This is a genomic window from Rhizobium sp. NPDC092011 (genome assembly GCF_044756305.1).
GTDB lineage: Bacteria > Pseudomonadota > Alphaproteobacteria > Rhizobiales > Rhizobiaceae > Rhizobium.
The window spans coordinates 1-43990 of sequence record NZ_JBIVSO010000025.1; the positions used below are offsets into that span (position 1 = coordinate 1).

Genomic DNA, 43990 nt, shown 5'->3' on the forward strand with positions numbered 1-43990 from the left:
GATCGGGCTTATAGACCCTACCCATCGAACTAGTCAACACTGACGCTGTAAAAATTCTGACATTTTTACAACATACTGATTTCAAAAGGAAATTTTAAGGGATGGGCACTTTCCCAGAAAATTTACCCACAAGCACCTCGAAAAACATTGTCCAAATGGTCAAAATTTCGATCGAACCGGTATGGAACGCCCCGTTCGGATAAAGCGCGCCCCTTTACATAGCCCGGCTGCCGCTCTCCGACGCTCCCCACCATAAATAGGGAGGATGAAAGGACCGAGACCGTCCGATGGCGGCAAGCCTCAGAAAAACCGCCATTTTATCGGAAAACCTGCTAAAGTATGTGGAAGGGAGGAGACAATGCACATGACAAGACCAGAAAGCATCGTGGAAGTCAGCGTCGATAGCGCCAACGGTCGTCGCGCGCTCGGTATCATGAGCATGCGCCAGGCATTGGACCTGCCCGACCTGACAAGGTTCACCTATACGCATCCGGACCCGCAGAAAGCGGCCGAGGGCATCGTCCTCAACCGGGAAGAACTCCGTGCGTTTCTGACCTGCCACTAAGCTCGCGGCACGATATCGTAATAGACCGCACGCCTTAAGCGGGGTCATCGCATGGTCTGGCGGCCGTCAGGCCGCCTTTCTTTGTACTGCCGCAAGCGGCAACAGAACGACGGCATTGAGACCACCGCCATCGCGATCCTCAAGACAGAGCACGCCGCCATGTGCGTCGAGAATTTGGCGGACGATCGCCAAACCCAGCCCACTGCCTCCCAGATCGCGGTTGCGCGATTCTTCCAACCTCACGAACGGCTCCAGCACATCTTTGCGACGCTCCGCCGGAATACCCGGCCCGCGATCACCAATGGTGATGACGCCCTGATCGCCGCGATGCTCGACATGAATATCGGCGCGGCCACCATAACGCAGGGCATTGTCCACGAGGTTGTCGAGCACCCGCACCAGGGCCGTCTCAGGCATCGTAACGGCCAGAGCGTGGCCCAACGGCGCGAAAGCGACGAGGGCTGAGCCGTCCTGGCGCTCGGCGACATGGGCGGAAATGGCGGCATCGAGGTCGACGATGCAGCTGCCCTCCGACACGACGGTGCTACGCGCAAACCCCAAGGCGTCCTCGACGAGACGCTGCATGGCCTCGACGTCAGCGATCGCGCGGTCGCGATGCGGCGTATCCGGCATCATTTCGACGCGCAGGCGAAAGCGGGTGAGGTAGGTGCGCAGATCATGCGATATCGCCCCGATGATCAGCGTGCGGTTGTTGACCAGGGCGGCGATGCGCAACTGCATGGCATTGATGGCCTTGATCAGCATGCGCAGTTCGCACGCGCCTCTCTCCGGGATCGAAACCGGCTGAAGGCCGTTGCCGATGGAATTCACGGTTCGGGAAAGGCGCGTCAAGGGCCGGGTTTCACGCGCGACGGCGACGATCGCGATCACCGCGACCAGCATGCCGAGGACGCCGGCGATGAGACCGACGGGGACGCCGTGCAATCGTACCGTCGGCGTATCGGGAAGATTGAAGACCGCCACCTTGCCGCCGGCTACGCCGATCGACACTTCGACGATCCGGTCGGACGCACCCACGGAGAACCAGCCCTGCGGCTTTTCCGAAAGCGAACGGATGTTGAAGTAGCGGTTGCCAAAGGCAATGTTGGCAAATTCGCGCGCCAGCTTGTCGGTCAGGGTCAGATCGGATGTTGCCTCGGCCTCCGCCTGGGAGGGCGCGTCGATCAGGCCAACGGCCAGGCCGTTGGCATTGAGCGCGCGAATGGCCAGCGGCTGCGCCTCCGGCGGAATGGCGTCGAGAAGGCGGATCGCGGACTTGACCTGCATGGTCGGCGAAATCTCGGGATTGAAAGAGGTATCCGGCTTCAGCTGGGCTGCAGCGAATGCGGCAAGCTGAATGACAAACAGCGCCACGGCGACAATCATGATGATGCGGGCAACGAGGCCGAGTTTCAGCATGGCTCAGACATCCTTCACGTCCGTGGTGAGGAGATAGCCGGCATTGCGCACGGTGGTGATGATTTGGACACCGTCAGGCAGGCAATGCCCAAGCTTGGTGCGAAGGCGCGACACCGTCACGTCGATGGTGCGGTCGAAAGGATCGGCGCCACGTCCGCGCGTCCAGTCGAGCAGTTGGTCTCGCGACAGGACGCGGCGCGGCCTTTCGAGGAAGCAGACGAGCAGATCGAATTCGGCGGTCGTCAGATGTACGAGGCGCTCGCCCTCCATCTCGATCACCCGGCCGTCGAGATCGACGGTCATGCCGGCGAACTGCTTGCGGCGGGCAGGAGCCGCACTCTCTTCCGAACGCTCCGGTCCGGAACGGCGCAGGATGGCGCGAACGCGCGCCAGAAGCTCACGCGGATTGAAGGGCTTTCCGAGATAATCGTCGGCACCCATCTCGAGGCCGAGAATGCGATCGATATCCTCGGTCTTCGCCGTCAGCATCAGGATCGGCACCTGACTGCGGGCGCGGATGCGCCGGCATGCCGACAGTCCGTCTTCGCCCGGCAGCATCAGATCGAGAATGATGAGATCGGGAAATCCCTTGGCGAGGATGCGGTCCATGGCGGCAGCGCTATCGGCTGCCTGCACGGTAAAACCTTCGCGGCTCAGGAACTCCTCCAGGAGCGCCCTAATCTCGCGGTCGTCCTCGACCAGAAGAAGCGATGCGGAAACCATGGCCCTCCATGCGGGGCGGAAGGTGGTTTTGGCAACAGGGAAACCGCCGACGTTACAAACTGTAACAAATCTCCGCCGTTTTGAAAAATCCCAGCAAAGGAAGCCATGCAGATTTGCCGAAGCGCCAATCCCTCCGGAGCGAATGGCGGCAGCCCAAAAGCCGCCGACCCGACCCCATCGCCCGCTCCGGTCCAAGGCAGGGCTCGCATCCATGACATGCGAGCCCTGCCGCCCCTCTCCTCTTTTGGCAACAATCCGATTTGCCTCGCGGCCGTCCTCGTGCGAAAGAATTGTGCTTCAGGGCCGGCGCGCCCAACCACTCCAGCAACGAGCGTGAGGCAAGACCGTTGAGCCAACGGCATTCACCGCAGCGATCCGGCAAGACGGCGAAGGGCAAACAGGAGCCCGACGGTAAGCGCGTGACCTTGCCGCGGGCGCTGTCCAAACTCGGCTATTGTTCCCGCACGCAAGCCGAGGCGCTGATTTCGGCTGGCCGGGTGACCGTGGACGGCCGTAAAATCACCGATCCCTCGACCTGGGTCGATCTCGAGCATGCGCAATTTGCGGTCGACGGGGTTGCCATAGCAGCCGAGGAAAAGCTCTATTTCATGCTGAACAAGCCGCGCGGGCTTGTGACCACGCGCGACGATCCCGAGGGACGACCGACTGTTTATGATTGCCTGAAAGATATAGATGCGCGGCATCTCGCCCCGGTCGGGCGCCTCGACAAGGCGAGCGAGGGCCTGCTGCTCTTTACCAATGACACGGTACTGGCTCAGGCACTGCTCGATCCGATCAGCCATGTCGGCAAGCTCTATCACGTCCAGATCGACCGGATCATGGATGAAGAGCAGTTCGCGCGCATGGAGCGGGGAATCATCGACGACGGTGAGCTTCTGACTGCCAGTTCCGCGCGCCTGCTGCGCAGCGGAGATCGCAACAGCTGGATCGAAGTGGAGCTCAAGGAGGGCCGCAACCGGCAGATTCGCCGAATGCTGGAGGCACTTGGCATCGAATGCCTGCGACTGGTGCGCGTGACCTTCGGCGCGATCGAACTCGGCGATTTGCCGAAAGGCGCCGTCCGCGCCTTGACCGAAGATGAAATTCGGCGGCTCCGCCAGCGCGCCGAGTTAAAGACGAGCGCACACTATGGAGCGAAGACAAGACGCAATGCAGCCTCATGATTTCTGGCAGGAACTCCATCCGCCGCATAGTTTTTTGGCCGAACGGGAATATCGCGACTTCTATGTGGCGGAACTGCCGGATGGGCGTCAGCTGCAGCTGCCGATCCGCGTGCTGGCCGACGGCGAGCACGCACTGGCCTCGCTGATCATCAATCAGGCCAGTTTTGCTGTGCAGGAGGCGCTGGCCGAAGCGCTTGCGGCGCGGATTGCCGCTTATGATATCGAGGTTGTCGCGGGATTGCCGACGCTCGGCCTGACGCTGGCGAGCGCTGTTGCACGGGCTCTCGGCCACAAGCGCTATGTGCCGCTCGGCACCTCGCGCAAGTTCTGGTATCGCGACGAGCTGTCGGTCTCGCTTTCGTCGATCACCACGCCGAACCAGGAAAAGCGCCTTTATATCGACCCGCGCATGCTGCCATTGCTGGAAGGCAAGCGCGTGGCGCTGATCGACGACGTTATCTCGAGCGGAACCTCAATCGCTTCCGGACTGGCTCTCGCCGCTTCCTGCGGCATCGAACCGGTGGTGATCGGCGCGGCCATGCTGCAATCCGAACGTTGGCGGGCGTGCGTCGATGGTGGCGGCAAGCAATGGAGCGAGCGGATCGTCGGTGTCTTTTCGACACCGATCCTGCAGAAGGTGGGCAACGGCTGGCGGATACCCGACTGAGCGCTTCCTCGGGATGGACGACGGACCGACGGATGCGGGAATGCACCTCTATATATGCGAAAATCGTTCCGATTCTTGCCGCAATGCGCTAAGGGTCCGCTCAAGAAGCATCCGTCGGGCGGATGCACGAGCCTGTGGTGGACGCGTTGCGAATTCTTTCCGAAGCCCATTTCCCGGAACTGCCCAATTACTATCGCGGCAAGGTACGCGAAAATTACGACCTGCCTGACGGTAGCCGTATCATCATCAGCACCGATCGCCTCAGTGCCTTCGACCGCATCCTCACCTGCATTCCCTATAAGGGGCAGGTATTGACGCAGACAGCGCGCTATTGGTTCGAGCAGACGCGCGACATCTGCCCGAACCACGTCATCGACTATCCGGATCCGAACGTGGTCGTCGGCAAGAGACTGAATATTCTGCCGGTCGAAGTCGTCGTACGCGGCTATCTCGCCGGCACTACAGGCACCTCGATCCTGACGCTCTATAAGAAGGGGCAGCGCGAGATGTACGGCATCACCCTGCCCGATGGCATGCGTGACAATCAGATCCTGCCGGAACCGATCATCACGCCGACCAGCAAGGAATTCGACGGCGGGCACGACGAGCCACTGACGCCGACCCAGATTGTTGAGAACGGCCTCCTGACCAAAGAGCAATGGCAGACGCTGTCCGATTATGCCCTGGCACTGTTTGCCCGCGGACAGGAAATCGCCCGCAAGCGTGGTCTGATCCTCGTCGACACCAAATATGAGTTCGGCACCGACGAAAATGGCAAGATCATCCTCGCTGACGAGATTCACACGCCGGACAGCAGCCGTTATTGGTTGGCCGACAGTTACCAGGAGCGTTTCGAAAAGGGCGCGCGGCCGGAGAGCTTCGACAAGGATTTCGTGCGCGCCTGGGTCACGGAACGATGCGACCCATACAAGGACGAGATTCCGGAAATTCCGGCCGACCTCGTCGAGCAGACCTCAAAGGTCTACATCCGCGCCTTTGAGGCGATCACCGGCATGCCGTTTGCGGCCGACGACCGCGGCGCGACTCCGCGCGATAGGGTTCGCGCAAGCCTGGCTCGTTATTTCCCATAACCGAAGTTCAAATGCTCACCTGGCGCAAACGGCGCGGCGGGTGAGTTCCCTCAGGGTTGTGTTGTTTGACGATTCCAGGACATACCGCACCCTTAAGTGGTGTGCAAAAGGGTATGTTTTTTGCAACACTTTAGATTTTTTTTACTCGTACCCTGATATTTCACCCGATCCCACATATGTTCGGCGTCGAGAATTCGTAAAAGCCACTGTGCTATTGCAAAACTCATTGCTAGATTGACGACGACTGCTTCGAGTCATTTTTTGTATTGCGTAAGGCTGGAGCGCCGAACACATGGGTCATGTTCGACCCTTAAAACACTGATCAGTAAATTGAATTGTGGGACAATGTGATGGTTTCCATTCGTACAGCCGCCCCCGCCCTGCTGCTTATTCTGGCAGGTTGCGTCAGCGGCCCAGACCATAAGCCACCGGAAATGCCTCTGCCGGCCAAGTTCTCGGAGGGCGGTACGAAGATGAACGGCGATATCGCCGGTTCGCAATGGTGGACCGCTTTCGGCGACTCCAAGCTGAATGCATTCGCCGCGCAGGGACTTGCCCAGAACCTTACCATCCAGCAGACGCTGGAGCGCATCAACCAGGCAGAAGCTGCCGTCGTAAGCGCAGGCGCAGGCGGCCTCCCGAGCCTGACGCTCAGCGGCGAGAACACGACCAGCGGCCAAAGAGGCACTCAGGCTCTGCGCAGTCAGGCCGGATCGCGGAACTCGACCGGCGCTTCCGCCTCGGTTTCGTGGCTGCTCGACCTGTGGGGCCAATACCGCCGTGCGCAAGAAGGCGCCAATGCCTCGCTTGACGCAGCCTATTCGAGCGTTGACGCTGCCCGCCTGACCTATCTTCAGGATCTGGCCACTAGCTATGTTAATGCCCGTTACTATCAGGCGCTCATCTCGATCGCCCAGGAAAACCTGAAGTCGCGGCGCGACACGCTTTCGCTAACCAAATTCCAGCTCGAAGCGGGTGCCGCATCGCGCCTCGACGTCGTTCAGGCGGAAGGCCTCGTCAACCAGACGCTGGCTTTGGTTCCTGGCTATGAAATCAGCTATCGCCAGGCGGTGCACCACATCGCAACGTTGCTCAACGTGCCTTCGACAACGATCATCGCGCAGATGCAGGGTGGCGGCAAACAGCCGGTGTTCCGCGGCAACGTCCGCACCGGTGTTCCTGCCGATCTCATCCGCAACCGTCCGGACATTCGCATTGCGGAGCGCACCCTGGCAGCTGCGACGGCCCAGATCGGCGTGGCCGAAGCCAAGCTCTTGCCGTCGATCACGCTTAGCGGTTCGATCTCGCCGACCTACATCCGCAATAGCGGATCCACGAGCGGCAATCTGACCAGCTGGTCCTTCGGTCCATCGCTAAACCTTCCGATCTTCGATGGCGGCGCTCTGCGCGCTGGCGTCAAGAGCGCACAATCTTCGAGCCGCGAACAGTACATCTCCTGGCAGCAGACTGTAAGGACGGCGATTCAGCAGGTTGAAGACGCATTGTCGGCCGTCACACGCGATGCGCAGACTGTTGCCGCTCTGCATGCTCAGGTCAAATCCTATCAGGAAGCCCTGCAGCTTTCGACGGCAAGCTACAAGGACGGCGCCTCCTCGCTGCTCGACGTTCTCGACGCACAGCGTAACGTGACCGCTGCTCAGCAGAGCTTGGCACAGGCTGTACAATCGAGCGCCAACGACTACATTTTGCTGAACATTGCTATCGGCTCCGGTTATGTACCGGCCGGCAAGGCAAATGTTGCCCAGGCTCCGGCCAAGGTCGTCAAGGTTTCGGCCAAGAAGGCGAACTAACGGGGCTGCCGGTCTTACCGGACGAGGTGACAAAGCCGCCGCAGGAAACTGCGGCGGTTTTTTATTGCCTTAACAGAGCCTAAAACGAAAATGGCGCGTCCCTGTTTTCGCAGGAAACACGCCATCGTCATAAAACAAAAAGGCCGGAGCAATCCGGCCTTTCGTCATCCGCTCTCACAACAGTGCCAGTACATCCGTGGTCAAAGGGAAAGCGGAACTGCAGCCAGATTGATTGCTAGAGGTTAACGAAGCGTTACTTCTCTTCAACAATGTCGAAGGACGACACGGCTCGCTTTCCAGCACGCCAGTCATCCATGCGCTGCATGACTGAACCCTATATCGGAAGGCAAGACGGCGATTTCAAGGCCGAACGATCATTCCTTTCTCGCCCCAGGCAAAATAGCGGCGACACCAACGCCGTGATGGCCGGCCGGATAGTGAGCAGATCCCGACAATCCGGCAACTTTCGTCGATCTCAACCGTCATCATTCAAGTTGCATTCATGCGGATACACTTAAAACACAGGTAAAGATTGAAGGCGCGGCACGATATCCTATCAAAATCCGTGCATGCGCAGGCCTTTATCTTGCCGGAATTGGAAAGTCATAGCGAATGGCGCCGGGGTAGGCGCATCAGATACGGAACAGGCATCAAGCCGTTTTCGCGACCATGGTGGGCGAAGGGAGAATATTCATGAGGTTCAAGGTTCTTGCCGCGAGCTTGCTGGCCGCTTTCATAGCGTTGCCGGCTATTGCGGAAGCAGCGGAAGGCTTTGCCACCGCAAACGTCAACATGCGGTCAGGTCCGAGCACAGCCTATCCGGCGGTCACCATGATCCCCGTCGGCGTGCCGCTACAGATCAACGGCTGCCTTAACGAGACGCCCTGGTGCGACGTCTCCTTCTACGGCGGCCGCGGCTGGGTTGCCGGCCGATACATTCAAGCGACCTATCAGTCGCGCCGCATCTATGTCGACCGGCAATATTACCGGCCGCTCGGCATTCCGACGGTCGTCTTCAATTTCGACGATTATTGGGGCCGCTATTATCGCGGTCGCGACTTCTATCGTGACCGTGATCGTTGGCGCCGCGGCCCTGGCTGGGTTGACCGCCGCCCGGATAACAATTGGGATCGCAATCCTCCGGGCTGGGATCGCGGCTCGAACTGGAACGATGGACAGGATCGCAACTGGGATCGTCGCCCAGACCGTAATCGTGACTGGAACCGCGACTCGGACTGGAATGACGGGCAGGATCGCAACTGGGATCGTCGCCCCGGCCGTAACCGTGACTGGGACGGACAGCGCGACGGCAATGGCGATTGGGGACGCCGCCAGCCAGACAACAATCAGGGTTGGGGTAACCGGCCGGATCGTCCGCGTGATCGCCCGGATAACCAGCCGCGCCCAGAACCGCAACGGCAGCCGCCGGTCGCTCAGCCACAACCGCAGCCACAGCCGCAACCGAATGCCGGTCAGCCAGGTCCTTACAGCCCAGATCATAAGGATTGCCCGGCATCGGAACCGAATTGCCGCATGTCTTCCCGCGGCTCGAACCGCTGACGGCGGCGGTCCGCCAATGCTAGGAAAGCCAAAGGCCGGCGACTGTTACAGTCGCCGGCCTTCCTTTACGAAGGGTATTCCACCTGAAGAGTGTTCGCCTCCCGCGGGATGCTGCGGTGACGCCCAAATGGAACTCCCGTGGGAACAGTACCGTCCCGAACCAATCAACCTCTACAACACCTTTTCCAACTCGCAAGAGCGGAGCGGTTAAGCGGTGAGCGAGAAAAGCGGCTCAGTGCATCTTGAGATGCGCTTCCCGCGTCGCCGAAATGAACATTTCCCGCGCTTCTTCGGCGGATTTGCGGCCGTCGATCGCAGCGCGGCACAGGCTTCTGGCCGCAACATAAAGCGGACCGCGCCGATCTGGCCAGAGATTGGCCATGCAATTCAGTGCCTCGGACGGCCCGGTCACGATCTGGAAACTACCCTGAGCAAAACCGATCTCGATTGGATTGCTCCATTTGATTTGCCGCATGAACACTCCTCCTCACAGGCTATCAAACCGTCTGGAACCGCCTTCAAGACAGCCAGATGACACTACTATAACCTCGATCAGACAATTCGAAAATACAGAAGATTCGGTGCGTCGCGCGAAGTATCGACGCAGCCCCGCGGAGTAACTCCACCTATCGTTGAAGCGGGCCTTGCCGATTTCGGTGATCTTTTCTTGGTGGTGAGCCATGAGCGCAGGTCTCATCGCACTGCTCGAACGATTTAACTTTATTTGTCGCGCGCGATCCGCTTTGCCTCTTCCGGGGAAAAGCCGGCGCGACGGGCGAGCCGCTCCAGGCCGAAGATGCGGTCGATCCGATCGACCAGCCATAGTTCAAACCGCTTCCACATCGACATAGCCTCCTCCGCCGCAGGCCTTTCAGCCACAACGGCGCACGATAAACATCGCGCCAGGCCGGTCGTTCGGTTCACCGAAACAGTGGTGGCCTCTGCGCATTCGAGAGCAGTTCCTGCTTCGTTGCGAAGTCGCCGAACAGCTTCTTCAGCCTGGCTTCCTCCTCTTTCGCGATCCGATGGCGTCGGGCGAAATCCTCGACGCTCCAGACCTCCCGCAACTTGCTCTCGCAGACTTCCTCTATCTTGATCAACGAACTCATGTGCTCGCCCCTTGGTTTTGTCATCGGATAATGCCCGAGGCGGCGGAAAGTTCCTTGAAACGCTTGGAGAGCGGCATCGCGGCGGCTGTCACATTCAGCGCGGGAATGTTCTTAATCCCTCCTTAAATCGCCGCATTTACAGTTCAGGCGGGACTTGATGTCTTCACGAGGGGTTCGTGAGAAAATGGCGGGCGGCGGCCTGTCCCGAAATTCGGGATCCATTTCCAAGGTGATGTACCGGGACAAAGGCGGTTGTATACGCTAAACCACGGTTACCACCGCCGTGATCACCCTGATGGAAGGCATGGAAACACTGGGGCCGGATGATCTTGGGTCGGCTGGACCCGAAATCTGAATTCGCTCTAGAATCAAAGAAATAGAGCATGACATCGTCCGAGAACCGCTGACATTTTTCGGCACCATGCTCTAGGCACCGAGGTACGACCGGCCCGCAATGGCAGATAAGAAGAAGTCACGCCAGAGGATAGAACCATCCTTTTCCAGCGGTCGGGAACGCATCGATGACGGATTCAGCGCCGGCGAACGCATTGTCGGTCAAAGGCGCTCGGCCAAGCGCTACGAAGAGCCGGAACCGGACGAAGATGATGACGACGATTACGAGGACGAGCCGGTGGTTCAGAAACCCCGTCGCGCCCGCAGTCGTCGCAAGCCGACCAGACGTGCGCCGCGCCGCGGCTTTTTCGGCTTTGTTCGCGCGGCAATCTATTGGGGTCTCGTGCTGTGTCTGTGGGCCGGTATCGGCGTCGCCGGCCTTGTCGCCTATTACGGCTCGCGCATGCCGAGCGCCAGCACCTGGTCCATTCCCGAGCGGCCGCCGAACGTCAAGATTACCGATCTCGACGGCAACCTGATTGCCAATCGCGGCACGACCGGCGGCGAGGCCGTGGCACTCAGCGACATGTCGCCCTACATCCCGGAAGCCATCATCGCGATCGAGGATCGCCGCTTCTATTCACATTTCGGCTTCGATCCGATCGGCCTCGGCCGTGCCGTCGTCACCAATGTCCTCACCGGACACGCGGTCCAGGGCGGCTCGACGCTGACGCAGCAGCTCGCCAAGAACCTGTTCCTGTCGCCGGACCGCACGCTGGAACGCAAGGTTCAGGAAGTGCTGCTGGCTCTGTGGCTTGAGCACAAGTATACCAAGGATCAGATCCTGACGATGTATCTGAACCGGGTCTATTTCGGCTCCAACGCCTATGGCGTCGAAGCGGCATCGCGGCGCTACTTCAACAAATCGGCCAAGGACGTCAATCTCGGCGAGGCCGCCATGCTTGCCGGCCTGGTCAAGGCGCCGTCGCGGCTATCGCCCGCCCGTGATCCGGCCGCTGCTGAAGCTCGAGCCCAGCTCGTTTTGCAAGCCATGCGCGACCAGGGCTTCATCAGCGAAGCCGATATCAAGACGGCGATGGCGCAGCCGCCGACACGCACCAAGAGCTACTGGAGCGGCGCGGAGAACTACGTTGCCGACATGGTCATGGACCAGCTGCCGAAGCTGATCGGCGGCGACGTCAAGGAAGACCTGATCGTCGACACTACCCTCGACATGTCGCTGGAAGAGAAGGCCGAGAGGGCGCTGAGCGACGTACTCGAAAAGGAAGGCAAGAAGCTGAACGCCTCGCAGGCGTCGCTCGTATCCGTCGATGCGACGGGCGCCGTCCGCGCGCTGGTCGGCGGGCGTGACTACGCTCAAAGCCAGTTCAACCGCGCCGTCACCGCCAAGCGGCAGCCGGGATCGGCCTTCAAGCCCTTCGTCTATACGGCAGCGCTGGAGGCGGGTCTCACGCCCAACTCCATCCGCAACGACCTGCCGGTCAAGATCGGCAACTGGGCCCCGGAGAACTACGAGCAACGCTATAGCGGGCCGGTGACGCTCGCGACTGCAGTGGCGAAATCTCTGAACACGGTGGCTGCCCAGCTCGTTGCCGAGGTCGGCCCCGAGCAGGTGATCAAGGTCGCCCACAGGCTCGGCATCGAATCCGACCTGCAGGCCAACAACTCCATCGCGCTCGGCACGTCCGAAGTCTCACTGCTGGAACTGACCTCCGCCTACGCCACCTTCATGAACGGTGGTTTCAAGGTGGCGCCGCATGTCATCACCAAGGTGACGACAGCCTCCGGTAAAGTGCTTTACCAGACCAATACCGACAATCCGCAGCGTGTGCTGAACCCCGATATCGTCACCAACATGAACGCCATGATGACGGGCGTCATCGCCAACGGAACGGGCAAGGCCGCGCGTATTCCCGGCTGGCAGGCAGCCGGCAAATCGGGCACGACCCAATCCTTCCGCGACGCGCTGTTTGTCGGTTTCACCAGCCATCTGACGACGGGCGTCTGGTTCGGCAACGACGACGGCAAGTCGATGCGCAAGGTGACAGGCGGCGGACTACCGGCGAAAGCGTGGAAGGAATTCATGGTCGCCGCCCACAAGGGCATCACGCCGACGCCGATCTTCGGCGGCGGACAGATCATCGACAATGGTCTCCCGATGGCGCAGACGGATCCGAATGGCAGCCAGCCGACCACCATCGGCAACATCATTTCCGGCACCGGCGATGCCGGGCAGCCCGCCTTGCAGCAACGCCCGATGCAGCAGCCTATCCAGCCGCAGATCGTCAACCAGACGGCCGCCAATGAGGACCCGCAGGATCTGCCGCCGGCAAACTTCACCGACGACACCAATCCTTACAGCTCGAACCCCTATGACAGCGATATCCCGCCTGCCGACATCGGCGACAGCGGCCCTCCCAGGGGCGCCGCGCGGCCGCATCGCTCCTCATTGCTCGATGTCATCCTCGGGCGGTGACGCGCTAGAAAGAGCGGATTCTCCGAGGATTGCCGAACGGCGGCGCGTCATCTGACATTGGCGCGCCGACGGAAGGACCGCGGCGGTTGAATGACCATCATCAAGAGATGGTCATCTGCAGGCTGCGCCAACTGCTTTCGTTCGACCTCAGATTTCTTCGGCCACGATGCGGGCTACCTCGGCTAGGATGGCCTCCTGGTCCTTAATCGATCCCCGTGCTTCGCCGAGATAGGCCGCAACCACGATCGGATCGCGGCCGGATGGAAAGATCACCCCGATATCGTTGGTGGAAATTCCGTTCCAGGTGCCCGGCTTGTTCGCGATTCGCCAGCCATTCGGCAGGCCGACGCGAAGGCGGTGCGCAGCCGCATCCTTGGAGGCGATCATCCAATGGGTCAGCTTCGCGCGGGATGGGGCTGACAGCGCGTCGCCAAGGACGATCTTCTGCAGCGTGGTCACCATGGCACGGGGAGAGGTCGTGTCATGTGTTTCGCCAGGCTTGACGATATTCAAATCCAGCTCGATCTTATCAAGCCGCGTCACCGGATCGCCGAGGGATCGAAGATAGCCGGTCAAGGCGGCAGGGCCACCGAAGCTCGCCAGAAGCAAATTGGCAGCGGTGCTATCGCTTACGATCAGGGCTGCCTCGCACAGCTGCTCGATCGTCATCCCATCCGCCAGATGCGGCTTCGTCGCTTTGAAGGGCGTCACCAGATCGCCTTCCTTGAAAAAGATGCGGCGGCCGAGTTGTTCTTCGCCCCGATCGACGCGGGAGAGCGTAAACGCGACGGCCAATGCCTTGAACGTGCTGCACATCGCGAAGCGTTCATCGAGGCGATTGCCGGTAAGCTGCCCGGTCGCAGTGTTCAACACGGCGACACCCAGACGTCCACCGCTGCGCTTCTCCAGTTTTTTAAGTCTTGCCGCGATGCCCTTATCGCCATCCTTGGCAAGGGCATGAGATCCCTGCAACCCCATCATGGCAAGGAATGGCGTCATTAACGCAACGCGACGCGTGATTGTAACGGACATATAGTTGCAATTTCCTGTTTTGATCGTCGGACACAGCGACGGCAAAAAAAGGAGGCAGCAAGGCGTCAAATTTAAGACGGGACGGCGAAGCGAACAGGTCGTGAAAACTTCATCTCCTGCGATGGAAAACGAATCGTCGGTACAGGCACCCGTTGCGGCGCCCTCGATCGAAGCGGCATCAAATCAGTGCATCGCTGGAGAACGCGATATCAAACGCTTGAAGGCGCTCGTCAAAGAGTTATCGCTTGCAGACCTTCAGCTGCGAGCCGATCCGCCCAGATCTACATAAAATCGCAATTTTGCAGCTTGCCGCTTGCATGGCCGCTGCAAGGCTGCTCTGATACGCGGTCGCGCAAAATCCGCGGGTCCTCGGCGCATATGGGGTCGCACGGAATTTGGACGACAAACCATTTGTTTTGCTGGATTTCGGGCTATTTCCTGCCTTGCAGTCAGTAAAACCGCTACTTATATACGCGGCATCACCGCAGTCATGGCTGCGCAATCCTCAAGACCATCCCGTAAGGGGCTGTCAATGGAATGCCTGACAGGGGTTCCGACAGCTTGCTTCAAGGAGAGAATGACATGGCAAAAGTAATTGGTATCGACCTTGGAACTACGAATTCCTGCGTCGCCGTCATGGACGGTAAAGACGCGAAAGTGATCGAGAATGCCGAAGGCGCCCGGACGACCCCCTCCATGGTAGCCTTCACCGACGACGGCGAACGTCTCGTCGGCCAGCCGGCCAAGCGCCAGGCTGTCACCAACCCCACGAATACCCTCTTCGCTGTCAAGCGCCTCATCGGCCGCCGCTACGAAGATCCGACCGTTGAGAAGGACAAGCACCTTGTTCCCTTCAACATCGTTCGGGGCGACAATGGCGACGCCTGGGTAGAAGCTCAGGGCAAGGGCTATTCGCCCGCACAGATTTCCGCGATGATCCTTCAGAAGATGAAGGAAACCGCCGAGTCCTATCTCGGCGAGAAGGTCGACAAGGCCGTCATCACCGTCCCCGCATACTTCAACGACGCTCAGCGCCAGGCAACCAAGGATGCCGGCAAGATCGCCGGCCTCGAAGTCCTGCGCATCATCAACGAGCCGACGGCTGCGGCACTCGCTTACGGCCTCGACAAGAAGGACGGCAAAACCATCGCCGTTTACGACCTTGGCGGCGGCACCTTCGATATCTCCATCCTGGAAATCGGCGACGGCGTCTTCGAAGTGAAGTCGACCAACGGCGACACCTTCCTCGGCGGTGAAGACTTCGACATGCGTCTCGTCGAATACCTCGTTGCCGAGTTCAAGAAGGACAACGGCATCGACCTCAAGGGCGACAAGCTTGCTCTGCAGCGCCTGAAGGAAGCTGCCGAAAAGGCCAAGATCGAACTTTCGTCCGCACAGCAGACCGAAATCAACCTGCCCTTCATCACGGCAGACGCCACCGGCCCGAAGCACCTGACGCTGAAGCTGACCCGCGCCAAGCTGGAAAGCCTGGTCGACGATCTCGTCCAGCGCACCATCGCTCCGTGCAAGGCAGCCCTCAAGGATGCCGGCGTCACGGCTGCCGAGATCGACGAAGTCGTTCTCGTCGGCGGCATGAGCCGCATGCCGAAGGTACAGGAAGTCGTCAAGCAGCTGTTCGGCAAAGAGCCGCACAAGGGCGTCAACCCGGATGAAGTCGTCGCTCTCGGCGCAGCCATCCAGGCCGGCGTTCTGCAGGGTGACGTCAAGGACGTTCTGCTCCTCGACGTAACCCCGCTGTCCCTCGGCATCGAAACGCTCGGCGGCGTCTTCACCCGTCTGATCGAACGCAACACGACGATCCCGACGAAGAAGTCGCAGACCTTCTCGACCGCTGACGACAACCAGTCGGCCGTGACCATCCGCGTCTCGCAGGGCGAGCGCGAAATGGCTGCCGACAACAAGCTGCTCGGCCAGTTCGACCTCGTCGGCCTGCCGCCGGCACCGCGTGGCGTTCCGCAGATCGAAGTTACCTTCGACATCGACGCCAACGGCATTGTTCAGGTTTCGGCCAAGGACAAGGGCACCGGCAAGGAACAGCAAATCCGCATCCAGGCTTCCGGTGGTCTTTCCGACGCCGACATCGAAAAGATGGTCAAGGATGCAGAAGCTCATGCCGCCGATGACAAGAAGCGTCGCGAAGGCGTTGAAGCTAAGAACCAGGCTGAAAGCCTGATCCACTCCAGCGAGAAGTCGCTGAAGGATTATGGCGACAAGGTCACGGAAGCCGATCGCACCGCGATCTCCGACGCGATTGCAGCGCTGAAGACGGCAACCGAAGCTTCCGAGCCGGACGCAGAAGACATCAAGGCCAAGACCCAGACCCTCATGGAAGTTTCCATGAAACTCGGCCAGGCGATCTATGAGGCTCAGCAGGCTGAAGGCGGCGCTTCGGGCGATCACTCGGCAGCCGGCAAGGACGATGTCGTCGATGCCGACTACGAGGAAATCAAGGACGAAGGCGACCACAAGCGGTCTGCATAAGCGCGAACCGAAAGGTTCAGGAAACTTAGATCCGGCTGCCTCATGGCAGCCGGAAATCCATTTCCAGGGTCGAATGCTGAATGGCAAAAGCGGATTTTTACGAGACATTGGGCGTCTCAAAGACGGCGGACGAGAAAGAGCTGAAAAGCGCCTTTCGCAAGCTGGCGATGCAATATCATCCGGACAAGAATCCGGACGACAGCAGCGCCGAGCGGAAGTTCAAGGAAATCAACGAAGCATACGAAACGCTCAAGGATCCGCAGAAGCGCGCAGCCTATGACCGCTATGGGCACGCTGCTTTCGAGCATGGTGGCATGGGCGGTGGCGGCGGCTTTGGCGCCGGTTTCGGCGGCGGTGGCTTCTCCGATATTTTCGAGGATATTTTCGGCGAGATGATGGGTGGCGGACGCTCGCGCGGACGCTCCTCCGGCGGTCGCGAACGCGGCGCCGATCTTCGCTACAACATGGAAATCTCGCTCGAAGAAGCCTTCAGCGGCAAGACCGCGCAGATCCGTGTCCCGACCTCCATTACCTGCGACGTCTGTTCTGGTTCTGGCGCCAAGCCTGGCACCCAACCGAAAACCTGCGGCACCTGCCAGGGCTCCGGTCGCGTGCGCGCCGCACAAGGCTTCTTCTCCGTCGAACGGACTTGCCCGACCTGCCATGGCCGCGGCCAGATTATTCCGGATCCCTGCAGCAAGTGTCATGGCCAGGGCCGCGTGACCGAGGAGCGTTCGCTCTCCGTCAACATCCCGGCCGGTATCGAAGACGGCACGCGCATCCGCCTACAGGGCGAAGGCGAAGCTGGTCAACGTGGCGGACCTTCAGGCGACCTCTACATCTTCCTCTCCGTCAAACCGCATGAGTTCTTCCAGCGCGATGGAGCCGATCTCTACTGCGCCGTGCCGATCTCGATGACAACAGCAGCACTTGGTGGCACTTTCGACGTGGCAACGCTCGACGGCACGAAGTCTCGCGTTACCGTTCCCGAGGGAACGCAGGTGGGCAAGCAATTCCGCCTGAAGGCCAAGGGCATGCCGGTGCTGCGCTCCAGCCAGGTCGGTGATCTCTACATCCAGATCCAGATCGAGACGCCGCAGAAGCTGACAAAGCGTCAGCGCGAACTTCTGCAGGAATTCGAACAGATCTCTTCGAAGGACAACAATCCCGAATCAACCGGCTTCTTCGCCCGCATGAAGGATTTCTTCGACACCTTCAGCGACTGATTCGCGAATCAAAGTGTTTCACATGAATCCGACCGATGATTCGGTCGGATTTTTTGTTTGGGCGGGCGAATCACGTCCGGCACCGCGAATCAGCCCCAGGTGAGCGGATCGAGCCGGAGATAGAAGGCGAGACGCTCGCGATCAGGTTCCGCGATCTCCAGGACTTCGAACAGGATCTCGAACGCCCGCTCGGCCTGCTCCCGTGTCGCCCAGTTTTCTCCGGCATTGGCAATCATCAGCGCAAGATCGACATAGCGATCCGCTTTTCCAACGCGCCCGAGATCGAGCAGGCCGGTGCATCGCAGGCTATGCGGATCAACCATAAAGTTGGGCATGCAGGCATCGCCGTGGCAAAGAACCTTGTCGGCTGCCTCTTGCGCAAGCCGCACAGGCAGATCGCGTTCGATACGCTCCAGCAATTTATGAGCCAGTGTGTCCCGATCTTCCGGCGGCAGGAAATCCGGATTCACAGCGTCGCGCGAAACCACATCCGCTGCCCGCGCGAACATGAGCGACAGGCTGCGATCGAAAGGGCACGCCTCAGCCCGCAGTTCATGGAAAGTCCGGAGTTGCAGCACCATCGAGGGCCAGGCCTTCAACAAGGCGTTTCCATCCAATTCGACTGCAGGCACACCGGGGATTGCCGTCATGATCAGGCAAGCACCATCCTCGACCTCACGCCAGTCGATGACCTCGGGTACTACGATCCCCCTGCCCTGTAGCCAAAGCAGCCTGTCACGTTCGCCAGCAAGGTCGGCCAAGCGTGCTGACGACGCAATTTTCGCATAGGCGCGGCCATCCTCGCGTCGATAGACAAGATCGCCCGATTCGCCCTGCTTTACGCGTGACCAGTCGGCATGCGTATGCGCGAGCAATGCCTTTGCAGTGTCCAATTGAGCCCCCATTCATGGTGTCCGCAGAGCATAGCCATATGGGGAGCGAGCTTTCACGGTGCCAGAGGCTGAAAGCCAGGTGTTGACCATGCACCGATCGACGGTCGAGAAAGACGGCAAAATCCTTGCACTTGGGCGGGGTTCGGCATACGCCTCGGCCAACGACACGAATCTCAAAGACCCATGCCGGACAAGGTTTTCATCTCGCGCCTGAAGCTCACCGACTTCCGCAACTATGCGGCGGCGGCGCTGGCGCTTGACGAGCGGCACGTCGTACTGACTGGCGACAACGGTGCGGGCAAGACCAATCTGATGGAGGCGGTTTCGCTGCTTTCGCCCGGCCGAGGCCTGCGGCGGGCAGCCTATGCCGATGTTACCCGCGTCCATGCGCCAGGTGGATTCTCGATCTTTGCCGAGTTGGACGGGATGGATGGCACGGTCGAGATCGGCACCGGCATCGACACCACGGACGAATCATCAGCCCGCAAGCTGCGAATCAACGGCACGCCGGCCAAGGCGGTCGACGAGCTGACCGATCATCTGCGGGTTCTCTGGCTGACGCCGGCCATGGATGGCCTGTTCACCGGCGGCTCCTCGGAGCGCCGCCGTTTTCTCGACCGGCTGGTGCTGTCGCTCGATCCCGCCCATGGCCGCCGCGCCAGCGATTTCGAGCGCGCCATGCGCAGCCGCAACAAGCTGCTTTCGGAAGGCCGTTTCGACCCCTCATGGCTCGCTGGCATCGAGGAGCAGATGGCCAGCCTCGGCATCGCCATGGCGCTTGCGCGGCAGGAAATGCTCGGCCTTCTTTCCCGCCTGATCGGCGAAACGCGAGAGGCGACACCGTTTCCCTCCGCGGCGCTCGAACTTTCCGGCTTCCTTGACGGGCAGTTCGACCGGCCCGCCGTCGATCTTGAAGATCAGTACGCCGCGATGCTGCGCGAGGGCCGCTACCGCGATGCAGCGGCCGGCCGCACGCTGGATGGGCCGCACAGGGCCGATCTCCTGGTGCGCCATCTTGAAAAGGATATGGAGGCGGAGCGTTGTTCGACAGGCGAACAGAAGGCTCTTCTGGTCGGCCTGATCCTCGCCCATGCCCGTCTCGTAGGCAATCTGACCGGCTATGCGCCGATCCTGCTCCTCGACGAAATCGCCGCTCATCTCGATGAGGGCCGGCGCGCCGCACTTTTCGACCTCATCGACGGCCTGGGCGGTCAATCCTTCATGACCGGCACCGACAAATCCATGTTTTCGGCGCTTGGCGAGCGCGCGCAATTCTTCACCGTTTCGCATGGCGGCATTACAAAATCCTAGCATCTCAAACTCGTCGATCATGATAGGATCGCCGCCATGGATCCTTTGACACCAGACGAAATCGCCCGTTATCAGCGCCACATCCTGCTGCCCGAAGTCGGCGGGGCGGGGCAGCAACGGTTGAAGGCTGCGCGGGTGCTTGTCATCGGCGCGGGCGGGCTTGGTGCCCCGGTGCTGCAATATCTCGCCGCTGCCGGTGTCGGAACGCTCGGCATTGCCGACGACGACCGCGTTTCGCTGTCCAACCTGCAACGGCAGGTGATCCACGATACCGGCACCATCGGCGAGCTGAAAACACAGAGCGCTGCCGACGCCATCGCGCGGCTTAATCCGCATGTACGGACCATCCGCTTCGAGGAACGTTTTTCGCTTGATACGGCATCCCGGCATCTTGGCGGCTTCGATCTCGTTATCGATGGCTCGGACAATTTCGACACGCGCTACATGGCAGCAGATGCGGCCGAGGCTGCATGCCTGCCGCTCGTAACCGGCGCTGTCGGGCGATTCGATGGATCGGTGACGACGTTGAAGCCATACGAGAGCGATGCGGAGGGCGTGTTCAATCCGCGCTATCGCGATCTCTTCCCGGCGCCGCCGCCGCAGGGGCTTATCCCCAGCTGTGCCGAGGCCGGCATCATCGGCGCCTTGACCGGAGTCGTCGGCACGCTGATGGCCATGGAGGCGATCAAGCTGATAACAGGCATTGGCGAACCGCTGATCGGTCGCCTATTGCTTTACGACGGGCTGGCCGCTCGGTTCGAAACCATTCGCTATCGCCGCAAGCGCACCAAGGCAGCAGCCGAGTGAGCGATCTGCCGATTCAACGGCTGGATGGCAGCTTCCATCGCTGGAGCGAATTGCTCGACCTCATCCTCGCCTCTTTCGCTTACATGGACGGGCGGATCGATCCACCATCCTCCGCGCTTTCGCTGACACCGCAGTCTCTCCGGGAAAAAGCGCGCAACGAGATCGGCTACATTGCGTTGGATGGCCACAGGATAGCCGGCTGTATATTTTGCCGCGCGGAACCCGATACCCTCTATATCGGCAAGCTAGCCGTGCTGCCGGGCACGCAGGGCAAGGGGATCGGCAGGCGCTTGCTGGCGATGGCCGAGATGGCCGCCCGCAATCTTGGTCTCACAGCCCTAAGGCTAGAAACGCGCATCGAGCTGACTGAGAATCACGCCACCTTCGCAAGCTGGGGATTCGTGAAGACAGCTGAAAACCGCCATGCGGGCTTTGCCCACACGACCTCAATCGAGATGCGCAAGAGCCTGGCTTAAAGCACGGCGCGATCTCTAGGGCCCGCTTCTCGCGCTTCAGCTCTTTGGTTTGATGGACAACCGCTCAACCCTTTTGCGCGCCATGCATCAACCTAGCGAAACGGCAGCACGCGATTTGGCGGACGATGGCCGTCGATGAAGGCGCGGATGTTGATGATGACCTTGTCGCCCATGTCGATTCGGCCTTCAAGCGTGGCCGAACTCATGTGCGGCAGGATCACCACCTTGCCCTCATTGGCGAGCTTGACCAGCTTCGGGTTGACGGCCGGCTCATTCTCGAACACATCGAGCCCCGCGCCGGCGATCTTTCCTTCCCGCAGGATCTTGATCAGCGCCGTCTCATCGATGACATCGCCGCGCGCCGTGTTGACGATATAGCTCGTCGGCTGCAGCAGGGCCAATCGACGTGCGGATATCAGATGATAGGTGGCCGGTGTCGATGGGCAATTGACCGAAACGATATCGACGCGGGCCAACATCTGGTCGAGGCTGTCCCAATAGGTCGCCTCAAGCTCGTCCTCGGTCGCCGGATTGACGCGCTTGCGATTGTGATAGTGTATGGAAAGGCCGAACGCCTTGGCGCGGCGGGCAACCGCCGTGCCGATGCGCCCCATGCCGACGATGCCGATGCGTTTGCCGTGAATGCGGCGACCGAGCATCCAGGTCGGCGACCATCCGGCCCATTCGCCGGGATTGTCGGTCAGCACGCGCGCACCTTCCGCCAGCCGCCTGGGCACGGCTAGGATGAGCGCCATGGTCATGTCGGCGGTATCCTCCGTCAGAACATTCGGCGTGTTGGTGACGGTGATGCCACGCCGGGCTGCGGCTTCGACATCGATGTGATCCGTGCCGTTGGAGAAGCTCGCAATCAGCTTCATCTGCGGGCCAGCTTCGTCGATCACCTCGGCATCGATTCGATCGGTGACTGTGGGCACCAGGACATCGACCGTGCGGACAGCCTGGATGAGTTCGTTCTTGGTGCGCGGGTGATCGTCAATGTTGAGTTCGGCATCGAAGAGTTCGCGCATTCGCGTTTCCACCGCATCCGGTAGTTTGCGCGTGACGTAGACCTTCGGTTTTTTCTTCGTCGTCATGGCGAGCGGCGATGCCTTGTTCAGATGTTCTTAACCAAGAAGCAGGATAATTTTCCCGTTCCGGGCATTTCTACCAGACCCGCAGGCGAAGACAAACAAAACTCGCTGACGCGATCCGAGGAATTGCCACTGGCCGGAGCGAATGGGCGATGGAAACAACGCCTTCGTCATGACGAACGAACGGAAATCCCATGCGTGGCAAAGTATTGAAGTCCTGCGCTATTTTCACAATAGGCCTGATGATGGCCTTTGCGACGACCGACCTTGCAGCCGCCCAGGCCGCCAAGGGGCCGAGCGGATTGCCGTTGCCGCGCTTCGTGACGCTGAAATCCAAGCGGGTCAATCTGCGCATCGGACCAAGCTCCGATTACGCCGTGTCATGGCTCTACCTCAAGCAGGGATTGCCGGTCGAAATCATCCAGGAATACGATAACTGGCGGCGCGTCCGCGATGCAGACGGCACCGAAGGCTGGGTCAACCAGTCGCTGCTGTCGGGCCAGCGCTCGGCCATTGCAGCACCTTGGATGAAGGGCAAGGGCAAGGCTGTTTTCGTCAATATGCGCCGCGAAGCACAGCCATCCGGCACTGTCATCGCCAAGCTTCAGCCCGGCGTGATGATGAGCATCCGCGAATGCACCGGCAACTGGTGCCTCGTCACCGCCGACAGCACCGAAGGCTGGGTGGCTCAGTCCGAGATCTGGGGTGCTTATCCCGGCGAAGCCTTCAAGTAACGCTTCCCTCGGCATCACGCGCTAAACGCCATCGCGGTTTAACGATTCCTTAGAAAGCAGAGCCGTTCTCGCACGACTTTTCCGGCGGGACGATATATCTGCCATGGGAAAGGGAGGCAGGTGTCTTGGCTTATCTACTCGGGGTTCTGGGCGTTGCAATCGTCGTATTCGTATCGACGAACGTCGACGACATCTTCGTTCTTCTCGGCTTCTTCGCCGATCGGAAATTCCGGACGAAGCAGATCGTCATCGGCCAGTACCTCGGTATTGCCACTCTATACGGCTTCAGCGTCGTTGCTTCGCTTCTCGTGCTCGTCATACCAGCCTCCTATATCGGCCTCCTCGGCTTTGCGCCGATCTATTTCGGGCTGAGGAGACTGTGGGAACTCTGGAAGGGCATCGACACGGACGACAACCCGGAAGATCACAGCAAGGCTTCGGCCGGACATAGCAATATCGCTGCCGTCACGCTCGTCACGATCGCCAATGGCGGTGACAATATCAGCGTCTATACGCCGCTCTTCGCCACACGCTCCGCCTCCGAAATCCTGGCTATCGGCTGCATCTTCGCGATTCTGACGGCAATCTGGCTCGGTGCTGCGCATTCGCTCGTCAATCATCGGAAACTCGGCGCGCCGATCCGGCGATATGGACACAGGGTTGTGCCATTCGTCCTGATCGCGATCGGCATTCTCATCCTGTACGAAGCCGAGACGGCAAGGCTTTTCTGGAGCTAAAGCACGCCGCCGCCCGCGTTTGCGCGACATGTTTCAAGCCGCATTTCCGCGGCTTCATAGCAAAAGGCCGCCCCGACGATCTGTCGAGGGCGGCTCATATTCTTATATCCCAGAAATTCCGGGAACCAAGTTCGGTCAGAGAAGACCGAATGTCTTGGCCTTTTCCGACAGCGACTGCATCGGGCGCGGGCCGATCTGCTCGATGACGGTTGCGGCGGCGAGGTTGCCGAGCTTGGCGCAATCCTCGAGGCCGCGGCCCTGCGTGTAGCCGAACAGGAACCCGGCGGCGAAGAGATCGCCGGCGCCGGTCGTGTCGACGCGCTCCTCGATCGGATGAGCATCGACGACATAGCGTTCGTTGCCGCGCACGATGACGGCACCGTCCTTGCCCGTGGTTACGGCGGCGATCTTGCAATCGGCTGATATCAGCGTCAGCGCCTTTTCGAAATCGTCGGTCTCGTAGAGCGACAGGGCTTCGTCGCTATTGGCAAAGACGATATCGACCGTGCCGGAGCGCATCAGGTCAAGAAACTCGGCGCGATAGCGGCCAACGCAGAAGCTGTCGGAAAGGGTCATCGACATTTCGCGGCCATGGGCATGGGCGATGCGGGCGCATTCGCGGATCGCTTCCTTGGCGCGCGGCGGATCCCAGAGATAGCCTTCGAAATAGGTCACCTTGGCATCGGCGACGACCTCTTCCTCGACGTCTTCCGGGCCAAGCTCGACGCAGGCGCCGAGATAGGTGTTCATGGAACGCTCGCCATCTTCCGTCACGAAGATCATCGAACGCGCCGTGGGCGGGAAAGTGCCCTTCGCCTTGGTCTCGTAGTGAACGCCCTGGGCGCGGATGTCGTGGGCGAAAATCTCTCCGAGCTGATCTTCCGCGACCTTGCCGAAATAGGCAGCCTTGCCGCCGAAATTGGCAACGCCCGCTGCCGTGTTTCCAGCACTGCCACCGGAGGCTTCCAGCGCCGGGCCCATGCGCGAATAAAGAAGTTCGGCGCGTTCGGCGTCGATGAGATTCATCGCGGCCTTGGTGATTTGATTGTCGATCAGGAACTGATCGTTACAACGGGCGATAATGTCGACGATGGCGTTGCCAACGGTCAATACATCGAAGCGAGTCATCTATTGGAGGATCCCGGTACTGGTGATAGCCGGTATCCGGTATTATCGGTTTTTGCGAAGTTTGGAAGAAAAATCAGCGTTTGAGGCGCCAACTAAATTCCAATCAGTCATTTGCCTGTCACTTTCTATCTTTAAATGCTTATCAAGCGGCTGGGATGAGAAGCTCACAAGGCTTCAAGCCAGCTGGGGAAGGAATGATGCCTTCCGCCTCACCGGTACGCGGGCCGACCACGGATGAACTGGCGGCATGTGCACCGGGGGGACCGCCTCTCGGGGCGGGATCGACGAAAGCGGGCCATGCCCGCTTTTTTTGTTTTTCCGGGTTCTCACACCCGGGCATGCTGATAGAACTCGCAGATCGAATTCCTCAACCTGCGATCTTCAAGCCCAGCATCAGGCATGTCCGAAATCCTCACCGACGTCCTACCGGTATTTCTGCTGATTCTCATTGGCTGGGTCATCGTGCGCACAGGGCTTTTGAAAGCCGATGTCGGCGAGGCCATGAGCGAATTCGTCTTCAAGATCGCCGTGCCGCTTCTGCTGTTCCAGACCATCGCCGGAGCCGATTTCCGTGGCGCGTCGCCATTTCGATTGTGGATCGCCTATTTCTCCGGCGTGGCCGTCACCTGGGCCGCGGGCCACATCGTCGCGACGCGGGTCTTCGGGAGGGATGCGCGCATCGGCGTGCTGGCCGGCGTTTCCTCGGCCTTTGCCAATACGATCTTCATCGGCCTGCCACTCGTCGGCCGCACGGTTGGTCCCGATGGCGTCATGGCCATGTCGATCCTGATTGCCGTGCACCTTCCCACCATGATGATCGCGGGCACACTGCTGATGGAGCAAGCCGAGCGCAAGGAGAATGGCGGGGCTGGACGCAGCACCGGCGAACTGCTGCGGCAGGTCGGCAGAAATCTCGTCCGCAATCCGCTGGTCATCGGGCTTTTCTGCGGCCTGATCGTTCATCTGACTGGCCTTCGCATCCCATCGACGCTTGCCACCGTCGTCGAAAGCATCGCCAGTATCGCGGGGCCGGCGGCGCTGATCTCCCTTGGCATGGCGCTGCGTCAATACGGCCTCTCGGGCAATCTCGGCATTACCAGCGTCATCTCGGGCTTCAAGCTCTTTCTGCTGCCGGCCTGCGTGCTGGCGGCCGGTCATCTGCTGGGCTTGAGCCCGGAATGGCGCACCGCACTCGTACTCACCGCCGCAGTTCCTACAGGTGTGAACGCCTGGCTGATTGCCAACCGCTTCGGTGTCGGTCACAGTCTCGCCGCCTCGACCATCACGCTGACAACAGCGCTCGGGGCATTCTCGGTGTCGCTTTGGGCCTATCTGCTCACATAGCGCGGGCTCGACCCCACGACTGAAAACGCATCTCTCGTCAAAGGGAGAAGCACGCAGGAAAATGGTCATATATTTTGCGCATCCCGGCCTTCCCACCCGGAGCGCAGCAAAGGATGGCACATGAATATTGCAGCTCCACTTACCAATTCCGCTTCGGCCTATTCGCAGAAAGTCTTCGTGCTGCAGGGCGGCGGTGCGCTGGGCTCCTACCAGGCCGGCGCCTTTGAAGCATTGCGCGAACAGAATATCGAGCCGGACTGGATCGCCGGCATCTCGATCGGCGCCATCAACGCCTCGATCATGGCTGGAAACATACCCGGCGAGCGGCTGGAGAAGCTGCGCTCCTTCTGGAACAAGGTCACCATCCAGCTTCCCGTCGATGTTCTGATGGAACGACAGCGCGAAACCAGCCCATTTTACCGCACCGTCAGCAGCTGGTGGGTCTCGACCCTCGGGGTGCCCGGCTTCTTTTCCCCTTGGGCGATTCCTGCCTGGTTCCAGCCACGCGGTTCAGCCGGCGCGACCAGCATCTACGATACCGAGCAGTTGCGCCGGACGCTGCTCGACCATGTGGACTTTGACCGAATCAATCACGGCCCGGTGCGACTGAGCCTCGGCGCCGTCAACGTTCGCACCGGCAACTTCGCCTTCTTCGACAACAGAGACACCAAGATCACGCCGGAGCACATCATGGCGAGCGGTGCACTGCCGCCAGGATTTCCGGCGATCAAGATCGGCGGCGAGCACTACTGGGACGGCGGTCTCGTCTCGAATACGCCGCTGACCTATGTGCTGCGCAATGGCGCCGACGTCGACACCGTGGTTTTCCAGGTTGATCTTTTCAGCGCCATCGGGCCGCTGCCGCAGGATCTCGAAGAGGTCGAGGAGCGGCGCAAGGACATTACCTATTCCAGCCGCACGCGACTGAACACCGATCTCTTCCTTGAGCGGCACCGCCTGCGACGCGCCATATCGGACCTCTACGCTCGCCTTCCCGATGAGGCCAAGGCCGATCCGGAGATCCGGAAACTGGAGCAGCATTGTTCCAACTACGGCGTCACCATCATCCACCTGATCTACCGCAGCAAGGAATTCCGCGCGCATTCCAAGGACTACGAGTTTTCCTCGCTGTCGATGCGCGAGCATTGGGGGGCCGGCTTGCGCGATGCTCGCAAAGCACTGGCCGCGGAGGATTGGCGCACGCCGCCGAGCGCCGAAGACGGACTGAAGGTCTTCGACCTCGATCGGCGAAGCCGTTCGCGCCGGCACTCGATCTGATTCGCAAACACGAAAAACCCGGCCTCAACGGCCGGGTTTTCAATCCATCATCAGGACTGCCTTAGTTGGTGGCAGCCGGTGCGTTCGGATCCGGCAGCGGAACCTGCGTATCGGCGAGCGTGCGCAGATAGGCGATCACGTTGGCGCGATCCTCTTCCTTCGGCAGACCGGCAAAGCCCATCGCCGTACCGGCAACGAACTTCTTCGGAGCCGCCAGGAAGTGATAGAGGTGATCGTAGGTCCACTTCTCCGCGCCGCCCTTGGAGAAGTCCTTCATGCCGGCCGAGTAGGCAAAGCCCTCATGCTCGGCGACCGGACGGTCGACGATACCCCAGAGATCAGGGCCAACCTTGTTCGGCCCTCCCTTTTCTCCGGAATGACAGGCCTGACACTTCTTGAAGATCGTCTCGCCGACCTTCGCATCAGCCTTCTGCAAAAGCTGAGCGATCGGCGTATCCGGCTTTGCGGCCGCAGCCTTCTCGCCACCAGCCGGCTCTTCGGCGGCAACGATGGCAAAACCCGGCTTTTCCGGTGTTTCCGAATGGAAAATAAATCCTGACGCGAGCGACACGGACTTCAACACGAACAGCGTGGCCAAAAGTGCCCCGACTCCCATGTTCACGTAGGATGAATTCATCTGCTATGCTCCCCTCGCCGCCAGCATCCTCAGCCGGCCCATCTTGAATTCGCGCGAAACCTATGTCTTTTGGCTGTTTCTTGCAACTCTGTAAACGGCCTCCACCGTGAGACGTTTTGACACTTTTCCCGCAGGAATAGAAGGCCCAAGAATGACAGATCCAAATTTAGACAAGACGCTGGTTCTCATTCCTGCTCGAATGGCCTCCACCCGCCTGCCCGGCAAGCCGCTCGCCGATATTTGCGGCCTGCCCATGATCGTACAGGTTGCCAAGCGCGCGCGCGAGGCGGCGATCGGTCGCATCATCGTCGCCGTCGACGATAAGGACGTCTACGACGCGGTGGCGAATGCCGGCTTCGATGTCGTCATGACGCGAGGCGACCATCAATCCGGCTCGGACCGCATTTACGAGGCGCTGCAGGCTGTCGACCCGCAGGGCCGCGCCGAGATCGTCGTCAACGTGCAGGGCGACCTGCCGACGATCGATCCCGAGACCATTCGCGCCTCACTGCGTCCGCTTGAAAATCCGGCCGTCGACATCGCGACGCTCACCGTCGAGATCAAGGACGAGGAGGAAAAGACCCTGCCGAGCGTGGTCAAGGTTGTGGGGTCGCCGATCTCGGACAGCCGTCTGCGCGCGCTTTATTTTACCCGCACCACCGCCCCTTACGGCGAAGGGCCGCTCTATCATCACATCGGCCTCTACGCTTATCGCCGCGCGGCGCTCGAAAAATTCGTGAGCCTCGGCCCATCGACGCTGGAACGGCGCGAATCGCTGGAACAGTTGAGGGCGCTGGAGGCCGGCATGCGCATCGATGTGGAGATCGTTGACACGGTCCCGCTCGGTGTCGATACTCCCAAGGACCTCGAAAAGGCCAGACGCATTCTTTCCGCCGCCTCTCTCTGACGGCGTTTCCCCAAAGGCAGTCCCCCCAAAGGCAGTTAGATGATTTCCAAGACCAACAAGATCTCCTTCCAGGGCGACTACGGCGCCAATTCCGATATGGCCAGCCGTGACATGTTCCCGACCATGGAACCGCTGCCCTGCCAGACCTTTGAGGATGCCCTGACCGCCATCGACAATGGCGAGGCGGATCTCGGTATGATCCCGATCGAGAACACCATCGCCGGCCGCGTCGCCGACATTCATCATTTGCTGCCTGAATCCCGCCTGCATATCGTCGGCGAATATTTCATGCCGATCCGCTTCCAGCTGATGGTCCTGCCGGGCGTCAGGAAGGAAGAGATCCGCACGGTGCACAGCCATATTCATGCACTCGGCCAGTGCCGCAATATCGTGCGTGCCAACGGCTGGAAGCCCGTGATCGCCGGCGATACGGCCGGTGCGGCCAAACTCGTGCAGGAAACCGGCGACCGCAGCATGGCGGCGCTGGCGCCGCGGCTGGCGGCCGATCTCTATGGCCTCGAAATCATCGCTGAGAATGTCGAGGATACCGAAAACAACATGACGCGCTTCGTCGTGCTGTCGCGTGACGAGGATTGGGCGGAGCGCAGCGCGCCCGACGAAAAGATCGTCACCACCTTCGTCTTCAACGTGCGCAACATTCCGGCCGCTCTGTACAAGGCACTCGGCGGCTTCGCCACCAACGGCATCAACATGACGAAGCTCGAAAGCTACCAGCTCGGCGGCCGTTTTGTCGCGACGCAGTTCTATGCTGACATAGAAGGACATCCCTCCGACCCGCATGTGCGCCGCGCTTTGGAAGAGCTGCGTTTCTTCTCCGAAAAGGTCCGGATTTTGGGTGTCTACAAGGGACATCCGATGCGGGGCCAGCTTTAACTTTCGCGCTGACATAGGCCACTTCGTGGTTCGAGGCATCACCGTTTTCGCTACGCTTAACGGCGATGCACCTCACCATGAGGTGGGGCGCATTCTGCGGCGAGGCACAAAAGAGCAGTCCTCATGGTAAGGTGCGGAGCTCTAAAGCGCGTCGCGATCTCTAAGATTCGCTTCACGCGCTTTGGCTCTTTGATTTCACGCATGTCTTAGCCGCAAAAACCGCTGCTCACTTTTGCGCGACATGCTCTAAAAGCGAAGCCTCGAACCACGAGGGCGGGTGATGAGACCATCGCAACTGCATCCGACTGTTATCCTTCGACCTCGGCGACCACCTCGATATGATAGCCGTCGGGGTCTGTGACGAAGGCGGCAAAGTAGTCGGGTGCGTAGTGTGGGCGAAGACCCGGCGGGCCGTTGTCTACGCCGCCGTGACGCAATGCGGCCTCATGAAACAAGGCGACTGCTTCGCGTGTCGGTCCAGTAAAGGCGAGATGAAAGCCAAGGCCCGGTGGCTTGGCAGCGTCACCCCTTAGTTTGATCGCAAATTTATCGCCACCGCCCGGCAGACCATATCCCACTGCCTGGTCCGCATCGCCCGGCTTCAAATCTTCCCAGACACGCACGTAGCCCAATGGCGTAAAAACGGCGTCGTAGAACGCGGCGGCATTTTAGATATTCGAGACACCAAAAGAAATGTGATGCAGCATTTGATCCTCCTGTCGTTCGATCGCGGCATCCGCCGACGAATGTTTTCGTGCAAGGCCGCAGATTCACTCGGACGAGAGGGAGCAGCGAACGTGAGCGCGCTTCGACTTCAAGCAAACCTGTCCCTCATCCAGCCTGTCACCCTCTCCCGAGGCGGGGAGAGGGTAAGGCCAATGAAGACGGTCTTACTTATCCGGCTCACAAACACGCAGACGATGGCCATCGGGATCGAGCACGACGAAGGTCGGGCCGAAATCCATCGTCGTCAGTTCCTGCGCGATCGGCAGGCCTTTCGCTTTCCATTCCTGATAGTGCTTTTCGACGGCACCGGCGCCCTCGACCATGAAACCCAACTCGCCGCGATTGCCGATGGCGGAAGGCTGTGGTTCAACGCTGCTGCGGCGCCACAGGCCGAGATTGAAACCATTTTCGAGCGCAAACGCTACGAAATTCGGCGAGGAAAATGTCGGCTCGTGGCCGAGCAAATCACGGTAGAACGGCGCGCTCTCGGCAGGATCCTTGACGTAGAAGACGATGAGATTCGGGGTGATCATTGGACATTCCTCTTGGTTGAGATGGATTTTGGGGCATGGGCAGGCGGTCCGGCGGGCCGTGCGCGGCCTGCCGGGGAAAGATTTATCGATGGTCGGTCAGGTGTTTACTGACATGCGCTTCCCGTACGCATCGCGATCCTTGGATCAGCTTCTTGCGCCTGGGATTTTGATTTTACTGCTGTCGTTATCGCAGAAGTGGGAGATGCCTTAACGCATCTGGTCTTCCTCGCGATAAGGAGCATGGCCGTCGAGAAAGCCGAGATCGCGCTTCACGGAGTTCGGCGTTTCCTCGAGATCGAGGCGGTTCCAGCGGCGGCTGAAATAGCCGCTCGCAGCCTGCATGAGGCGAGCCGGCCATACCGGCATCAGAACATTCTTGCCTGCTTGGGCCTCGATGCCGTCGCGATGTGCCTGCTTCGTAATGGTGAAAACGCTGCTTGCCATGATCGGTCCTCCTTCCTGCTTGGATGGTGCCGATAATAGCGAAGCCTACTGACAGTTTCTGGCAGTAGCGTTGCGCTGACAGATCAATTGTGGACCATGCCTTCGCGGGCCTGCCATTCCCTTGCGAGCGCAACGCGCCGGCGGGGGTAGCGCGCCTCCAGCACCGCAAAGTCCACGATGCGGTCGGCGCGGAAATGGCGATAATCCTGGCGCAGCTCGCACCAGGCCATGACGATTCGTGAATTGTCGAAGTAGCCGAGCGCAAAGGGCCAGATGCGGCGGGTGGAAATCGTGCCGTTCACATCACCATAGGTCAATTGCACCATTCGCTCCGTGCGGATCGCCTTGCGCATCAGGGAGAGGTCAGCCTTGTCTTCCGTGATGCGCCGCGTTCCGACGACGACAGCCGCCTGGTCGATCGCCTCACGCATCTCCGCGGGCAACACGGCGGCGATCTTTGCGAGCGCATCGGTTCCGGCCGCCGCCAGACGGGCGTCGGTTGCGCGCGCCACCCATCGCGACCCCAAAACCAATGCCTCGATCTCGTCCTGCGAGAACATCATCGGCGGCAGCATGAAGCCCGGCTTCAGCACATAGCCGATGCCGGGTTCGCCTTCGATCATGGCGCCCTGCGACTGAAGGCTGGCAATGTCGCGATAGAGCGTGCGCAGGCTGACGCCGGTTTCCTCGGCAAGCACCGCACCGCTCACCGGCCGGCGGTAGCGCCGCAACGTCTGCAACAGCGTCAGCAATCGTTCCGAGCGGGCCATGGCAGAAAAGAACCTATCGCTTCCATTCCACCCAGTCGCGCATCAGGCGATGGGCGATGGCGCCCTTGGGCGGAGAGGTGTTGCCCGACGCCGAGACGCGGTCGAGCATGGCTTGCGTCTCCTCCGGCGTGAACCAGCGACAATCGTCGAGTTCTGCGCCGTCCATATGGATTTCCGTCGACTTCGCCTCGGCGTAGCAGCCGATCATCAATGAGTGGGGCATCGGCCAGGGCTGCGACGCGTGGTAGCGTATGCGGCCGGTATGGATGCCTGATTCCTCGAATGTCTCGCGGCGTACGGCATTCTCGATGGTTTCGCCCGGCTCGACGAAGCCGGCGAGACAGGAATACATGCCGGGCGCGAAATGATGGCTGCGGCCGAGCAGGCAGAGGTTTCTCTCCTCGTCGATCGTCAACATGATCACCACGGGATCGGTGCGCGGGAAGATCATGTGTTCGCAGGCCGTGCAGACCCGCTTGTAGCCGCCGATGCGGCTTTCCATGACCGATCCGCAGCGGCCGCAGAAGCGGTTGTCGCTGTTCCAGCGGATGAGGCTCATGCCCTGCGCCGCTTCGCCAAGGATCTCACCCTCCAGCAGAAGATCGCGCCAGAGCGAGCGCATGTCTGCCGGCTTGTACTGGCTGGCAAGTTCGTCGGCATTGATGCGCACCGGCACCGCCAGGCGCGGCTCTCCGGTCTTGCGGTAACCGAGAAGGACGGCTTCCTCCCAGTTCGGTTCGAGCCCTTCCAGTTCGTAGCGGGCAAACAATGGGTCGAGCACTTGCCCGTCATGCTTCAAGACAAGCCGGTCCTGAGCGAAGGCCAGGATATGCGTGCCCTCCTTGGCAAGCGCATGCTTGATCGATTCCTCGTCGCGATGCTCCGCATCCCGGTTGAGCTGATTTTCCGCAAAGGCGGTTAGACTGCTGGCTTCCGGATGCGGGGCATCCGAAGAGAAGATGGAATGGCTCATTGTGAAAGCGTTTCCCGCAACTTGGCTATGAGGCTGTTCATGTCTTCATCCGAATAGGGTTCCGCCTTGCCGTAGCCCCAGACCGGGCCGGGCCAGTTGGCATCCCCTTCGGATCGCGCAATGACATGAACATGAAGCTGACGGACGATATTTCCAAGTGCCCCGACATTGATTTTTGCAGCGCCTGTCAGCGTCTTCAAGGCACTCCCGACCTTGTCGGTTTCGAAGGTCAGCAGAATCCGGTCGAGTGGCGTCAGTTCGAAAACCTCCGACATACCAGGCCGGCGCGGCACGAGGACAAGCCACGGCCAGCGGCGATCCTTCATCAGGCGGACCTCGCAGAGGCCGGTGATCTCAACGAAAACGCTGTCTTTCGCAAGGCGGTCGTCGAGCGCAAACTCCTTCAAGGGGGCATCCTCCATTGTTTTTTCAAATGTTTAGCAGTTTTTTTTGACCTTGGCTTGCTTTTGATGACGATATTGCCGATATGTGCATCCGGGAGGTTGGTGGTGGACGAGCCACTCGCCAACCGGGTCAGGTCCGGAAGGAAGCAGCCCTAACGAGCCCGGCACGGGTCATCGTGCCAGCCTCCCACCCTTTCTGAAAGCAAGACCCGGCTTTTGCCGGGTATAGCTGGGGCACCGGGCAATAAGCAGGGCGATGAGCGACAGCGAGCGACAAGCAAAAGATGCCGCCTCGACCGGCACCGGTTATCGGGTGCTGGCCCGCAAATACAGACCCAAGGACTTCACGGACCTGATGGTCGGCCAGGAGCCGATGGTTCGAACGCTGACCAACGCGTTCGAGACCGGCCGTATTGCGCAGGCCTACATGCTGACCGGCGTACGCGGCGTCGGCAAGACCACGACTGCCCGCATCCTTGCGCGCGCCCTCAATTACAAGACCGCTGCGGTCGATCGTCCGACGATCGATCTGCGTGAACCCGGCGAGCACTGCCAGGCGATCATGGAAGGCCGGCATGTCGACGTCATCGAGATGGACGCCGCCTCGCATACCGGTATCGACGATATCAGAGAGATCATCGAGCAGGTGCGTTACCGACCGGTTTCGGCCCGCTACAAGGTCTACATCATCGACGAAGTGCACATGCTGTCGACGGCGGCCTTCAACGGGCTCTTGAAGACGCTCGAAGAGCCGCCCGAGCATGTGAAGTTCATTTTCGCGACGACGGAAATCCGCAAAGTGCCGATCACGGTGCTGTCGCGCTGCCAGCGCTTCGACCTGCGCCGGATCAGCGCTTCCGATCTCGTCGGCCTTTTCACCACTATCGCCGGCAAGGAAGGCATCGAGGCTGAGCCGGAAGCGCTCGCCATGATCGCCCGTGCTGCCGAAGGCTCGGCGCGCGACGGCCTGTCGCTGCTCGATCAGGCAATCGCCCATGGCAGCGGATTCGTTGCCGCCGATGCCGTGCGCGCGATGCTCGGGCTTGCCGACCGCGCCCGCATCGTCGATCTCTTCGGCCATATCGTCAAAGGCGATGTTTCGGCAGCGCTTGCCGAATTCAACAGCCAGTACGAGGCCGGCGCCAATCCTGTCGTCGTATTGACTGACCTTGCCGATTTCACCCATCTCGTCACCCGCCTCAAATATGTGCCTGACGCCGCCGACGATCCGTCGCTGAGCGAAGTCGAGCGCACGAAGGCAATGGAATTCGCCCAGGGCGTGGCAGTGACGGCGCTGTCGCGCATCTGGCAGATGCTTCTCAAGGGCATCACCGAGACGGAGAATGCTTCGCGCACCGCTGGTGCCGCTGAAATGGTGCTGATCCGGCTAGCTCATGCCGCGCATCTTCCGGCCCCGGAAGACGCCGCGCGTCGGCTGGCGGAGTTTTCCGATGGCAATGGCGGCGCGCGGCCGCCATCCGGCGCACCCACCGGCAACGGTGGCGGAGCCTCGGTTTCCTATCAGGGCAGCGCCGTGGCGAGGGCAATCGAAACACCAGCGCCGCGGCCGACGCCTTCCGCGCCGGTCGCCATGCTGCGCGCAGTGCCCAATACGCAGCCGGATTCGCAACCCGTCGGACGCATCGAGCCTAAGCCGACCCAGGCACCGAAGCCGTTGGTGGCGATCAGCTCGATGGCCGATATCGCCGAACTTGCCGGGCAGAAGCGCGATCCGAAGATCAAGGCGCTCGTGCGCACCTTCGTTCGACCGGTAAAGCTTGAGCCGGGCCGGCTCGACGTCAACCTGACGCCCGGCGCGCCCGGGACATTGCTCAACGAACTTGCCGTCAAGCTCAAGGAATGGACCGGCATTCACTGGATCGTCAGCCTCAGCCGCGACGAAGGCGAGCCGACGCTGGTGGAGGCCGAAGCGAACGCGCAGAAGCAGCGCGTCGCCGATGCCCGCCAGGACCCGGATGTCGCAGCGATCCTGTCGCAATTTCCCGGCGCCAAGATCATCGACGTTCGCGTGCGCGCGCCCGACGCGGACGAGGAAGAAGAGCAGACCGCGGCTCCCGCCATCGCCGAATCCGTCGATGGCGATATTCTGCCGGGCGACGATATAGAATTCTAAGGGTAAGATGGGTGACATCGGACCCGCCCGGCTAAACAACCGCGGTGGCTGGCGAGAAATCGTGGCCAATAGGAATAGAAACACGCAGAAGAAGGACCAATGACGATGCGCGACATCATGGGCATGATGGGCAAAGTGAAGGAAATGCAGGCCAAGATGGAGAAGATGCAGTCGGAAATCGCCGACATTCGCGTCGAAGGCAACGCCGGCGGCGGCCTCGTCACTGCCACCGTCAACGGCAAAGGCGTGATGCTGGGTATCAAGATCGATCCGTCGCTCTTCAAGGAAGAGGATGTCGAGATTCTCGAAGACCTGATCGTCGCTGCCAACAAGGATGCCCAGGACAAGGCCGAGGCGATCACGGCCGAAAAGACCCGCGAACTCACAGCCGGCCTGCCGATCCCGCCCGGTTTCAAGCTGCCTTTCTGAGACTGCAGCTTTTCGGCTCCGTTACCGGGCGATTGTCTTGCGGATCAATTCGCGGCCAATCGCCTTTACCGGCTCATTACGCAGGACAAGCGATGTCGTCACCGCGCCGTGGCGAGCGATAGAGTCGACGATGGTTTCAAGGTTCTCGGCCGTCGGCACCAGGACCTTGAGCAAGAAGCAATCCTCCCCCGTCAGTCTGAGCACCTCGATGATCTCGGGCATTTCCGAAAACTGCTTCAGACAGGGGCGAATATGCTCGTGAGACGTGCGCAGCCTGATGACCGCCATCATGCCGAGGCCGACCGCAGCGGGATCGACGACGGCCCTATAGCCGGCAATGACACCTTTTTCCTCCAGCCGCTTCATCCGCTCCGACGCCGCCGGCTGTGAAAGGCCGACGCGGCGACCGAGTTCCGATACGGAAATTCTCCCATCCTGCTGCAAGATCTCGATCATCGACATGTCAGTCGGATCCAGTCCCTTCTCCGTGCTTTCCATACTTCACCTTCAATTCATCGGTTCCTGAAGGTTTTATCCGATGGATTGCAATGTCAATTGCTTGAGCCGCATGTCAGTTTTCTCCCGCAGACAGCAAGAGAGGACTGAGATGAGCGACATCATCATGCTGCCGGGGCTTGGTGGCTCGGGCGAAGACCACTGGCAGACACTCTGGGAGAGACAGGATCCAGGCATTCGACGTTTCCAACCGTCGAGTTGGGACAAGCCGATCCTTATCGACTGGATCGCCGCGCTCGAACGGGAAATCGCCCGCTCGGAAACGCCGCCGATCCTGATCGCGCACAGCCTCGCCTGCCAGCTCATCGCCCATTGGGCGTCTGTCGCGAAGACGGCGATCCTTGGCGCCTTTCTAGTGGCGCCGCCCGAACCCACGGGTGAAATCTATCTTGCCGAGGCCGGCAGCTTCGCCCATCCGCCGCGGCAACGGCTGCCATTTCCAACTCAGCTGGTCGCGAGCACCGACGATCCGTTCTGCTCGTTCGGCTATGCGCGCCAAAGCGCCGAAATATGGGGCAGCTCCTTCGTCGATATCGGACCGCGCGGCCATATCAATGGCGCATCGGGCCTGGGAGATTGGCAACAGGGCAAGGCAATCTTCGAACGCTTTCGCGCGCAGCTTCTGCAAGGGTAAAGCTGACGTTTGGAAAAGGCGCGCCGGAATGCTATTTCTGGCATTCTTCTTCCAGATATTGTCTGGCTTGTCCGTTCGGAGGAAATGCCATGAGCCTGTCGACGCTGCTGGTTTTTGCCGGTGCCCTGTTCATTGCCGCCGGATCGCCGGGGCCGAATATCGCCGCGCTGGTGGCGCGCGTGCTTACGAAGGGTGCTCGCAACGTGCTGCCCTTCCTCTCCGGCATGTGGCTCGGCGAAGCGATCTGGCTCACTTTCGCCGTCGCCGGTCTTGCGACCATTGCCGAAACCTTCCATGTCGCCTTCGTGGTGATCAAATGGCTCGGCGTTGCCTATCTGCTCTATCTTGCCTGGAAGATGTGGTTTGCCTCTTCCGACACGGCGGCAGAGGAGTTGCCGGATGAACAATCGGCCACACGTCTCTTCCTCGCCGGCTTCACCGTGACCATGGGCAACCCGAAAATCATGGTGTTCTACGTCGCGCTGCTGCCCTCGATCATCGATCTGCATGGCGTCACGCTTTCCGGCTGGGCTGAGCTGGTGGCGACGATGTTCGCGGTGCTCGTGATCATCGATCTTACCTGGGCCATGCTTGCGGCGAAGGCGAGAACCTTCCTCAAGAGCCGCCGTGCGGTCCGCATCGCCAATCGCACCAGCGCGGCCACCATGGCCGGTGCCGCCGTGGCGATTGCCATGCGCTGAGCCTATAGCGCCGCGTTTTCAAGCGTGGCGCGTAGCTTGTGATGGATCGGTGCGGCGAGATAACGCGCGCGATCTTCCGGCGGCAATCGCCTGCCGAAAGTTGCCATCATCTCGGGCATCGTGACCGGGTCGCCCGCATAGGGCTGGTGCTCAACGGGCATGCCGGCGCTCACCGTGCCGCTGGCGAGCACACGGCAATAGATGCCGGGACGCCCTGCCTGCGTATAGCGCTTCACGAATTTGGAGTCGCCCATCTTCGCAGCGAACGTGGCGCAGGGAATGCGGGCACAGGTCACCTCCAAAACCAGATCGCCGGCTATGAATCTATCTCCGACCGAGACGGCGCAGTTATCGAGCCCTTCGAGAATGAGGTTTTCGCCGAAAAAGCCAGGCTCCAATGCTTGCCCAAGCTCCTTTGCCCACCAATCCAGCGTCAACGATCCCTCCACATAGACGGCCTGATCGCGGCCGCCATGATGCTCGCGATTGCAGATGGCGTCGCCAAGCAGACCCTGCGCATCGATCATGACGGCGCCGTTGACGGCATGTTTGTTGATGCCGGTCTTCGCTTTCATTCCCGGAAGCGTCTCGGGGGCACCGAGGCAAACAGCCAGAATTTTCATGGCTCAACCGTTCCTTCCGTGATTCCGTTCCGTGAGCATATGAGCTAAAAGCCTCCCATGGCAAAGCGAGTCACCGGCCCCGAAATCGAAAAACTCATCCAGCTTCTGGCGAAGGTGCCTGGGCTCGGACCACGCTCGGCGCGACGGGCAGCGCTGCACCTGATCAAGAAGAAAGATCAGCTTCTCGGGCCACTGTCCCACGCGATGGGCGAAGCCTATGACAAGGTGAAGATCTGCTCGCGCTGCGGCAATGTCGATACCGTCGACCCCTGCACGGTCTGCACAGACGACCGGCGCGACCAGTCCGTCATCATCGTCGTCGAGGATGTGTCCGACCTCTGGGCTCTGGAGCGTGCCGGCGCGATGAATGCCGCCTATCACGTGCTCGGCGGGGTTCTGTCGCCGCTCGATGGCGTCGGGCCGGACGATCTCAATATTCGCGGGCTGATCGAGCGCGTCGGCGAAGGCGGCGTCCGCGAAATCATCATCGCCGTCAACGCCACGGTCGAAGGGCAGACCACAGCACACTATATAACCGACCAACTGGCAGGTCTCGAGGTGAAGATCACCCGGCTGGCCCATGGCGTGCCGGTTGGCGGCGAGCTTGATTATCTTGACGAAGGCACGCTGACGGCGGCGCTCAGGGCAAGAACGGCGATTTGAAAGGATTCCGCATGACGCATGGATGGGATGTATCCAAAATGATCGCAATGAAGATCCGATATTCTCTGTCCTTGCTCTGCATTTTTCTCCTCTCCCTCTTCCCCCTGCCGGCGCTCGCCGCCTCCAAGGCGGATGTCGAAGCGCAGTTTCAGTCGTGGATCCAGAAGGACCTTTGGCCGGAGGCGCGGAAGGCCGGAATTTCTGAAAAGACCTTTCAGGCCGCGTTTGCCGGTGTCACGTTGAACTGGGATCTGCCGGATCTTGTGCCACCTGGCTTCCCGAAGCCCAAGGAACAGAAGCAGACCCAGGCCGAATTCTCCTCCCCTGCCCCCTATTTCAACGAGGGGCGGCTCCAGAAACTCGCCGTAACCGGGCGGGGCCTCGCCTCGCAATATCAGCCGGTGCTGCGTCGCATCGAGAAGACCTATGGTGTGCCGGGGCCGATCCTGCTTGCCATATGGGGCCGCGAGACCGGTTTCGGCGTCGCCAAGCTGCCGAATTCGGCAATCCAGGTGCTGGCGACCAAGGCTTTCATGTCGACCCGCAAGGACATGTTCCGCACCGAACTTGTTGCAGCGTTGCGCATTCTCGAGCATGGCGATGTCACGCCGGATCAGTTCCGTGGATCCTGGGCGGGTGCGCTCGGCCAGCCGCAGTTCATGCCGACCAACTACCTGAAATATGCTGTTGATTTCGATGGCGACGGCCATCGCAACATCTGGACCTCGGTGCCGGACACGCTGGCATCGATAGCCAACTATCTAGTTCAGAAAGGCTGGCAGCGTGGCCGAGGCTGGGGTTATGAGGTCACCATCCCGCAGAATGTATCCTGCGCCCAGGAAGGGCCCGATCTCGCCAAGCCGATCTCGCAATGGGCCTCGCTCGGAATTGCGCGGGTATCGGGCAAGACATTTCCATCCGAGGAGTTGAAGGCAAGCGGCATGATGCTGGTGCCGGCCGGCCGCGACGGACCTGAATTCATCGTCACGCCGAACTTCTACGTCATCAAGGAGTACAACAACTCCGACCTCTATGGCATCTATATCGGTAATCTCGCCGATCGTATCGCCTCCGGCGGCGGCGCCTTTCAGGAAAAATGGGGCGATGTCGGCAAGATGCTGCGCTCTGACGTCGCCGGTATGCAGAAGACACTGGAACGCAAGGGCTACGACGTCGGCGGCACCGACGGGCTGCCGGGCTACAAGACGAGGCGCTCTATCGGCCAATGGCAGGAAAAGAGCGGCATGAAGCCCACCTGCTATCCCGACAGCTCCATGCTCGGCGTCCTGAAATAGGCCTGGAAACGGCGTTCGGCGTGAATGCCTTGCAATTCGCCGGAAAGAGGCTTATATCGGCATCAAATTCTTGATCGTGTGATGAAGAGTGGGCCGCAAGGACCCGCTCTTTTTTATTAGCACGATCTCCGAATGCAAAGACATTGCAGGAGTGAATGCTTGTCGGACGTGACAAACGCAGACAATACCAATGAACCCAGGCTGATCGTCGAAACCGGCCTTGATCAACGCGTTGCCGCCATCATCGAGCCCGTCCTTGTGGGCATGGGCTTCCGCCTGGTGCGCGTACGCCTCCTCAATCTGAACGGGCTGACGCTGCAGATCATGGCCGAACGCAACGACGGCACCATGACCGTCGAAGACTGCGAAGAGGTCTCTTCGGCCGTTTCGCCGGTTCTCGATGTGGAAGATCCGATCGATAAGGCGTATCATCTCGAAGTGTCTTCGCCGGGCATCGACCGCCCGATGGTGCGCAAGTCGGATTTCCAGCGCTGGATCGGCCACCTCGTCAAATGCGAAACGTCGATCCTCGTCGAGAACCGCAAGCGCTTCCGCGGCAAGATTGTCGCCGTCGATGCCGATGGTTTCACCATTGAGCGCGACGAAGCTACCCGCGGCGAGGAACCGAAGGTAACCATTCCGTTCAGCACCTTGGCCGAAGCCAAGCTGATCCTGACGGACGATCTCATCCGTGACGCGTTGCGCGCCGACAAGCTGGCGAAAGCCGAGGCAGCGAACCAGAACGAAGCGGACGAAGACCAGGAATAACCGATCAACGAACCGCCTGACGGGACGGGAACCCCAGGGCAGGAAGACGGAGACTAAAAATGGCAGTCAGTGCGAACCGGCTAGAACTTCTGCAGATCGCAGATGCAGTGGCGCGCGAAAAGGTCATCGACCGCGAGATCGTGCTTGCCGCAATGGCGGACGCGATCCAGAAGGCCGCGCGCTCGCGTTACGGCACGGAGTCGAACATCCGCGCCGACATCAACCCGAAGACCGGCGAAATCCGGCTGCAGCGCCTGCTCGAAGTCGTCGAGAAGGCCGAAGACTATTCCACGCAGATCCCGCTGGAACTGGCCCGCGACCGCAACCCGGACGCCGCCCTTGGCGACTTCATCGCCGATCCGCTGCCGCCGATGGATTTCGGCCGTATCGCCGCTCAGTCGGCCAAGCAGGTCATCGTGCAGAAGGTGCGCGAAGCCGAGCGTGACCGCCAGTTCGACGAATTCAAGGATCGCGTCGGCGAAATCGTCAACGGCACTGTCAAGCGCGTCGAATACGGCAACGTCATCGTCGACCTTGGCCGCGGCGAAGGCATCATCCGTCGCGACGAGATGATCCCGCGCGAAAACTTCCGCTACGGCGACCGCGTCCGCGCCTATGTCTACGACGTCCGTCGCGAACAGCGCGGCCCGCAGATCTTCCTGTCGCGCACGCATCCGCAGTTCATGGTCAAGCTCTTCACCATGGAAGTGCCTGAAATCTACGACGGCATCATCCAGGTGAAGTCGGTTGCCCGCGATCCGGGCTCGCGCGCCAAGATCGCCGTTATCTCGAACGACTCGTCGATCGATCCCGTCGGCGCCTGCGTCGGTATGCGCGGTTCGCGCGTCCAGGCCGTCGTCGGCGAACTGCAGGGCGAAAAGATCGACATCATTCCCTGGTCCAACGAGCCGGCGAACTTCGTCGTCAACGCGCTGCAGCCGGCCGAAGTCGCCAAGGTCGTTCTCGACGAGGATGCAGAGCGCATCGAAGTCGTGGTTCCGGACGAGCAGCTGTCGCTGGCCATCGGCCGCCGCGGCCAGAACGTCCGCCTCGCGTCGCAGCTCACCGGCTGGGACATCGACATCATGACGGAAGCCGAGGAATCGGAACGCCGCCAGAAGGAATTCAACGAGCGCACCAACCTGTTCATGGACGCGCTCGACGTTGACGAGATGGTCGGCCAGGTTCTGGCGTCCGAAGGCTTCGCCGCCGTCGAAGAGCTGGCTTATGTCGAGCTCGACGAAATCTCCTCCATCGACGGTTTCGACGAAGACACCGCTCAGGAAATCCAGACCCGCGCCCGCGAATATCTGGAGAAGCTCGAAGCCGAGATGGACGAAAAGCGCAAGGCGCTCGGCGTCTCCGACGAGCTGCGTGAGATCAACGGCATGACCGCCCAGATGATGGTTGCCCTCGGTGAGGACGGCATCAAGACGATCGAAGACTTTGCCGGCTGCGCCGCCGACGACCTCGTCGGCTGGAGCGAACGCAAGAACGGCGAGACGAAGAAATTCGAAGGCCTGTTCTCCAAGCTTGAAATCTCGCGCGTCGAAGCCGAGCAAATGGTCGTGCAGGCTCGCCTGCTCGCCGGCTGGATCACCGAGGCCGATCTCGCCGCTGAGACCGAAGAGGTCGCGGAGGATGAAACCGAGCAACAAGCATGACGATCACCGAGGGGCCTGACGCACCAGCTGAGGACAATGACCTCGGCGGTGATGGCGAAAATGGCCGCATGTGCATCGTGACACGCGAAAGCGGATCGCCTGACGACTTGATCCGCTTCGTAGCCGCTCCCGACGGGACCGTTGTTCCCGATCTGAAGCGGCAGCTGCCGGGACGCGGTTGTTGGGTCAAGATAGACCGGGCGCTCGTCGATAAGGCAGTGGCAAAGAAACTGTTTTCCCGCGCCCTGAAGGCGGACGTGACGGCACCGGCAGATCTCGGCGCCATCGTCGATCGCCTTCTCGTGGCGCAGCTGGCCGGAATGATGCACATGGCGCGCAAAGCGGGCCGGTTCATCAGCGGCTCGTCGAAGGTTGATGGCGCCGTTCGCAACGGCTCGGCAATTGCCGTGTTCCATGCGATCGCCGCCGCAGCCGATGGCGTCCGCAAGATCGACCAGGCACGAAAGGCCTGGCATCTCGGCATGGAAACCGAAATGGAAATACCCTCTTTCCGCGTCTTTACGGAGGCGGAAATGGAAGAACTGATGGGCCAGAACGCTTTTATCCATGCCGCAGCGCTTGCAGGGCAGGCGGGTGAGGGTGTAGTGAAGCGCGCAAACCTGCTCGAACGGTACCGCAACGGCGGTCAGTCCCGGGCACCGGGCGGCGCTGGCCGGCGACTACAATGTCGCGGTCACCGGCCTATGCCGGACGCATGATTAAGGTACATGCATTGAACGACAGGGTCTAACGGACG

The 43990-nt window shown here is 60.5% G+C and carries 45 protein-coding genes, 1 other RNA gene and 1 pseudogene; 29 read left to right on the forward strand and 18 right to left on the reverse strand.

Features of this window, described 5'->3' with window-relative positions:
- Window positions 1-358 precede the first annotated feature (358 nt).
- On the forward strand, window positions 359-565 hold the full coding sequence (locus tag ACIQJ2_RS36390; protein WP_400677690.1) for a hypothetical protein: 207 nt from the start codon (window positions 359-361) through the stop codon (window positions 563-565).
- Window positions 566-631: 66 nt separating this feature from the next.
- Here ACIQJ2_RS36390 and ACIQJ2_RS36395 read toward each other — a convergent pair whose 3' ends face one another.
- On the reverse strand, window positions 632-1984 hold the full coding sequence (locus ACIQJ2_RS36395; protein ID WP_199150679.1) for an ATP-binding protein: 1353 nt from the start codon (window positions 1982-1984) through the stop codon (window positions 632-634).
- 3 nt (window positions 1985-1987) lie between these two features.
- Complete coding sequence (locus tag ACIQJ2_RS36400) at window positions 1988-2707, reverse strand: response regulator (protein ID WP_199150680.1); 720 nt, start codon at window positions 2705-2707, stop codon at window positions 1988-1990.
- A gap of 347 nt (window positions 2708-3054) precedes the next feature.
- Here ACIQJ2_RS36400 and ACIQJ2_RS36405 point away from each other — a divergent pair, with 347 nt between their 5' ends.
- The 5 genes from ACIQJ2_RS36405 (at window position 3055) to ACIQJ2_RS36425 (ending at window position 9020) form a co-directional block, all read left to right on the forward strand.
- A complete protein-coding gene (locus ACIQJ2_RS36405; protein ID WP_199150681.1) occupies window positions 3055-3891 on the forward strand; it encodes a pseudouridine synthase in 837 nt (278 codons plus the stop codon).
- Window positions 3878-4558 (forward strand): phosphoribosyltransferase, encoded by a 681-nt coding sequence (locus ACIQJ2_RS36410; protein WP_400677693.1) that lies wholly within the window; start codon window positions 3878-3880, stop codon window positions 4556-4558. Before ACIQJ2_RS36405 ends, ACIQJ2_RS36410 begins: the two co-directional genes overlap by 14 nt.
- A gap of 146 nt (window positions 4559-4704) precedes the next feature.
- Entirely contained in the window at window positions 4705-5649 is a 945-nt protein-coding gene (locus tag ACIQJ2_RS36415) for a phosphoribosylaminoimidazolesuccinocarboxamide synthase (RefSeq protein WP_199150690.1), read from the forward strand.
- A 350-nt stretch (window positions 5650-5999) separates the two neighbouring features.
- The gene (locus ACIQJ2_RS36420) at window positions 6000-7460 is read left to right on the forward strand and encodes an efflux transporter outer membrane subunit (protein ID WP_400677694.1); all 1461 of its coding nucleotides are present in this window, start codon (window positions 6000-6002) and stop codon (window positions 7458-7460) included.
- 693 nt (window positions 7461-8153) lie between these two features.
- On the forward strand, window positions 8154-9020 hold the full coding sequence (locus ACIQJ2_RS36425; protein ID WP_400677696.1) for an SH3 domain-containing protein: 867 nt from the start codon (window positions 8154-8156) through the stop codon (window positions 9018-9020).
- 232 nt (window positions 9021-9252) lie between these two features.
- On the opposite strand, the gene ACIQJ2_RS36430 is transcribed toward ACIQJ2_RS36425, so the two are convergent.
- The 3 genes from ACIQJ2_RS36430 to ACIQJ2_RS36440 all read right to left on the reverse strand — a co-directional run bounded on the left by ACIQJ2_RS36430 (window position 9253) and on the right by ACIQJ2_RS36440 (window position 10129).
- Window positions 9253-9495 (reverse strand): DUF982 domain-containing protein, encoded by a 243-nt coding sequence (locus tag ACIQJ2_RS36430; RefSeq protein ID WP_184709515.1) that lies wholly within the window; start codon window positions 9493-9495, stop codon window positions 9253-9255.
- Between the two features lie 245 nt (window positions 9496-9740).
- Complete coding sequence (locus tag ACIQJ2_RS36435) at window positions 9741-9863, reverse strand: hypothetical protein (RefSeq protein WP_281436329.1); 123 nt, start codon at window positions 9861-9863, stop codon at window positions 9741-9743.
- Between the two features lie 77 nt (window positions 9864-9940).
- Window positions 9941-10129: a hypothetical protein gene (locus ACIQJ2_RS36440; protein ID WP_199150685.1), complete on the reverse strand. Its 189-nt coding sequence runs from the start codon at window positions 10127-10129 to the stop codon at window positions 9941-9943.
- A gap of 454 nt (window positions 10130-10583) precedes the next feature.
- Between ACIQJ2_RS36440 and ACIQJ2_RS36445 the strand changes: the two genes are divergently transcribed.
- Window positions 10584-12959: a transglycosylase domain-containing protein gene (locus tag ACIQJ2_RS36445; RefSeq protein WP_400677699.1), complete on the forward strand. Its 2376-nt coding sequence runs from the start codon at window positions 10584-10586 to the stop codon at window positions 12957-12959.
- 147 nt (window positions 12960-13106) lie between these two features.
- Here ACIQJ2_RS36445 and bla read toward each other — a convergent pair whose 3' ends face one another.
- The gene (bla, locus tag ACIQJ2_RS36450) at window positions 13107-13991 is read right to left on the reverse strand and encodes a class A beta-lactamase (protein WP_400677701.1); all 885 of its coding nucleotides are present in this window, start codon (window positions 13989-13991) and stop codon (window positions 13107-13109) included.
- Between the two features lie 4 nt (window positions 13992-13995).
- Between bla and ACIQJ2_RS36455 the strand changes: the two genes are divergently transcribed.
- The 3 genes from ACIQJ2_RS36455 to dnaJ all read left to right on the forward strand — a co-directional run bounded on the left by ACIQJ2_RS36455 (window position 13996) and on the right by dnaJ (window position 17719).
- Entirely contained in the window at window positions 13996-14280 is a 285-nt protein-coding gene (locus tag ACIQJ2_RS36455; RefSeq protein WP_400677703.1) for a hypothetical protein, read from the forward strand.
- Between the two features lie 293 nt (window positions 14281-14573).
- Window positions 14574-16493 carry a molecular chaperone DnaK gene (gene dnaK, locus ACIQJ2_RS36460; RefSeq protein ID WP_199150688.1) on the forward strand — a complete coding sequence of 640 codons (1920 nt, stop codon included), beginning with the start codon at window positions 14574-14576 and terminating at the stop codon, window positions 16491-16493.
- 80 nt (window positions 16494-16573) lie between these two features.
- Window positions 16574-17719, forward strand: coding sequence for a molecular chaperone DnaJ (gene dnaJ / locus ACIQJ2_RS36465; RefSeq protein WP_400677706.1), 1146 nt, complete (start codon window positions 16574-16576; stop codon window positions 17717-17719).
- Between the two features lie 89 nt (window positions 17720-17808).
- Here the strand turns inward: dnaJ and ACIQJ2_RS36470 are convergent, their stop codons facing one another.
- Window positions 17809-18612 (reverse strand): APH(3'') family aminoglycoside O-phosphotransferase, encoded by an 804-nt coding sequence (locus ACIQJ2_RS36470; protein WP_400677735.1) that lies wholly within the window; start codon window positions 18610-18612, stop codon window positions 17809-17811.
- Between the two features lie 183 nt (window positions 18613-18795).
- On the opposite strand from ACIQJ2_RS36470, the gene recF reads away from it, so the two are divergent.
- Genes recF through ACIQJ2_RS36485 form a run of 3 tightly spaced genes read left to right on the forward strand, consistent with a single transcriptional unit; the run spans window position 18796 to window position 21206 of the window.
- Window positions 18796-19923 (forward strand): DNA replication/repair protein RecF, encoded by a 1128-nt coding sequence (gene recF / locus ACIQJ2_RS36475; RefSeq protein WP_199150983.1) that lies wholly within the window; start codon window positions 18796-18798, stop codon window positions 19921-19923.
- A gap of 36 nt (window positions 19924-19959) precedes the next feature.
- Entirely contained in the window at window positions 19960-20730 is a 771-nt protein-coding gene (locus ACIQJ2_RS36480; protein WP_400677709.1) for a molybdopterin-synthase adenylyltransferase MoeB, read from the forward strand.
- A 5-nt stretch (window positions 20731-20735) separates the two neighbouring features.
- Window positions 20736-21206: a GNAT family N-acetyltransferase gene (locus ACIQJ2_RS36485; RefSeq protein ID WP_400677736.1), complete on the forward strand. Its 471-nt coding sequence runs from the start codon at window positions 20736-20738 to the stop codon at window positions 21204-21206.
- A gap of 92 nt (window positions 21207-21298) precedes the next feature.
- On the opposite strand, the gene ACIQJ2_RS36490 is transcribed toward ACIQJ2_RS36485, so the two are convergent.
- Window positions 21299-22300, reverse strand: coding sequence for a D-glycerate dehydrogenase (locus ACIQJ2_RS36490; RefSeq protein ID WP_199150985.1), 1002 nt, complete (start codon window positions 22298-22300; stop codon window positions 21299-21301).
- A gap of 191 nt (window positions 22301-22491) precedes the next feature.
- Here ACIQJ2_RS36490 and ACIQJ2_RS36495 point away from each other — a divergent pair, with 191 nt between their 5' ends.
- Both ACIQJ2_RS36495 and ACIQJ2_RS36500 read left to right on the forward strand, forming a co-directional pair.
- Window positions 22492-23031 carry an SH3 domain-containing protein gene (locus ACIQJ2_RS36495; RefSeq protein WP_199097628.1) on the forward strand — a complete coding sequence of 180 codons (540 nt, stop codon included), beginning with the start codon at window positions 22492-22494 and terminating at the stop codon, window positions 23029-23031.
- A 125-nt stretch (window positions 23032-23156) separates the two neighbouring features.
- On the forward strand, window positions 23157-23768 hold the full coding sequence (locus ACIQJ2_RS36500) for a cadmium resistance transporter (RefSeq protein ID WP_400677710.1): 612 nt from the start codon (window positions 23157-23159) through the stop codon (window positions 23766-23768).
- A gap of 135 nt (window positions 23769-23903) precedes the next feature.
- Here the strand turns inward: ACIQJ2_RS36500 and ACIQJ2_RS36505 are convergent, their stop codons facing one another.
- Complete coding sequence (locus ACIQJ2_RS36505) at window positions 23904-24896, reverse strand: adenosine kinase (protein WP_400677711.1); 993 nt, start codon at window positions 24894-24896, stop codon at window positions 23904-23906.
- 399 nt (window positions 24897-25295) lie between these two features.
- On the opposite strand from ACIQJ2_RS36505, the gene ACIQJ2_RS36510 reads away from it, so the two are divergent.
- Complete coding sequence (locus tag ACIQJ2_RS36510) at window positions 25296-26240, forward strand: AEC family transporter (RefSeq protein WP_400677713.1); 945 nt, start codon at window positions 25296-25298, stop codon at window positions 26238-26240.
- Between the two features lie 120 nt (window positions 26241-26360).
- Window positions 26361-27518 (forward strand): patatin-like phospholipase family protein, encoded by a 1158-nt coding sequence (locus ACIQJ2_RS36515; RefSeq protein ID WP_400677715.1) that lies wholly within the window; start codon window positions 26361-26363, stop codon window positions 27516-27518.
- Between the two features lie 61 nt (window positions 27519-27579).
- Here ACIQJ2_RS36515 and ACIQJ2_RS36520 read toward each other — a convergent pair whose 3' ends face one another.
- On the reverse strand, window positions 27580-28155 hold the full coding sequence (locus ACIQJ2_RS36520) for a cytochrome c family protein (RefSeq protein ID WP_199091995.1): 576 nt from the start codon (window positions 28153-28155) through the stop codon (window positions 27580-27582).
- A 151-nt stretch (window positions 28156-28306) separates the two neighbouring features.
- Here ACIQJ2_RS36520 and ACIQJ2_RS36525 point away from each other — a divergent pair, with 151 nt between their 5' ends.
- Complete coding sequence (locus ACIQJ2_RS36525; protein ID WP_400677717.1) at window positions 28307-29062, forward strand: 3-deoxy-manno-octulosonate cytidylyltransferase; 756 nt, start codon at window positions 28307-28309, stop codon at window positions 29060-29062.
- A gap of 39 nt (window positions 29063-29101) precedes the next feature.
- Window positions 29102-29956: a prephenate dehydratase gene (locus tag ACIQJ2_RS36530; RefSeq protein ID WP_199150992.1), complete on the forward strand. Its 855-nt coding sequence runs from the start codon at window positions 29102-29104 to the stop codon at window positions 29954-29956.
- A 308-nt stretch (window positions 29957-30264) separates the two neighbouring features.
- Here the strand turns inward: ACIQJ2_RS36530 and ACIQJ2_RS36535 are convergent.
- From ACIQJ2_RS36535 to ACIQJ2_RS36560, 6 genes and pseudogenes are all read right to left on the reverse strand, one after another.
- Window positions 30265-30663, reverse strand: a pseudogene (locus tag ACIQJ2_RS36535) (VOC family protein).
- Between the two features lie 183 nt (window positions 30664-30846).
- A complete protein-coding gene (locus ACIQJ2_RS36540) occupies window positions 30847-31215 on the reverse strand; it encodes a VOC family protein (protein WP_199151577.1) in 369 nt (122 codons plus the stop codon).
- 207 nt (window positions 31216-31422) lie between these two features.
- Complete coding sequence (locus ACIQJ2_RS36545; RefSeq protein ID WP_400677719.1) at window positions 31423-31659, reverse strand: hypothetical protein; 237 nt, start codon at window positions 31657-31659, stop codon at window positions 31423-31425.
- 83 nt (window positions 31660-31742) lie between these two features.
- Window positions 31743-32429, reverse strand: a complete 687-nt coding sequence (locus ACIQJ2_RS36550) for a YafY family protein (RefSeq protein WP_199151575.1) — start codon at window positions 32427-32429, stop codon at window positions 31743-31745.
- 13 nt (window positions 32430-32442) lie between these two features.
- Window positions 32443-33402 (reverse strand): NAD(+) diphosphatase, encoded by a 960-nt coding sequence (nudC, locus tag ACIQJ2_RS36555; protein ID WP_400677721.1) that lies wholly within the window; start codon window positions 33400-33402, stop codon window positions 32443-32445.
- Window positions 33399-33809, reverse strand: coding sequence for an HIT domain-containing protein (locus ACIQJ2_RS36560; RefSeq protein ID WP_400677723.1), 411 nt, complete (start codon window positions 33807-33809; stop codon window positions 33399-33401). Before ACIQJ2_RS36560 ends, nudC begins: the two co-directional genes overlap by 4 nt.
- A 91-nt stretch (window positions 33810-33900) precedes the next feature.
- On the opposite strand from ACIQJ2_RS36560, the gene ffs reads away from it, so the two are divergent.
- The 3 genes from ffs (at window position 33901) to ACIQJ2_RS36575 (ending at window position 36369) form a co-directional block, all read left to right on the forward strand.
- An RNA gene (gene ffs, locus ACIQJ2_RS36565) (signal recognition particle sRNA small type) lies at window positions 33901-33997 on the forward strand.
- Between the two features lie 65 nt (window positions 33998-34062).
- Complete coding sequence (locus ACIQJ2_RS36570; RefSeq protein ID WP_400677724.1) at window positions 34063-35940, forward strand: DNA polymerase III subunit gamma/tau; 1878 nt, start codon at window positions 34063-34065, stop codon at window positions 35938-35940.
- A 105-nt stretch (window positions 35941-36045) separates the two neighbouring features.
- A complete protein-coding gene (locus ACIQJ2_RS36575) occupies window positions 36046-36369 on the forward strand; it encodes a YbaB/EbfC family nucleoid-associated protein (protein ID WP_400677737.1) in 324 nt (107 codons plus the stop codon).
- 21 nt (window positions 36370-36390) lie between these two features.
- Here the strand turns inward: ACIQJ2_RS36575 and ACIQJ2_RS36580 are convergent, their stop codons facing one another.
- Entirely contained in the window at window positions 36391-36867 is a 477-nt protein-coding gene (locus tag ACIQJ2_RS36580; protein WP_400677726.1) for an Lrp/AsnC family transcriptional regulator, read from the reverse strand.
- Window positions 36868-36976: 109 nt separating this feature from the next.
- Here ACIQJ2_RS36580 and ACIQJ2_RS36585 point away from each other — a divergent pair, with 109 nt between their 5' ends.
- Both ACIQJ2_RS36585 and ACIQJ2_RS36590 read left to right on the forward strand, forming a co-directional pair.
- Window positions 36977-37519 (forward strand): RBBP9/YdeN family alpha/beta hydrolase, encoded by a 543-nt coding sequence (locus ACIQJ2_RS36585; protein ID WP_400677727.1) that lies wholly within the window; start codon window positions 36977-36979, stop codon window positions 37517-37519.
- Window positions 37520-37608: 89 nt separating this feature from the next.
- Window positions 37609-38220 carry a LysE family translocator gene (locus tag ACIQJ2_RS36590; protein WP_400677729.1) on the forward strand — a complete coding sequence of 204 codons (612 nt, stop codon included), beginning with the start codon at window positions 37609-37611 and terminating at the stop codon, window positions 38218-38220.
- 2 nt (window positions 38221-38222) lie between these two features.
- Here the strand turns inward: ACIQJ2_RS36590 and ACIQJ2_RS36595 are convergent, their stop codons facing one another.
- Window positions 38223-38843: an MOSC domain-containing protein gene (locus ACIQJ2_RS36595; protein WP_400677731.1), complete on the reverse strand. Its 621-nt coding sequence runs from the start codon at window positions 38841-38843 to the stop codon at window positions 38223-38225.
- Window positions 38844-38900: 57 nt separating this feature from the next.
- Between ACIQJ2_RS36595 and recR the strand changes: the two genes are divergently transcribed.
- From recR to ACIQJ2_RS36620, 5 genes are all read left to right on the forward strand, one after another.
- Window positions 38901-39506 carry a recombination mediator RecR gene (recR, locus tag ACIQJ2_RS36600; RefSeq protein WP_199150033.1) on the forward strand — a complete coding sequence of 202 codons (606 nt, stop codon included), beginning with the start codon at window positions 38901-38903 and terminating at the stop codon, window positions 39504-39506.
- A 47-nt stretch (window positions 39507-39553) separates the two neighbouring features.
- Window positions 39554-40801, forward strand: coding sequence for a lytic murein transglycosylase (locus ACIQJ2_RS36605; RefSeq protein WP_400677738.1), 1248 nt, complete (start codon window positions 39554-39556; stop codon window positions 40799-40801).
- A 159-nt stretch (window positions 40802-40960) separates the two neighbouring features.
- Window positions 40961-41569, forward strand: coding sequence for a ribosome maturation factor RimP (gene rimP / locus ACIQJ2_RS36610; RefSeq protein ID WP_199150034.1), 609 nt, complete (start codon window positions 40961-40963; stop codon window positions 41567-41569).
- Window positions 41570-41628: 59 nt separating this feature from the next.
- Window positions 41629-43233 (forward strand): transcription termination factor NusA, encoded by a 1605-nt coding sequence (nusA, locus tag ACIQJ2_RS36615; protein WP_199150035.1) that lies wholly within the window; start codon window positions 41629-41631, stop codon window positions 43231-43233.
- Window positions 43230-43952 (forward strand): RNA-binding protein, encoded by a 723-nt coding sequence (locus ACIQJ2_RS36620; RefSeq protein WP_400746749.1) that lies wholly within the window; start codon window positions 43230-43232, stop codon window positions 43950-43952. The genes nusA and ACIQJ2_RS36620 overlap by 4 nt, the downstream gene beginning before the upstream one ends.
- Window positions 43953-43990: the final 38 nt, after the last annotated feature.

Bases quoted from the DNA above. Each gene is read 5' to 3' on its own strand.
- ACIQJ2_RS36390 (WP_400677690.1), top strand. From the start codon at position 359: ATGCACATGACAAGACCAGAAAGCATCGTGGAAGTCAGCGTCGATAGC.
- ACIQJ2_RS36395 (WP_199150679.1), bottom strand. From the start codon at position 1,984: ATGCTGAAACTCGGCCTCGTTGCCCGCATCATCATGATTGTCGCCGTG.
- ACIQJ2_RS36400 (WP_199150680.1), bottom strand. From the start codon at position 2,707: ATGGTTTCCGCATCGCTTCTTCTGGTCGAGGACGACCGCGAGATTAGG.
- ACIQJ2_RS36410 (WP_400677693.1), top strand. From the start codon at position 3,878: ATGCAGCCTCATGATTTCTGGCAGGAACTCCATCCGCCGCATAGTTTT.
- ACIQJ2_RS36420 (WP_400677694.1), top strand. From the start codon at position 6,000: ATGGTTTCCATTCGTACAGCCGCCCCCGCCCTGCTGCTTATTCTGGCA.
- ACIQJ2_RS36425 (WP_400677696.1), top strand. From the start codon at position 8,154: ATGAGGTTCAAGGTTCTTGCCGCGAGCTTGCTGGCCGCTTTCATAGCG.
- ACIQJ2_RS36430 (WP_184709515.1), bottom strand. From the start codon at position 9,495: ATGCGGCAAATCAAATGGAGCAATCCAATCGAGATCGGTTTTGCTCAG.
- ACIQJ2_RS36435 (WP_281436329.1), bottom strand. From the start codon at position 9,863: ATGTGGAAGCGGTTTGAACTATGGCTGGTCGATCGGATCGACCGCATC.
- ACIQJ2_RS36440 (WP_199150685.1), bottom strand. From the start codon at position 10,129: ATGAGTTCGTTGATCAAGATAGAGGAAGTCTGCGAGAGCAAGTTGCGG.
- ACIQJ2_RS36445 (WP_400677699.1), top strand. From the start codon at position 10,584: ATGGCAGATAAGAAGAAGTCACGCCAGAGGATAGAACCATCCTTTTCC.
- bla (WP_400677701.1), bottom strand. From the start codon at position 13,991: ATGTCCGTTACAATCACGCGTCGCGTTGCGTTAATGACGCCATTCCTT.
- dnaK (WP_199150688.1), top strand. From the start codon at position 14,574: ATGGCAAAAGTAATTGGTATCGACCTTGGAACTACGAATTCCTGCGTC.
- dnaJ (WP_400677706.1), top strand. From the start codon at position 16,574: ATGGCAAAAGCGGATTTTTACGAGACATTGGGCGTCTCAAAGACGGCG.
- recF (WP_199150983.1), top strand. From the start codon at position 18,796: ATGCCGGACAAGGTTTTCATCTCGCGCCTGAAGCTCACCGACTTCCGC.
- ACIQJ2_RS36480 (WP_400677709.1), top strand. From the start codon at position 19,960: ATGGATCCTTTGACACCAGACGAAATCGCCCGTTATCAGCGCCACATC.
- ACIQJ2_RS36490 (WP_199150985.1), bottom strand. From the start codon at position 22,300: ATGACGACGAAGAAAAAACCGAAGGTCTACGTCACGCGCAAACTACCG.
- ACIQJ2_RS36495 (WP_199097628.1), top strand. From the start codon at position 22,492: ATGCGTGGCAAAGTATTGAAGTCCTGCGCTATTTTCACAATAGGCCTG.
- ACIQJ2_RS36505 (WP_400677711.1), bottom strand. From the start codon at position 24,896: ATGACTCGCTTCGATGTATTGACCGTTGGCAACGCCATCGTCGACATT.
- ACIQJ2_RS36510 (WP_400677713.1), top strand. From the start codon at position 25,296: ATGTCCGAAATCCTCACCGACGTCCTACCGGTATTTCTGCTGATTCTC.
- ACIQJ2_RS36515 (WP_400677715.1), top strand. From the start codon at position 26,361: ATGAATATTGCAGCTCCACTTACCAATTCCGCTTCGGCCTATTCGCAG.
- ACIQJ2_RS36520 (WP_199091995.1), bottom strand. From the start codon at position 28,155: ATGAATTCATCCTACGTGAACATGGGAGTCGGGGCACTTTTGGCCACG.
- ACIQJ2_RS36525 (WP_400677717.1), top strand. From the start codon at position 28,307: ATGACAGATCCAAATTTAGACAAGACGCTGGTTCTCATTCCTGCTCGA.
- ACIQJ2_RS36530 (WP_199150992.1), top strand. From the start codon at position 29,102: ATGATTTCCAAGACCAACAAGATCTCCTTCCAGGGCGACTACGGCGCC.
- ACIQJ2_RS36540 (WP_199151577.1), bottom strand. From the start codon at position 31,215: ATGATCACCCCGAATCTCATCGTCTTCTACGTCAAGGATCCTGCCGAG.
- ACIQJ2_RS36545 (WP_400677719.1), bottom strand. From the start codon at position 31,659: ATGGCAAGCAGCGTTTTCACCATTACGAAGCAGGCACATCGCGACGGC.
- ACIQJ2_RS36550 (WP_199151575.1), bottom strand. From the start codon at position 32,429: ATGGCCCGCTCGGAACGATTGCTGACGCTGTTGCAGACGTTGCGGCGC.
- nudC (WP_400677721.1), bottom strand. From the start codon at position 33,402: ATGAGCCATTCCATCTTCTCTTCGGATGCCCCGCATCCGGAAGCCAGC.
- ACIQJ2_RS36570 (WP_400677724.1), top strand. From the start codon at position 34,063: ATGAGCGACAGCGAGCGACAAGCAAAAGATGCCGCCTCGACCGGCACC.
- ACIQJ2_RS36575 (WP_400677737.1), top strand. From the start codon at position 36,046: ATGCGCGACATCATGGGCATGATGGGCAAAGTGAAGGAAATGCAGGCC.
- ACIQJ2_RS36580 (WP_400677726.1), bottom strand. From the start codon at position 36,867: ATGGAAAGCACGGAGAAGGGACTGGATCCGACTGACATGTCGATGATC.
- ACIQJ2_RS36585 (WP_400677727.1), top strand. From the start codon at position 36,977: ATGAGCGACATCATCATGCTGCCGGGGCTTGGTGGCTCGGGCGAAGAC.
- ACIQJ2_RS36590 (WP_400677729.1), top strand. From the start codon at position 37,609: ATGAGCCTGTCGACGCTGCTGGTTTTTGCCGGTGCCCTGTTCATTGCC.
- ACIQJ2_RS36595 (WP_400677731.1), bottom strand. From the start codon at position 38,843: ATGAAAATTCTGGCTGTTTGCCTCGGTGCCCCCGAGACGCTTCCGGGA.
- recR (WP_199150033.1), top strand. From the start codon at position 38,901: ATGGCAAAGCGAGTCACCGGCCCCGAAATCGAAAAACTCATCCAGCTT.
- ACIQJ2_RS36605 (WP_400677738.1), top strand. From the start codon at position 39,554: ATGAAGATCCGATATTCTCTGTCCTTGCTCTGCATTTTTCTCCTCTCC.
- nusA (WP_199150035.1), top strand. From the start codon at position 41,629: ATGGCAGTCAGTGCGAACCGGCTAGAACTTCTGCAGATCGCAGATGCA.
- ACIQJ2_RS36620 (WP_400746749.1), top strand. From the start codon at position 43,230: ATGACGATCACCGAGGGGCCTGACGCACCAGCTGAGGACAATGACCTC.